This is a genomic window from Desulfotomaculum sp. OF05-3, from assembly GCF_003435535.1.
GTDB lineage: Bacteria > Bacillota > Clostridia > Lachnospirales > Lachnospiraceae > Pilosibacter > Pilosibacter fragilis.
On record NZ_QWGO01000024.1, the window covers coordinates 1 to 55,545 of the forward strand.

Below are 55,545 nucleotides of genomic sequence, written 5' to 3' on the forward strand. Positions count from 1 at the left end.
AATAGGGCAATCGAACGAGAAGCCCCCACTTCAAGCGTTAGCTAAGTGGGGGGAGTATGTCACAGAAAATGATCTTCGCATCCTGTCCGCCGAGCTCGATGGCGGTTCCCACAGTCTCGTAGGTCTTCTTTAAGGCGATGGAGTTAGCGACGACCTCCTGGATATAGGGGGTGCCAGCCGCCTCGGCCACAGGCTTTGCACCGGAACCGGTGAGAATGATCCTGGCGTCACAGTCAGGAAAACGCTCTGCCGCTTCCCGGATTGCGAAGAGGACGCTGGCGAGCTGGTCCGCGTGGTGGCGGCGGTAGTCGGAGTATAAAAGTGTTTCGGTCCCGGCATCCAGGACCGTGATCTTTGTTGTGGTGGAACCGACATCGATTCCGATCAGTAACTTTTTCATAATCGTATTCTTTCATATTGATAACAGTCCGATTGCTTTGAAGGTGACGGTTATCTTTTTCTCTGTTAGTCCTTATCTGTATAGTTTAGAAAGAAAAAAGGCATAAAACCGTTTTGCATCTAAAATCATGCCGATTTCTGCCAATTCATTCAGTATTTTAGTGCCTGAATTTTTAAAAGTCAAGAATTGCGTGGGATGGAAAAGGGAAAACAGTGCTAAAATTTCGCTAAGATAGTGCAAAAATGGCGGAAAATACGGGAAGTCAGGGAAAAAGAGGAGACTTGAAAAAAGAAAGAAAAAAGTCGAAAACAGCAATTGCGGCGGTGCGCCGGATACAGGTAAAAATCAGATTAAAGCTGGAAAAATAACTATTTGAAGAAAAGGCATGTAAAAATCAGAGAAATCTGATCCACATGCCTTTTATAGTAAGTTCTATCGTAACTGTTCAGTAGGTCTGCGCACTTGCTGCGCTGACCGTAAGAAAACATAGGCTGGAAGGCAAAAATCCCATCAGCGAAGCTGATCTGGAATGGATTTTTGCACGTAACTATGAAGGCACTGAATAGTTACGTTCTATCATTCTTTTACGAGAACTTTTGTGATTTCTGCAATATAAACAGTGTGATAATCTTTCTCCGGATACCATTTTCCATCGTTCTCTTTTGCGATAAAGTTCTCCGGCTTGATCTCATCCTCGTAGAGCTTCCTGCACACGAAGACCATGCTGGCCTCCTCGAAAGCAGCTGTTCCGTCTGTGAAATACGGGGTAAGTCCAGCTTCTTTGACCTTATCGCAGTCACGGCCGGATTTGGAACCGCAGATGGAGAGTGCCTGTTTGTGCTCCGGTCCGTAGAAGGACAGGGTAAAGGTATCGTTCGCGTCGACGAATTTCTTTGTGTAGCGCTGCGGGCGGATATAGCAGGTGGCAACATTTTTGCCCCAGAGAACGCCGAGACCGCCCCAGCTTGCGGTCATGGTGTTGTATCCGGACTGATCGCCGGCAGTGATCAGCATCCACTCAGAACCGATCTTTGTGAAGGGATTAAAATTCAGACTTTTGATATCAACTTCTTTGAATGCCATGGAAAAATCTCCTTTCAATGATAAAACTGCAGTAACTGTTCCGTAGATCTTCGCAGTTACAAACTACTTTTATTATAGAATGAGATAAAATAAAATGCAAATGCTTTGTATCCTGAGGGCTGGTTTATGAAAAAAACTGTGCAGGGTGCGGAAAAATTCATGAATAGAAGAGAAAATTATGCTTGAATGAACGTAATATAAGTGTTATATTTTTAACAAGACAGGGAAACCCATGAGGACGATCATGATTGGAGGAAAGCTTATGAGAGGCGTAGAGACAAGAATCCAGGAGATCCGCCATCGGATCTTCAGGGAAGTGGCAAGAATGGCGTATCACACGGAATGGCCGGTGGACAAACGGATTGAGGAGCTTCCGTATAAGATCATTCCGGGAGAAGTCGGAAATTTCAGAAACGATGTTTTTTTGGAGAGGGCGATCGTGAGCGAGCGGCTCCGTCTTGCCATGGGACTTACGTACCGCGGGGCATCGGACCCAGCACCGGTATCCCAGGGAATCGAGGAGGCGGACAAACCGGAGACATATTACACGCCGCCGCTCATCAATGTGATCAAATTCGCCTGTAACGCGTGTCCGGAAAAGCGGGTCTATGTGACAGACGGCTGTCAGGGCTGCCTTGCCCACCCATGTGTGGAGGTGTGTCCGAAGGACGCAGTGAGTCTGGACCGCACAAACGGAAGATCCAGGATCGACCCGGATAAGTGCATCAAGTGCGGACAGTGCGCGAATGTCTGTGCCTACCATGCCATCATCATCCAGGAGCGCCCCTGCGCGGCGGCCTGCGGCATGGATGCTATCCACTCGGACGAGAACGGAAAGGCGGATATCAACTACGACAAATGCGTCTCATGCGGACAGTGCCTCGTGAATTGCCCGTTCGGGGCCATTGCGGACAAATCCCAGATCTTCCAGGTCATCCGCGCGATCCAGACAGGTGAGAGAGTGTACGCCGCTGTGGCACCGGCATTTGTCGGTCAGTTTGGCCCGAAGGTAACACCTGGAAAGCTGAGGGCGGCGATGAAGGCCCTGGGCTTTGCGGACGTCTTTGAGGTCGCCATCGGCGCGGACCTCTGCGCGGTGCAGGAGGCGGAGGACTTTGTGAAGGAAGTTCCGGAACAGCTACCGTTTATGGCGACATCCTGCTGTCCGGCATGGTCCATGATGGCGAAAAAACTGTTCCCGGACTACGCGAACTGCATCTCCATGGCGCTGACGCCGATGACGCTCACCGCGAGACTTATCAAGAAGCAGCATGAGAAGGCAAAGGTGGTCTTTATCGGGCCCTGCGCGGCGAAAAAACTGGAAGCCATGAGAAAATCTGTGCGGAGTGAGGTGGATTTCGTCCTGACCTTCGAGGAGATGGCGGGAATCTTTGACGCAAAGCATGTGGATATCGAGAATATCGCGGAGGATGAGGGCGGAGTCAATGCGGCATCCAGGGATGGAAGAAACTTCGCAGTTGCCGGCGGCGTCGCGAAATCCGTGGTGGATGTGATCGCCCAGATGTACCCGGATAAGGAGATCAGGGTGGCGAATGCCGAGGGCTTAAAGGAGTGCAAGAAACTTTTACAGCTTGCCAAGGCAGGAAAGTACAACGGATACCTGTTGGAAGGAATGGCATGCCCGGGCGGCTGCGTGGCAGGTGCCGGAACAATGCAGCCGGTGAAGAAATCCCAGACGGCAGTCTCCTTATATGCCGCGAAAGCAGGTCATGTGACCAGCGATAGGACGGAGTATGTGAGTGAGCTGGAGAAACTGGTGGACTAAGTGCGTGGCAGCTTGTTTTTCCGGTTCAGGCCGCAAAGCAACCGATTAAAGAGTTATCAAATAAAAGCGGCTTCCTTGACGGAAAGCCGCTTTCGTTGTAAAATACGTACTTGACTCGTTTTTTAGTGGAGAGATCCAGCAAAGACATGTCACAGTGAGCAGGAAAGGAGGAACTTTAAGATGGATCAGAAGATGGAGAAAAATAAGAATAAAACAGGACTTGTGCTGGAAGGCGGCGGTATGCGCGGCATCTATACGGCGGGAGTCCTGGACGTATTTCTGGATGAAGGCCTTACCTTTGACGGGGTGATCGGTGTTTCGGCGGGAGCGGTCCATGGATGCAGTTTCCTTTCGGGACAGAAGGGAAGAAGCATCCGGTATTATAAAAAATACTGTGCGGACAAGCGCTTTATGAGCACCGAAAATCTGATCAGGACAGGAAATTTTGTGGATACTGATTTCTGTTACCATGAACTTCCAGAGATCCTGGATGTTTATGATTATGACACGTTTAATAAAAATAAAGAGCACACCGATTTCTACGTGGTCTGCAGCGATGTTGAGAAGGGGAAGCCGGTCTACGCGAAGCTTCACGATATGAAGCGTGATATCGGCTATATCCAGGCATCAGCGTCGCTTCCATATGTGTCAAAGTTTGTGGAGCTTGACGGCAGAAAACTGCTCGACGGCGGATGTACGGACAGTGTCCCGGTGGAAGCATTCCGGAGACTGGGATATAAGCGCAATGTTGTGGTCCTCACGAGAGATTCAGAGTACCGGAAAAAGCCGGAAAATACCTGGATGGCGGATATTGTGTACCATAAATACCCGAAGTTCGCAGAGGCACTTAAGAACCGGGCTGTCGAGTACAACATGAGTATCCGTAATATCGAAAAGCTGGAAAGGGCGGGCGAAGTTTTCGTGATCCGTCCGAGCGTTCCTCTTACGATCCCGAGGATCTGCAAGAGCGCCGAGGAGATCGAAAAGACATATCAGATCGGTGTCATGGACGCGAAGAAGATGATGGCGGATTTGAGAAAATGGCTGGAAACGTCAGATGGATCAGAAGGGTGACGGAGCAGTCATGAAATGGTGAAGCCACCAGAGAAAAATAATTATGCGGGAGCGCCCGGTCTGCTTTATGGGCAGATGACAGAGTGGAAAACAGACTGATAAGGGGGAGAAAGATATGGCAGCAGGAAAAAAAGAAAATCAGAACGCGGACCATATGATCCGACCGGTGGCGTATATCCACACGGATTTCCCGACAAAATTCGGAATTCCGAGACAGAGCGGCCTGACGGGTGATCTGGAGGCGAAGATCGTCTTTGAGCCGGAATTTTCCAATCCTGAGGCCATCCGGGGAATCGAAGAGTTCTCCCATCTCTGGCTGATCTGGGAGTTTTCGGAGAACGTCAGAAAGCCGGGAAACTGGTCAGCGACGGTGCGTCCGCCGAGACTCGGGGGAAACATGAGAGTCGGTGTGTTTGCCACGAGATCCCCGTTCCGTCCGAATCCCCTGGGACTTTCCGTCGTGAAGCTTAAAAGAGTGGAATACCTGGAAAACGGCGCTCCGGTCTTAGTTGTCACGGGGGCGGACATGATGGATGGGACGCCTGTCTTTGACATCAAGCCCTACGTCCCCTTTGCGGACAGCCACCCGGAAGCGAAGGGCGGCTTCACGGACCAGACGAAAGAGTACGGGCTTGCGGTGGAGATCCCGGAAAAACTTCTGGAGTTCCTGCCGGAAGAAAAGCGGGATCCGCTCCGCGCAGTTCTGGCCCAGGATCCCCGCCCGTCCTACCAGGAGGATCCGGACCGGGTTTATGGCATGGAATTTGCCGGATATGAGGTGAAGTTTACCGTATCGGAGAAGGTTCTCCATGTGAAAAGTGTGGAGAAATGTACTGGTTGAGCAGTGCAGAAAAATGATTTAGAAGAAAAAAGTTATGGAAAATGATCGTGATGACGATCTTTGTTGTCGCCATCGGTTCCCTTGGAATCGCAGGTATCCCTGGAACAGCGACCATGGCTGCTTCCGTCGGACTTTCCGGTGTCGGCATGGGCGCCCAGTTCGGTATGGTCAGTCCGATCTTAGCCATAGACCCGATCATCGACATGCCGAGAACCATGATCAACGTCACCGGTTCCCTGACGAATGCACTTGTTGTAGATAAGATGATGGGAAATCTGAATCTGGATGACTACAATGATATGAGTTTAAATACTCCGGACAGCAAAGCAAACAAGGAAAGCGCAGAGAAATAAAATAGCTGCAAAGAAGCGTAAATTCCCCGTGTGTATCTGTAAGGCAGGTATGCGCGGGGGATTTTTTGCGGAAAAACAGTGATGATTTCCGTAAAATAGGCATTTAAGTATGAATTTAACATGCAAAAATGTTAAATTCATAACTATATCCGCTAAAAATTCGAAAAAACTGGACAGGCTCATATTTTCCTGTATAATAAATACTCGTGGTCTTTTTTCGGGACCAGACAGTTACTTTTACACACACAGGTAAGAAAAAGGAGAATATTGAGTATGGAAAAAATACGTCCAATGTTGTTCACAACATTGAAGAAGTATTCCGGTGCCCAGCTGATGTCTGATGTGGTAGCAGGTATCATCGTAGCCATCATCGCCCTTCCGTTGTCCATCGCGCTGGCACTGGCGTCCGGCGTGGGTCCGGAGCAGGGAATCTACACGGCCATCGCGGCAGGCTTCGTGATCTCATTCTTAGGCGGCAGCCAGGTACAGATCGCAGGTCCGACAGCAGCCTTTGCTACGATCGTAGCCGGCATCGTGGCGAGAAGCGGCGTGGAAGGTCTGGCAGTCGCAACGATCATGGCAGGTATCATCCTTGTTATCATGGGATTCTGTCAGCTTGGTTCCTTGATCAAATTTATCCCGTTTACGATCACCACCGGATTCACCTCCGGTATCGCGGTGACCATCGTGATCGGACAGTTAAAAGATTTCTTCGGTGTCACATACCCGGCAGGTATGGAGACCATCGAGACCATGCAGAAGTTAAAAGCTTTTGCCGCAGGTTTCGGAACCATGAATGTTCATGCGTTGATCGTAGGTCTTGTCTGCCTGGCGATCCTCATCGTAATGCCGAAGATCACGGAGAAGATCCCGGGATCCTTAGTGGCGGTTCTCGTTGGTATCGTGATGGTGAAATTCCTTCCGTTACAGGTCAACACCATCGGTGACCTCTACAGCGTCAGCAACGCGCTCCCGGCGTTCCACATGCCGGCCTTCAGCTATGACGTGATCCAGGGCTCTTTATCGGATGCCTTCACCATTGCGATCCTGGCAGCCATCGAGTCCCTGCTTTCCTGCGTTGTCGCGGACGGCATGATCGGCGGAAAGCACCGCTCCAACACAGAGCTTGTGGCCCAGGGTGCAGGAAATATTGTTTCTGCTTTATTTGGCGGAATCCCGGCAACAGGCGCCATCGCCCGTACAGCGGCAAACATCAAGAACGGCGGACGCACTCCGGTAGCCGGAATGGTCCATGCTGGCATTCTTCTTCTGATCCTTGTGATCCTGATGCCGTACGCAAGCTGGATCCCGATGCCGACCATCGCGGCGATCCTGTTTATGGTTGCCTACAACATGTGCCAGTGGAGAACATTCGCAAGACTCGCAAAGACGGCACCAAAGAGCGATATCGCAGTTCTTGTGATCACATTCTTCTTAACAGTAGTCTTCGACCTTGTCGTAGCCATCGAGGTGGGCATGGTACTTTCCTGTCTGCTGTTCATGAAGCGCATGAGCGACGAGATGGGAGTCAGAAGCTGGCTTCATGTGGAAGAGGTCGAGGAGCAGAAACGTGAGGAAGAGGAAGCTTCCAGGGGAGCGAAGAAGACAATGTCCGTGGAAGAGGCGCAGTTGAAGGCAGCAGCCGAGGAGATCAACCCGGCCAAGCTTCGCCAGATCCCTATGGAGCTTGCGGTATACGAGCTCACAGGACCGTTATTCTTCGGCGCGGCTGACCGCATCAACCAGATCGAAGTGAACGAAGTCACAAGATGTCTGATCCTTCGTATGCGGGCGGTTCCGGCGGCGGACAGCACAGCGATGAACTCCATGACAGCCCTCTATGAGCGCTGCAAAAAGAACGGAGTCACCCTGATCCTGTCCCATGTCAATGAGCAGCCGATGCGCGCGATGGAGAAAGCCGGATTCGTGGATCTCGTGGGAAGAGAGAATTTCTGCAGGAATATTGAGGAAGCACTTGACCATGCGGACAAGGTGCTTGAGAAGTAAATAAAACGCGGAGACAGATTTTCTGCGCAAGGCTGAAAAGAGCTGTGTGACTATATGGGGGTCAGCAGCTCTTTTTAGCGTTTGTAGGGAAGACCAGACTGCAAAAATTAAATGATATTTTTGAAAAAGTCTGTTAAGACGACGCAAAATACGAAAAATACATACAAAAGTTACAAAAATCCTGACGAAATATATTGTATCTGTTATTTGCAAAATTTGCGTTAAGGAAGGAAAATAAGCGATTAAGGAGCGGCTAAAAAGCAGGCTAAAAGGTAGCAGGGATAAAATTTCTGTGATATATATGTTCCGACTTAAAAACAGGAGAGGAATTTCATCTTGTCAGATTAAAAACATCCCGAAAAGAGAAATTTCGCAAAGATTCTTTGCAGGAAACAAAAGCGGGGTGGATGTAAAAGAAAAATTTGGGAGGTATATATCATGGCTAATTTATTTTCGATCCTTTTCATCATCCTTGTTGCAATCGTAGGCGGTATCCCGACCATCGTGATCACGGGGTATATTCCGGTCATGATCGCACAGAAGATCTACAGGAAAGTGAAATATGGATATTCTTTGTATCGTTAAAATATGATAAAGCGCAGGATCACAGTCAACAGCGGGCAAATGGGCATGTTGATTCAGAATGCGCAGGAGCAGCAAGATCGGTTATATTTCATGCAGCAAATAGAGTATAACCAAAATGGGTGATTTTCCGGAAAATTATCTGCAATCTTAACACGAATTTAGCAGAAATTATGTTATAATAGTCCAAAAGAAAAACAGCCGGCGTTGAAGGTGCCAGTTGTTTTTGTGGATCATTATAAGAAACCGGAGGTTCCCCTATGAGCACAAAAGTCAGATCAGTGTTAAAGAACAGCGGGATCGCGTTCGGGATCCTGGGAATCGCGACGGCATTTTGTTTTCTTGTCCAGAGGATCTCAGAATCAGACACGCACGTCCCGCTGTTGTTCGTTTTGGCGGTGCTGTTTGTGTCCCGCTTTACGGATGGATATGTTTATGGAATCGTCGCATCGATCATCGCTGTTTTCGGTGTGAACTACGTTTTTACATTCCCATATTTCAAACTGAACTTTGCGATCACGGGATACCCGCTGACCTTCGTCGCCATGCTGGCCGTGGCCTGCAGCGTCAGCGCCCTGACGACCCAGATCAAGAAACAGGAACAGATGCGGCTGGAGGTTGAGCGGGAGAAGATGCGGGCAAACCTCCTGCGGGCGGTCTCCCACGATATCCGCACCCCGTTGACGTCGATCGTCGGCTCTGCGTCCGGGATCATCGACAACTATGACGCACTCTCTAAGGAAAATATCCTGGAACTCCTTGAGGACATGAAATCCGAGGGTCAGTGGCTCGTCCGGATGGTGGAAAACCTTCTTTCCATCACGAGGATCGGGGATGGAACCGCCAGGATCGATAAGGAAGATGAACTGGTGGAGGACGTGATCAGCGGAGCGATCACGAAATTCAGAAAACGATTCCCGGATATCGAGGTAGTCCCGAAAGTGCCGGAGGATGTCCTGTTTGTGCCTATGGACGCGATCCTGATCGAGCAGGTGATCGTAAATCTCCTGGAAAACTGCGTGCTCCACGCGGACGGTATGACAAAGATCTGGTTGATCGTGACGGAGGACGGGGACCAGGTGAAATTCTCTGTTGAGGATGACGGTGCCGGAATCAAGGAGTCCGCTCTTCCGAGAATGTTCGACGGAAGTTTCCAGTCGGAGGACGGAAAAGAGAGCGATTCCAAGCGAAATATGGGAATCGGACTTTCGGTCTGCATGACCATCGTAAGAGCCCACGACGGAATCATGAAAGCAGAAAACAGAAAAGAAGGCGGTGCCAGAGTGATGTTCTGGCTGCCGAAAGGAGTGGACACGGAATATGGAGATTAAAGACAGAGTGCTGGTCGTGGAAGACGACAAGAGGATCAGCAATTTCATCAAGACAGTGCTGGAAGCGAACAATTACGATGTGATCGTCGCGCAGACGGGAGCGGAGGCATACAGCATGGTGACCTCCCAGTGTCCGGACGTGGTGATCTTAGACCTCGGTCTGCCGGACATGGACGGCATGAAGATCTTACAGGGCGTGCGGGAATGGTCCGCGATGCCGGTGATCGTTGTGTCGGCGAGAACCCATGAGAGGGATAAGGTGGAGGCGCTGGATCTCGGAGCTGACGATTACATCACGAAGCCTTTTGGAACATCCGAGCTTCTCGCAAGGATCCGCACCGCGATCCGTCACACAAGGTCTGGGATCCCGAATCAGCCGGGCGGACAGACGGGAGTTTTTAAATCCGGCGGATTGACCATCGATTATGACAAGCACCGCGTGTTTATCGACGGTGTGGACGCGGGACTGACCCAGAACGAGTATAAGATCGTGAGTCTTCTTGGAAAGTATGCCGGGAAAGTCATGACTTACGACTATATTATTAAAGAGATCTGGGGACCGAATATGAAGAATGATAACCGGATCCTGCGTGTGAATATGGCGAATATCCGGAGAAAGATCGAGAAGAATCCGGCGGAGCCGCAGTATATTTTTACAGAGGTTGGCGTCGGATACCGGATCGTGGAGCCGGATTAGGACAGGATGGCGTGTTGCAGCAAAAAGTGAATAAGCTATGGTAAAAACACCTGCTGTGTCCTCTGTAAATTTAGAGGGCAGCAGCCTTCTGGACAAGTTCATCCAATGTCCCGAACCGGTAGCTCATCTCCTCCCACTTCGTCAGCAGCTCATCGAGGATCGCCGCGTTTGTGGAGGAAGTACTGTGCAGAAGCACGATGGCACCAGGATGGATGCGCCCGAGAAGCTTTTTGAATGCTTCCTCCTTTGTGGGCTGTTTGTCCTGATACCAGTCCACATAGGCGAGACTCCAGAAGAAGGTCTGATAGCCGAGAGCTTTTGCCATCTGAAGATTCGCTTTGCTGTACTTTCCCTGGGGCGGCCGGTAGTATTTCCGCATGTTCTCTCCTGTGATCTCTGTGTAGCTTGTTTCGAGGCTTGAGAGCTCTTTCGCGAAGCTTTCCGGATCGCTGATCTTCGACATGTCCGGGTGGTGGTATGTATGGTTTGCGACAATATGCCCCTCGGAGACCATGCGTTTTACGAGGTCCGGGCTGGTCTCCAGGTAGTTTCCGACGACGAAAAACGCGGCGGGAACCTGATGCTTTTTCAAGGTGTCCAGGATCATGGGGGTATTGCCGTTCTCGTATCCGGCGTCGAAGGTCAGGTAGATGACTTTCTCGCCGGAAAGATCGGCGTACCAGGCATTGTACTGCTTTAATTCATCTGCCGTGGCGTTAGCGACAGGCGGTTTTCCATCCTGCTGGAATGAGAGTCCCCAGTTTCCGTCCGCAGATGCCGGGACTGACGGAATGACGGTGGCGGCGAAAGCGCCGAGGACGTAGGAGAGGGGGAGTAAGATGAGAGCCAGAAGAAGTGTGGCTGGACGGCTTCCTGCGAAAGCCTGGTCATGATCGCGCGGGAATTCTTTTAAAAGACAGAAAAATGGAAATTTCATGAAATGATATCCTTTTCATGTGATTCCAGAGACGTGCAGATGTCTCATGGAATTGCTTTTTATAATATATTCCACCCCAGATATTTGTATTCCATCGCAAAATGTGGTAAGATGTGTTGGTGCGCGTAAAGCTGCCGGTTCGGCAGTATGAAAGGAGAGAAAAAATTGAAGATCAGGATCCGGAGGATTCTTTTTCCAATACTGTTCTGTCTGGCGGTAGCATGTGTCATTGAACTTCCGCTTGCGCAGACAACGATTTTCGGGGACGACGTGATCTTATGGGATACCTTGTTCCGCTCAGTCATCGCGGTTCCGATGCTGGTACATCTTTATAGAGAGGATTCGGTGTTCAGGGGAAAAGAACACTGGAACGGAAAAATCGCGGCTGCGGCATTTTTCAGTGGCGCAGGAATATCTCTGGCGTTCGGCCTTGCGGTGAGAGCGTTTCAGATCTCTGGCGCGGCCCTGGCAGATGAGAGCCTGTTCACAGGAAATCTGTGGCTGGAGACTGTGGTGCTTTTGGCGGCATCCCCGATCCTTGAGGAATATTTTTTCCGCGGCGTTCTCTATGGAAGATGCAAGGAGCTTGTATCCGCCCCGGCGGCAGCATTTATGACCGCGGCGTTTTTCGGTGTGTTCCACTGGGACCTCGTGCAGGGAATCTACAGCTTCTTTATGGGGCTGATCCTGGCATATCTTATGGAAAAAACGAATACGGTGAAGGCACCGGTGGTGTTCCATTTCGCGGCGAATCTGGCGGCACTTGTTCTGGAGGTTTTTTAGCATGACGGAAAGAATGTGCTTATATTTTGTATCAAAATCGGTCGGTTCCGGCGGTCCTGATGCCGCAAAGATGGCGAAAAAGGCGGCAGATTGCCGTAAAATCGTAAGGGAATCGTAATTGAATCATCAAAACCCAGATGATAAAATAGTTTAGGCAAAAAAGAAAGGCGGGAAAACGATATGAAAAAAAGAACATTATTCCGCAGCGGTGCGGCGTTTCTTATGGGACTTCTGATGACCGCAGCGGTGGGATGTTTCACAAGCTTTGCTTATGACAGTGCAAGGCTGAAGGCTTGTTCAGTAGAGAACGGAAACAGCATTTCCGTCACAGGAACAGCCACGGCCGGCGCTTTAAATGAGGGGGAAACTCCGGATGATGGCTATTATTATCTGTTCGAGCTTCACCCATATGAGTCTGAGATAGGCTCCAGAACGGACTACATCGCATGGAGCAACAAATCCGACAAGTTAAAATTCACCTTAAAATACAGCGGTGATTCCACGGATACGATGCTCTATTCCAGATTCGTGGTTGCGTTAAAGACCGGCAGCACCTACACCCCGATCAGCAATGCGATCTATGTGACGAACCCGGGCGATGTGGCAAAATATCGCGAGGCTTACCCGGAGCCGATGAGCAAAAAAGGACTTCTGATTCAGCTCGATATGCTCGGCGACGCTCTGAACCTGGGCGTAAAGCACACGACGGTCAATATCCCGTATCACCAGCTTGTGGGCGGTAATTTAAAATACAAATACAACGGAAAGACCTACAACTTCAACGGTGATCTCATCAAGGATTATGATAAGATGATCAGTGCGTTCTCCGCGAAAGGAATCGTTGTGACGGCGATCCTTTTAAATGGCTGGAACGACAGCTACCCGGAGCTTCACGAAGCCGGGCTTGCGAAGAGAACAGAAGCTTTCTACTATGGTTTTAATGTCTCCACGGAGCAGGGATATGAGACGACCCGTGCGCTGCTCTCCTTTATGGCAGAGCGTTATTCCGGTGCCCACGATGACTACGGTCGTGTCAGCAACTGGATCGTCGGAAATGAGATCAACAACAACTTAAACTGGAACTACACCGGTCCGATGGACATTGATTCCTATACAAAGCTCTACTCAAAGGTATTCCGTGTGGCCTACACAGCAATCAAGAGCCAGAGCCGCAACGCGAGAGTATTCTTCTCCACAGACTATGAGTGGAAGCGCGCAAACTCCAACCTGATGTATGGCGCAAAGGACTTTATTGACCGCTTCAACGCCGATATCCGTGACGAGGGGAATATCGAGTGGGGACTTGCCTACCACCCGTACCCGCATCCGATGACGGAGCCGGAGTTCTGGGATGATGATCAGACGGGAGCTGTCAATAATACCGAAGATTCACCGGTCGTAAACTTCAAAAACCTCAACGTCCTGACGGATTACTTCCAGAAGGATATCATGCGCGATGCAGGCGGAAATGTCCGTCATATCATTCTCTCTGAGGAGGGATTTACATCAAAGAGCGCGACCCGGGGAGATGTCTATGATATCCAGGCGGCGGCATTTGCCTACGCGTACTATCTTGTGGACAACAACCCGTATATCGACGCGTTTATCTTAAACCGTCAGGTCGATGCGGTGATCGAGGTAGAGCAGTCCTGCTCGTTTGGTCTCTGGACAGTTGACATGTCAAGCCCGAACAGGGTCATCGCCGTTATGCCGAAGAATATTTACAACGTATTCAAATATATTGATACAAATAAATCTCTGAAGTATACGGAATTTGCGAAGAAGATCATCGGAATCAACAAGTGGAGCGATGTGATCCCGGGATTTAAGCTGCAGGAATAATTCAAAAAATAAAGCTGGTATTTTGATTCGGCAGGATACTTTCGGATATGTGTTCTGCCGGATCTTTTTTGCTTACAAATACCAGTTTTACGGGATTTTATTGACAAAATCCTAACGAGGGCTTATAATGCGCTATGACGATTATTTAGTACGACAACTCAGGAAATGACAGGAAAACAGTTTTGTGTGTCAACATTTTTCAGGAGGATATCATTATGGCAAAGAAGAATCCAATCGCAGCCGCAGCAAAGAAAATGGCTGCAGCACCGGTTAGCAATAGCACTGTAGAAGTAAAGGCAGCAGAGACAAAGACAGTAAAGGCAGAAGCAAAGGCAGAGGCTCCGAAGGCAGAAGCTAAGAAAGCAGAAGAGCCGAAGAAAGAGACAGCAAAGAAAGCTCCGGCAAAGAGAACAACAGCAAAGGACATCAAGACATCCGTAGTTGTACAGTTCGCCGGCAGGGAAGTTACAGAGAAAGACCTCATTGCAGCTGTTAAGAAAGCCTACACAAAGAAAGGCAACAAAGTCGGCGATATCAAGACCATCGAGATCTATGTAAAGCCGGAAGAGAGCGCTGCTTACTATGTAGTAAACGGTATCGGCGCAGACGATTACAAGATCGAGCTGTAAGTTGAGATGATAGTTTAGCTATGTCCGGATGGACATATGGCTGGGCAAATGTGTTTAGACACAGTCTTGCAGATGGATATATCCTGGATGTGTCGCCTGCAAAAGAACAGAAACTAGGACTTTAGGACTTGAGCGCCCGCTGGGATCATCCCCGGCGGGCGTTTTTGAGATCAGGAGATTATGGAAAAAGAAACGAAGAGAGAGCTGCCGGAAGCGTTCGTGGAGAAGATGGAAAAGCTTCTCGGCAGTGATGCGGAAGCATTTTTTAAGAGCTATGACGCGGAGCGGAAATTCGGACTGCGGGTCAACCCATTAAAGCAGAAGAGCGGGGAGATGCCGGAGGAAGGAGAACCCCTCGGAGATTACCTGAAGGGACTCGCAAAAGTTCCCTGGGCAGAAGAGGGATTTTACTACGAGGCAGACATGCGCCCGGGACGCCATCCGTTCCACGAGGCGGGGGCATACTATATCCAGGAACCAAGCGCCATGTCTGTGGCAGAAGCACTGTCTCCAAAGCCCGGAGAGCAGATCCTGGACCTCTGCGCGGCACCGGGAGGGAAATCTACCCATCTTGCCGGAAAAATGGGCGGACATGGGCTTTTAGTCTGCAACGAGATCCATCCTGCCCGCGCGAAGATCCTGTCCCAGAATATTGAGCGCCTTGGCGTGAAAAATGCTGTGGTGACGAATATGGATCCGTTCCAGCTTGCCCCTGCGTTTCCGGAATTTTTTGACGGGATCGTGGTGGATGCCCCGTGTTCCGGCGAGGGAATGTTCCGAAAGGATGAGAACGCCAGAAATGAGTGGAGCCCAGACCATGTAAAACAGTGCGCGGGGCTGCAGGACGGGATCCTGGACTGCGCGGCGGCGATGTTAAAGGACGGTGGGCGGATCGCCTATTCCACCTGCACATTTTCACCCGAGGAGAACGAGCAGAGCATAGCAAGATTCCTTGAGCGCCATCCGGAGTTTTCTGTGGTGCAGCCGGAGCTTGTAAAATATTTTTCCGGCGGTCACCCGGAATGGGCAGATGGGGATGAGGAGCTGAAAAAGACCGTGAGGATCTGGCCGCATCTTGCGGACGGGGAGGGTCATTTCCTGGCGCTGCTTGTGAAAGGTGAGAGATCCTGGGATGCTGTGGAAAGTACTGTGAACGCAGACGAAAAGAAAAACAGCAAAAAGGGCGGACGTAAAAATGGACGTGCGAAAGAGGACGCGGCGCTCACGGAAGCGGTCGCTGCGTTCCGGACGTTTGAAAAAGAAAATCTGAAAGACACGGAACATCTGGAGAATGGAAAGAAATTTCTGATGTTCGGAGAAAACCTGTATCTCGTCCCGGAGGTGATGCCGGATCTTAAGGGACTTAAGGTACTGAGACCGGGCCTGCACCTCGGAAGCGCGAAAAAAGACAGGTTTGAGCCGTCCCATGCATTGGCTCTGGCACTGAAAAAAAGTGATGTGAGACAGAGTGTGGAGGTCGGATCGGAGGATCTTGCGCTGCGGTATCTCCGTGGAGAGACATTGCGGGCGGAGGATCTTGAAGAACCGAACATCCCGGCAAAAGGCTGGGTTCTTGTGACTACCGGCGGCATGTCACTGGGGTTTGCGAAGGCGGCTGGCGGGATGCTGAAGAATCACTATCCGAAAGGACTTAGGATTCAGGGTGGTTGATGATACGCATTAAGAGATAAGTTTTTGCTTTTACATTACTGTAAAAAGGATATAGAGCCAGAAAAGAACCGGACATGGAAACAAGCGAAAACACGCTTCGCGAGTTTCCCCTTGTTATCGCGACAGTCGCCAAGGTCCCGCGCATGCGCGGACTTTGGCTCGTTGTTCGCGTAGATAAGATCCGCCGGGATCTGCCTTAATAAAAGACAGGACCTGACGGATCTTTTATGTCTGGAAACAGTTTCCTCATGTCCCCCGGCAGCGGGGCGGAGAACTCAAGCTTTTCTCCGGTCACCGGATGGGAAAAGCTTAAATATGTGGAATGGAGCGGCTGACGGTCGATAAAACGGTAGTCCGGGCAGTAGAGAAAATCCCCTGGCAGCGGATGCCCGATGGCTTTCATATGGACGCGGATCTGGTGTGTCCTTCCTGTCTCCAGGAGGAGGCGGATGAAGGAGAGGTCAGCGTTCTTGTTGTAGGCAAATGTCCGGTAATGGGTTACAGCGGTCTCACCCCGCTCTGGATCCAAGACCCGCTCGATGGTGGAGCCGTCCTTTCTTGCGATCGGAAGATCGATGGTGCCGGATGCGTCCGTCTTCCCGGAGACGATGGCGGCGTACTCCCTGTGAATCGTGTGGTCCTTCACGGCATCAGAGAGAACGCAGGAACTGTAGGGATTCTTTGCGAGAAGCACAAGCCCTGATGTGTCCCGGTCCAGCCGGTTTACGGCCCGGAACACGAAAGGAGACTCCTCATTCCTGTAATACCATGCAATCCCGTTTGCCAGGGTATTCTCATAGTGTCCCTGGGACGGGTGGACCGGCATTCCGGCAGGTTTATCGATCACGAGAACATGTTCGTCTTCAAAAACGACGGAGAGGTCCATGGGAACAGGGACAATCTGGTCGGAAGTTTTTTTCTCCGTGACATGGACGCGCAACTGATCTTTCGGCTGAAGGACTGTGTTGGAAAAAACAGTTTTTCCGTTTAGGAGAAAACTGCCCTCGGTGTTTCGAAGATGAACCACCAGGCGGGAAGAATAGCCGGAATCCATGAGAAAGGCGGCGATGGAACGACCGCTGTCGGCTTCTTTAATTGTGTAAATCAAAACTATATTCATGATAAATCCCTTTTTATTTAAAAATATAATAATTCAACACACCAGATGTCCGCAGATATTTCGGCTGCATAACATCACGGACACGTAGAAATGATCTCAAAGTTATTTCAGCGTATTTCATTGTATCATAGGAAAAATTGTCCGGCAAGTCTCAGAAAACATCCGCATATGCTGTTACAAATATGCGGCGGAAGTTCTGAAAAATGTGGAAAAATAAAAATATAGCAGGAATGGTGCTGGCGCGGCTCAGTGAATGGACCTTGGGGAAAGAAAAGGAAAAACGCAGACCCGGACCATCCCCGATTCTGCAGTTGTGCCTGGGGGGACTCCTGCTTTTGGCAGCGGCAGTTCCCGGAGATCATTTATACAGGGAAAGCAGCGGGCTGCAGGCTGCACAGGATCCGGTCGTATCGGTGATCCGGTCCGAGAATGGGGAGACGCTGGAATCAGCGGTGGTGCGATCGAAGGTGAAGACCGATCCGCTGAACCTGAATTCTCACTCCGCTGTCCTGCTTGACGGCGATACAGGGCGGATTCTGTACGGAAAAAACGAGATGGAAGTCCTTCCCATGGCCAGCACCACGAAGATCATGACCTGCATCCTTGCCCTGGAGAATGCCGGGCTGGACACGGAAGTCGGGATCTCAGACCGGGCGGCGACCATGCCGGAGGTGAAGCTGTATGTGAGAGAAGGGGAGAAATACCGACTGGAAGACCTTCTTTACTCCCTGATGCTGGAATCCCACAATGACACCGCAGTGGCCATCGCGGAAGCGGTCGGGGGCAGCGTGGAAGATTTCGCGGACATGATGAACAGGAAGGCAGCGGAACTTGGCTGTGATGATACATATTTTCTGACGCCCAACGGGTTGGATGCGGAGGATAAGGAGAGTGGGAAGGTTCATTCCACCACTGCGGCAGACCTGGCGCGGATCCTCAGATACTGCATCGTGCTCTCCCCGGCAAAAGAAGAGTTCCTTGCCATCACAAGAGCACCGTCCCACGCCTTTTCCGACCTTTCCGGGATACGGAGTTTCTCCTGCGTCAATCATAATGCTCTCCTGACATCCATGGAAGGTGCGGTCAGTGGAAAGACCGGATTCACGGGAAAGGCTGGATACTGTTATGTTGGTGCAGTGAAAAAGGGGAAGAAGCTGTTCATAGCGGCGCTTCTGGGCTGCGGGTGGCCGCCCCACAAGACCTATAAGTGGCAGGATGTGCGGAAACTTGTGACATACGGGGATAAAAACTTTGAGTATAAGGAGATAGAGAAAAAGGGACTCGGGGAGGAAACTGCAGTTCCGGTGGAAAATGGCGTGGGGTACAGGGTTAAGGTAGAGATCGGGACTGAAAACGCGGATAAGACCCCTCTCCGTGTTCTGCTGGGAAACGATGAGAAGGTCCAGGTAAGGACAAAGATCGCAAAATCGCTCCATGCTCCGGTCCGGGAAGGAACGCCGGTGGGACAGCGGGATTACATGGTCGACGGGATCGTCATCGACAGTGATCCGGTGGTGACAGCCGGGAATGTTGAACTTTGGGACTTTGAGTATGCGGAGAAGATCGTGATGGAAAAATTCTGGATGTAGAGGTCTATTTTTCCAGACATGAATCGATGAATGGGCCTGTTTTAAAATGTTATAAAAATCCTACTATCATACTTGAATTATAGGAATATTCTGTTATACTGATAAGAAAGATAATTGGTAACTATGAAGGTACATATCAGTTACAGAAAATTTATAAGTACGGAGGCATAAAATCATGCAGACAAAACTGACGAGAGAGGACGCCATCGCGCTCCTCAGAAAATACAACAAAGAGCCATTCCATATTCTCCATGGCTTGACTGTCGGGGGCGTTTTAAAATGGTACGCGAATGAACTCGGATACGGAGATGAGGCCGGATTCTGGGAGATCTGCGGAATCCTTCATGATATCGATTTCGAGGAGTATCCGGAGGAGCACTGCCTGATCGCGCCGCGTCTTTTAAAAGAGGGCGGAGCCGAGGATGAGGTGATCCATGCGGTCTGCAGCCACGGATACGGAATCCACGAGTGGATCGACGCGAAGCCGGAGCACGAGATGGAAAAAGTCCTCTTCGCGGCAGATGAGCTGACCGGTCTGATCTGGGCGGCAGCGAAGATGCGCCCATCAAAGAGTACGAAGGACATGGAAGTGTCCAGCTTAAAGAAGAAATTTAAAGATAAGAAATTTGCTGCAGGATGTTCCAGGGACGTCATCACAAAAGGTGCCGGGAATCTCGGCTGGGAACTGCCGAAGTTAATGGAAATGACGATCCTCGCCATGAGATCCTGCGAGGATTCCGTTGCGGAAGAGATGAAGAAGATGGGGTTGGCGGAGTAAGAGCGTATTGCTGACCAGTATAATAAAAACCTGAGGAGCTGTGTTGAGACCTCTCAGGTTTTTTGCCTTCCGGCTTATGTTTTCTTACAGTCAGCGCAGTAAGTGCGCAGACCTGCAGAACAGTCACAATTTCAGACTAATTGTTCAGCAATTTTGCACGCTTACCGCACTGACTGCACTGTCTATTTTCTGCTCTTGATCTGTGCCGTCATCTTATTGGGCAGGCAGACGATGATCTCGCCGTCCAGATGGATCTTTCCCTGGTGGACACAGATCTTGTCGGGGCATGTGGCCTCGGAGACCCACGCCTCCCCATCTTTGATGATCAGGTGGTTTGTGCCGCCGGACACGCTGTCTATAGTGAGTTCCTGATCTTTTGCGAGATCGAGGGTTTCGACTACTTTTCCATCGACGGAAACTTCAACGATCTCCGCAGGGCTTTTATGCATCAATTTTGCCCCGAGAAAAAGAAGAACGGCTGCCGCAAGTATTACGGCGATCAGGATCATATCCTGTTTTTTTAAAAGTTTCTGTTTCGTATCTTTGCTTTCTGTCATAAAAAATCCCTGAAAATAGTGTAATGGTAACTGTTTCGTGTTTTGCATCAGCGCCGGGCAAAAAATCCGGGAGACTGTCTGATCTAAATATTACTGTTTGATAATAAAGTCTTCCATTCCATCCGAATAGGAAACATTGTAATCCTCATCGATAAAGCATGCGTAGATTCCATCCAGGGAATTCGCAAGCTCCAGTCCTTTTTCCAGGCCAAGGGAAAAGCAGGTGGTGGAGAGACCATCCCCGTCAACGGACTCCTCGGAGAGGATCGTCACGGAGATCAGTCCATTATCGTAAGGATACCCGGTTGCCGGGTTTAAAATGTGATGGTAATTCTTTCCGTCGATCTCAAAATGCCGCTCGTAGACACCGGATGTCACGACGGAGAGATCCTTGATCCCAAGCACCTCAAAGGTCTCATCCCTGTCCGCAAAAGGTTTCTGCAGCCCGATGTTGAATTTGCTTCCGTCCGGCTTTTCGCCCATGCAGAGGACGTTTCCGCCGAGATTGATAATGGCGCTCTTCACACCGGCATCCAGGAGCTGTTCCTTGATCCGGTCGGCGATATAGCCCTTCGCGATGGAACCCAGGTCGATGGTGGTATCCGGGGAGAGGAATGTCAGCGTATTTCCGGAGAGGACGAGGTTGTGGTAATCCACCTTCGGAATATCTGCTTCGATGTCTGCTTCATCCGGGATCACGGCCTCGCCGCTTGTGAAATTCCAGAGGGAACTCAACGGCTCGATCGTAATGTCAAAGGCACCGTCAGATTTCTCGCAGTATTCCAGACCTTTTGCCAGAAGCGCTGCCATGTCGTCGGAGACCGTGACAGTGTCGGAGGTCCGATGGTTGATCTTGTAGAGCTCGCTGGTCTCTAAGGTCTTGCTGAAAATATTCTCATACTCTTTACAAAGTGCCATCGAATCGTCTAAGATAGAGGAGTCGTCGGAATCGTAGAGCGTGATGGTGACGAAGGTGTTGAGCAGAAAATCGGAACGGCTGAGAGGAGTCTCCTGTGTGAGAAGTCCCGGTCCGCTGCTTGTTCCACATCCGCTCAATGTCATGCCGGAAACAAAGAGGAGACCGGCGGCACAGAGGCCAAATATTGTTTTTTTATTCATGTGTTATATACTTCCTGTACGATAAATATTATAAGCTCATTCGACAGCGGAAATTTTGTATATTAATACGAAAACGCAGACCGCAGCAGGCACTCGTGCCTGTCGTACAAAATATCAGAAGCTGCACTGCCGGATATCCGGTTTATTCTAACAAATGAACTTTTGAAAGTCAAGAAAGAGGAGAATAGATCCGATGAATCGAGAAAAAAAGGCAATAACTGTGGCATTGTATGGGCTCCTGATTGCCCTTGCCATGGTGCTGAGTTTTGTTGAGACAATGATTCCCATCCCGATCCCAGTCCCAGGCATAAAGCTGGGACTGGCGAACCTTGTAACGGTGGTGGGGCTTTATTTAATTGGAATCCCCGGAACCATCGCCGTGACCCTGATCCGCATCGTTCTTGTGGGACTGTCATTTGGAAATCCCTACAGCATGATCTATGGGCTGTCTGGAAGCTTTTTAAGCTTGTTTGTGATGGCGGTATTGAAGGAGACCGGAAAGCTCTCCCAGGTCAGCATCAGCGTTCTTGGCGGTATTGCCCACAATATCGGCCAGATCACCTTTGCGGCAGTTATCGTCCAGACACCAGGGGTATTTTATTATCTGCCATTTCTTCTGGCAGCCGGATGCATCGCGGGAACACTGATCGGAATCGTCGGCGGAATCATTACGGAGCGGCTTCAGCGTGCGATGCGGGGGATAAAAAAATAAAATAGCGATTGTATTAGGGTGGTAAATTTATTATAATAAAATGTAACAGGTTGCAGGTGCGGCAATTTGTTCTGCAAAAAACGCGCTGCAAGTTTACTTGTATAAGTGTTTTTGCAGAGCAGATTGATATAGGGCGGCCGCCCTGTGCTTCTTGTTTTTGTGCAGCGAAAACAAGAAGATACGCACGTTATACTTAAATCTGTCAATATACCGTAAAAAAACGGAGGAATTCGATCATGATTGAAATGTCAATAAAGAAACTGGTTCAGTACGGCAGAACGACCGGACTTATCGAAGCCGAAGATGAGATCTACGCAAGAAACCAGATCCTGGAAGTACTGAAAATGTCCGAATACGAGGAGCCGGGCGAGATTACAGACGAGATCAGCCTGGAAGATACCTTAAACGCGCTCACCGACTACGCTGCAGAGCAGGGGATCCTTGAAAACAACAGCGTCGTATACCGGGATCTTTTTGACACGAGACTCATGAACTGCCTGATGCCGCGCCCAAGCGAGGTCGTAAAGAAATTCCGCGGGGAGTATGAAAAATCCCCGGAGGACGCAACGGCTTATTTCTACAAACTGAGCCAGGACTCCGACTATATCCGCCGCTACCGTGTCTGCAAGGACTTGAAGTGGATCACGAAGACGGAGTACGGCGACCTGGACATCACGGTAAACCTCTCAAAGCCTGAGAAAGACCCGAAAGCTATCGCCGCTGCAAAAACCATGAAGCAGAGCGGATATCCGAAATGCCTGCTCTGTATGGAAAACGTGGGCTACGCGGGCCGAATCAACCATCCGGCGAGAAACAACCACCGGATCATTCCGCTGACCTTAAACGGCGAGTCCTGGGGCTTCCAGTATTCCCCGTACGTCTACTATAATGAGCACTGCATCGTCTTCAACGGAAAACACACCCCGATGAAGATCGACCGGAATACGTTCAAAAAGTTATTTGATTTTGTGACCATGTTCCCGCATTATTTCCTGGGATCCAACGCGGATCTCCCGATCGTCGGCGGTTCCATCCTGACCCACGACCATTTCCAGGGCGGAAGATACACCTTCGCGATGGCGAAAGCACCGGTGGAGAAAAGTTTTACAGTGAGCGGTTACGAGGATGTGGAAGCAGGAATCGTAAAATGGCCGATGTCCGTGATCAGGATCCGCAGTGAGAAGAAAGAACGCCTTGTGGATCTTGCGGATAAGATCTTAACTGCATGGCGCGGATATACAGACGCGGACGCGGATATCTACGCGGAGACAGACGGGGAGCCACATAACACGATCACCCCGATCGCGAGATTCCGTGGCGGAAAGTTTGAGCTGGATCTGGTACTGAGAAATAACCGCACCACGGAGGAACGTCCGTTAGGTCTGTTCCATCCGAACCCGAAGCTCCACCACATCAAGAAAGAGAACATCGGACTCATCGAAGTCATGGGCCTGGCAGTTCTTCCGTCGAGATTGAAGGATGAGCTTGCCCTGCTTGCCGACTATATCGTGGAAGGAAAGGACATCCGCAGCGAGGAATCCATCGCAAAACATGCAGACTGGGTAGAAGAGTTCCTTCCGAAATATGCGAAGATCACAAAGGATAATGTGATGGAGATCTTACAGGATGAGGTCGGCCATGTGTTCGCGAATGTCCTTGAGGATGCGGGCGTTTATAAGCGCACAGAGGCGGGGCGTGAGGCATTTGGAAAATTTATCGAGACATTAAACAGGTAACAAAATTGTTGCCGGAACCGTTACATTTTCCTTAAAATTTTCATAAATGTAGGGACTTCGTCTCGCCAAGCGCGGGAAAGTGTGTTATATTGGTATTTGTTTCATAACTGCTAAGATTCTTCGCAGTTACAAGCAAAAATCCATTCCGGATCGGTTTTGCCGATGGGATTTTTGCTTTCCAGCCCATACTTTTTTACGGTCAGCGCAGCAAGTGTGCAGATCTATTGTGCAGCTGCTGGGCTTTAAATGATGGAAAAAGGAGACTGCCATGTTAAATGAGGAGAAGATCCGGCTGATGACGGGTATCGCCATGTTTGAAAAGAAAATGATGAAGGAATCCATCCCGGCAAACCGGTATTTCAAGAGCGACTACGTTGGAAGCCATCTGATCCGGTCTTTTATCGCGTACTCGCTGACCGTGTGCCTGTGCCTGGTGCTGTGGGTCCTTTACCGGTTCGATGATCTGCTCAACGTCATGGCGGTGGATGACCTGATCTCTCTCGGGGTGCGCCTTGTATTCTACTATGCTGCGGGACTTCTCGCATATCTTGTTGTGACCTGGAAGATCTATTCGAGACGTTATGACGAAGCAGCCGGAAGACTGAAGATCTATCAGGCAAAGCTGCGGCGCCTTGATAAAAAATATGACCAGTAGCCTGCAAAGGAAAACGGGGAGGAAAAGAGTAAGTGATCGGACTTTTAGTATTCAAGGAAAAACTGAAACAATTTTATGGAAAGTATAATATTTACATCGTACCGGTCGTAAAATTCCTGGTGGGATTCCTTACGTTCTGGCTGATTAACGCGAATGTAGGTTTTATGTCGAAACTTAAGAATCCGCTGATCCCGGTGGTGATGGGACTGGTTGCCTCCTTTATTCCATATGGAGTGACAGCGTTTCTGGCCGGTGTTTTTATCCTGATCCATGTTGCCCAGGTGTCTCTGGAGATCGCTCTGGTCATCTTTGTGTTCGTGCTGGCGGTGACCGTCCTTTACTACGGATTCCGGCCGGGTGACGGATATCTGCTTCTCCTGACACCGTTACTGTTCTTCCTGCGGATTCCGTATGTGGTGCCGCTTGTGGTAGGACTTTCTGGAAGCCTTGTGTCCATCGTTCCTGTGTGCAGCGGTGTCTGCATCTACTATATTCTGATGTATTTAAAGCAAAATGCGGGAACACTGACGGGAAGTTCGATGGCGGAGATGGCAGACCGGTTTATCCAGATCGTAAAGAATGTATTTGGAAATGAGCTGATGTGGGTCATGGTGGCTGCATTTGCCGCTGCGATCCTTGTGGTCTTCATCCTTAAAAATCTTTCAGTAGACTACTCCTGGTCCATCGCCATCGTTGCGGGAGTGATCACACAGCTTGCAGTGATCTTTATCGGTGATTTCAATTTCAACCTTCCGGTATCCGCAGGTTCCATGATCTTTGGAATCGTCGCATCGGTGGTGATCGCCCTGATCTACCAGTTCTTTGTGTTCGCGGTGGATTATACGAGAACAGAGTATCTGCAGTATGAAGACGATGACTACTATTACTATGTGAAAGCTGTCCCGAAGCTCACGGTGTCTGCACCGGATGTGAAGGTACAGCGGATTTATTCGAGAAAAAATGTGAGACATGAGAAGAACGAAACTCGTGAATAATTGTACGGAGGTAACAAAATGACAGAATTTCTTGGGAATATGTATTCCTGGTTTACATTTATTCCGAAGATCACATTGTCGAATCTTTTTGAAATTCTGATCCTCACAGTTCTGATCTATGAAGTCCTTTTATGGGTGAAGTCGACGAGAGCGGGAGTGCTTCTCCGCGGTGGTATGATCATTGTTGGTTTTTACCTGCTGGCGGCGATGCTCCATTTAAATACGATCACCTGGATCATCAACCATATGGGCCAGCTCGTATTGACAGCCCTCATCATTATCTTCCAGCCGGAGCTTCGAAAAGCGCTGGAGCAGCTCGGAAGCAAAAATATCATCACAGACCTTTTTATTTCTGAGAATTCCAGACAGCAGGAAGGATATACAGAGAAGACCGTAAATGAGATTACCCGTGCGGCCTTTGAAATGGGAAAAGTAAAGACAGGAGCCCTGATCGTCATCGAGCGCGACACTCCGCTTCCAGAGATCGAACGCACGGGAATCCCGGTGGACGGAATCGTCACGAGCCAGCTTCTGATCAATATTTTTGAACACAATACGCCTCTTCACGACGGCGCGATCATTATCCGTGGAAACCGCGTGACCTCTGCGACCTGTTATCTGCCGCTTTCTGATAACCTGAGCATCAGCAAAGACCTGGGAACAAGACACCGTGCGGCTCTTGGAATCAGTGAGAGCACGGACAGCCTGACCGTTGTAGTCTCCGAGGAGACTGGACGGGTATCCCTGGCGGAGGGCGGAAGTCTCAGAAGGATCAACAGTCCGGAAGAGTTAAAGCTTGCGATCGCTGCAAAGCCGGAGGAGGAGACGGTATCCGGCCCGTTCAAACTCTTGAAGGGATGGCATAAAAATGAAAGAAAAGCAGAATAGACGATGGGGACTTTTGCTGATTTCCTTCCTGTGTGCCTTTTTAGTCTGGCTGGGGGTCGTCAATGTGGCGGATCCGGTCATGACGGATACTGTGGAGGTGCCGGTAGAGATCATTAACAGCGACGTCCTCACGAAGAACAACCTGACATATGCGGTTGTCGGAAAATCGACAACCACAGTTCAGTATGAGGTAAAGACGACAAATGCGTATCGGATCCGTTCCTCAGATTTCCGGGCGTACGCGGATATGACAGACATGTGGTCCGTGACAGGCGCGATCCCGATCAAGGTCGAGGTCCTAAACCACTCCGAATACCTGGTCTCCATGCCGGTGAGCCGGACGGGAACGATCAAGATCGAGACGGAACCGCTTCAGAGGAAGACATTTACCATCGGCGTCATGACGACGGGAATGCTTGAGGACGGCTACCAGACTGGCAAGGTGACACTGTCACCGGAGACACTTACGGTTGAAGGTCCGGAATCCCTGATCGGACAGATTAGCAGCGTCGGAATCGAGATCAACTTAGACGGAAAGAACGCGGATTGGAGCGATTCGGAGGAACCGAAGTTCTATGACGCGAACAAAAACAGCATTACGATCAGCGATCGTCTGATCAGTAACTGCAAGAGTGTCGATTATACCATGGAGATCCTGAAAGTGAAGAATCTGAGCCTGGATTTCGATGTCACCGGTGAGGTGGCGGGCGGTTATCGCTACACAGGTGTGGAGTGCGGACTTAAGAGTGTCCCGGTGGTCGGATTAAAGAGCGCTCTGGCATCCTTAAATACGATCACGATCCCGAAGGAAGAGCTTGATGTTTCCGGCGCGAGGGCAAATATCGTGAAGACTATTGATCTGAATGATTATCTGCCGGAGGGAGTTTCCCTGGCTGGGAAGGACAGTTCCGAGATCACGGTGACACTTACGGTGGAGCAGTTGAAGGAACGGGAATATACGGTCCGCATCAGCGCTGCCAGTTATGTTGGGGCGGACAGCTCCTACAGCTATCGGGCAGACCCGGGAACGGTCACAGTCCGGATCCGTGCGCTTCAGGAAGAACTTGACAGCCTGCAGCTTACGGCTGAGGACCTGAGTCTGAATGTCTCTGGAATGGGAGAGGGAAGCCACCAGGTTCAGCCGACGCTTAACAGGGAGCTTGATTCTGCCTATGATTTGCTGGGAATTTCCAGCTGTACGGTAACTGTCGCAAAGGAACAGGAGTCTGCGACGGAGACAGAGCCTGAGACAACTGAGAAAGAGACAACAAAAGCGTCGGAAACTGCCGCTGAGAGCAGCAGCGAGGCGGAGACAGAGGGGGAGACCGCTGCGTCTGCGACAAGACACGCGGTGATCGTCCCGCCGGAGACGACGGAAGCACGTCAGGCGACAGGTCTTCAGACCATATTTCGAAATTAGGAGTTAAAAATACTTATGGTAAAGCAAAAAGTTACGATCGAAAACCCAACCGGTCTTCATCTGAGACCGGCAGGGCTTCTGTGCAAGGAGGCACTGCGGTTTCAGAGTTCGATCAAATTTGAATATGGAAACACAACAGCTAATGCAAAAAGTGTACTGAGCGTGCTGGGGGCATGTGTAAAGTGCGGAGATGAGATCGAATTGATCTGTGAGGGAGCGGACGAAAAGGAAGCTCTGGAAACGATCACGGAACTGATCAATGGCGGTCTCGGAGAGTAGGCTGATATGCTGGTTTATGTGATTTGTTACGGCGCTGCCATGCTTTTTGCATTCAGCGCCCATTTTACCTTATCAGGAATGTCACTGATGTTTGCAGCACTATATCTTTATCTGTGGGAATATGGGAAAAGCGGCAATCCGCTTCATCTCCGCGGACTGTTTTCCTTGTTTTATGTGGGAGGAGAAGGAATCTCCTGCCTGAAGCTGTCAAACCTTCAGAAGGACTGGAGTTTAGAGACCTGGGCGTGCTTTTTTGTAGCTTTTGCGGCATTCTGGAATGTGTACGCACTGGCAGAAAAGAAATTTGGATATGAGAAGGAAAAAAAGACAATAGATGGATTTTCCCTGAAGTTTACGGGGGAGACCCCGGAGAGATACGGGACAAGAATTTTCATTGCACTTACCGGGCTGACAATCCTGTCCCTGACTGCCTTTCTGTTTGAGGCATTCCGGTTGGGATATGTGCCGTTTCTCCTTCGGGGAGTGCCGCATGCCTACTCATATTTCCATATTTCCGGGGTCCATTATGTGACGGTGTCATGTGTACTGGTCCCGTCCATGGAAGTGCTGTTATGGTTCTATGACAGGGAGATGGGGAAGGCGAAAAGAATCGTTTCCCTCATTATGACAGGGATCGCGCTCCTGATCCCGGTGCTTTGTGTATCGAGATTTCAGCTGATCTTTGCGGTGATTCTCGCAGTGCTGACATTTATGATCGTCAGCGGATACAGGAAAATCAGGTATCTTTTCATGGCAGCGGCGGGACTTGTTCCACTCTATGTGATCTTAACGATTGCCAGAAGCCATGATGTGACGTATCTGAATGGAATCTTTGAGATGAAGAATGCGGCTACGCCGATCTTTATCACGCAGCCTTACATGTATATTGCAAACAATTACGACAATTTTGACTGTCTGGTACGGGAGCTTCCGGCCCATTCTATGGGACTAAAGGGAATGTTTCCGCTCTGGGCATTATCGGGGCTTAAGTTTATAAAGCCTGCATTAGTGGACTGGCCGATCTACGTGAATAAGGAGGAGCTGACTACGGTTACACTCTTCTATGACGCGTATTATGATTTTGGAATTGCCGGTGTATTTCTGTTTTCATCAGTATTGGGAGCGGCTGCCGCATGGCTTTCTGCAAGGACATACCCGGGAAGAAATCCGGCGTGGTACCTATTCTATTCTCAGGGAGCGCTCTATTTTATGCTCTCGTTTTTTACAACCTGGTATTCCAATCCTACGACCTGGTTTTACTTTGTGGTGACCGGTGCCTTTGGAATTTTTTTAGAGATTAAACACAACAGACGGAGGAGACAGCTATGATATCAGAAAAAATGAAACCATTTATGGCTAATAATTCCGCGATCCGCGCAATGTTCGAGGAAGGGAAAAGAATGGCTGCTGTTTACGGCAGGGAGAATGTATATGACTTCAGCCTTGGAAACCCGAATGTTCCGGTTCCGCAGGTGACAGAGGCGATCCTCGACGTGGTGAAGAATGAGGATTTCATGACACTCCATGGATATATGAGCAATGCAGGCTATGAAGATGTCCGTCAGACTATCGCAGAGTCCTTAAATAAACGGTTCGGAACGAATTTTTCCTTTAAGAACCTGATCATGACAGTGGGTGCGGCGAGCGGATTAAATATCATTTTAAAGAGCATTTTAAATCCGGGCGATGAGGTTATCGTGTTTGCACCGTATTTTGTGGAATATAATGCGTATGTGAGAAACTATGACGGAAATGTTGTGGTCATTTCTCCGGATACTGAGACGTTTATGCCGAAGCTTGATGAGTTTGAGGCGAAGATCACTGCTAAGACGAAGGCTGTTATCATCAACAACCCGAACAACCCGACGGGTGTTGTGTATGATGAGGCGACGATCAAGGCTATGGCTGCGATCCTGGAGAAGAAGGAAAAGGAGTTTGGCACATCGATCGTGCTGATCTCTGATGAGCCGTACCGTGAGCTGGCTTACGGCGGGGTTGAGGTTCCGTTTGTGACGAAGTATTATCACAATGCAGTTGTGGGATATTCTTACAGTAAGTCCCTCTCTGTTCCGGGTGAGCGTATCGGCTATGTCGTGATTCCGGATGAGGTGGATGATTCTGCGGCCCTGATCGGAGCGGCTACGATCGCGAACAGGGTGATCGGATGTGTGAATGCGCCGTCACTGATTCAGAAGGTGATCAAGTATTGCATTGAGCATGAGGTTACAGTGGATCTGGAGACTTATGAGAAAAACAGGAATCTGATCTATGGTGCGCTGACGGAGTATGGATTTACCTGCGCGAAGCCGGACGGAGCGTTTTACTTGTTTGTGAAGTCTCCGGTGGAGAACGAGAAGGAATTTTGCGAGGTGGCGAAGAAACATCATGTGCTGGTGGTTCCGGGCAGTTCGTTTGCTTGTCCGGGGTACGTGAGACTGGCTTACTGTGTGTCCTATGAGCAGATCGAGAGGTCGCTGCCGGCATTTAAGGAGATTGCAGAGGAGTACGGGCTTTGTAAGTAGTGATGGCGGGAAAACCGGTGAAAGGAGTACAGATCATTAGCCGGACTTTGTTTGAAAGCATATAAAGCCGTATGAGATCATGTGGAGTACTGAAAAAGGGGGATCGACTGAGTAAAATACTGCGGATGGAATGCAGCAGGATTTTTACAGGATTAGGAGGTCCATGGAATGAATTTCAGAAAGTATGCAGGGATTATTTTAAATATTCTGGTTCCTTTGCTCACAGTTTATCTGGTCTGTGTCTGGGGACTGAGGCTGGTGGTGTTTTTTCTTCCGTTTGTGATCGGATGGATCGTGGCAGCGATCGCGAATCCGGTGGTGCGTTTTTTTGAAAAGCGGCTGAAGATCGTCCGCAGGCACGGCTCGATGGTTCTGATCGCAGGTGTGCTGGCACTGGTGATCTTTGGCATCTATGCGCTGTTTTCCTGGGTGTTCCGGGAAATGACGGAGTTTGGGCAGGCACTGCCCGGAATTTATGCGTCGATCCGGGAGGAAGTCGATCTGGCCTGCGAGCGGATCGGGGGACTTTTGAAGTATCTTCCTGCAGACACGGAGATGACGATCGTCTCCGAGCTGGAGAATGTGGGTGGATATATCGGTGATTTTGTTCAGAAGATCGCAGCTTCCGCAGGCAGCCGCGTAGTGCGGACGCTGCCGGAGGTCTTTGTGAATACGATTATTGTATTTCTTTCTTCATACCTGTTTCTGGCAGATCATGATAAGCTTGTGGAGACGGTACGGAAGGTTATGCCGGAGCCTGTGATCAAGTATGGACGGATGATGAAGAACGATATCCGGACGTTGATCGGCGGGTATTTTCTGGCGCAGTTTAAGATCATGTTCGTGGTCGCAGTGGTGTTGGTAATCGGAATGTTATTCCTCAGGGTTCCATATGGAATTTTTCTTGGAATCGCGATCGCGATTCTGGATTTTCTGCCGATGTTCGGCACAGGAACGGCATTGATTCCCTGGGCAGTGGTGAGACTCTTTACCGGGGAGTACGGTTATGCGCTCAGCCTTGTCATTCTCTATGTTTTAACACAGGGCATCCGTCAGGTGATCCAGCCGAAGATCGTCGGTGACAGCATGGGACTTCCGCCGCTTGCAACACTATTCTTCCTCTATCTTGGTTTCAAGTTCCGCGGTATTGCAGGAATGATCATCGCTGTACCGGTCGGCATCCTGTTTATCCGGTTTTACGGATATGGGGCATTTGACGGCCTGATCAGGAATGTGAAGCTTCTTGCAGAGGAGATCAGGAAGCTGATGGAAGGATAGAAAATAAGAAAAAGAGACAGGCATTTGGAAGCTTATCTAAATTTCCGGATGCCTGTTTTGGTATAAGAAAACAAAATTTATTCAGCAGATGAGCCATCGGCGGGGACAATAACGATATTGACGTCCGGGATATTACAGGATGCCGTGATGCTGGCATTGGATATCCGGAGGAAGATCTTCTGAAAAACTTTGCTGGTTTTAAACTCTGCATTTAAAGGTCGAAAATAAGTGTAGGAATGTATCAGGTGTGCATCCGCTGCATAAAATAGAACGATATTCAATTGAGCGAGGAAATTATGGCACAGGGATATTTGCAGGTGGATGTTGTGTCGGACGCGAACAGTTTTCCGGTACAGGATGCGGATATTGTGATTGCAAGGACGGAGGAACCAGATGAAATTATTGAGGAGACGAGAACGAACAGTTCCGGACAGACGGAGAATCTTCCATTAAATGCACCACCAGTAGAGCTTTCATTGTCACCGGAGGAGACGGAGCGTCCATATGCAGAATACACGATCCGAATCACGGCACCGGGATTTGAGCCATTTGTCGTTTCAGGAACGGAGGTTCTGGCGGACGTGACGGCGATCCAGGGGATTCGTTTGCGGCCTCTTTCGAATGCCTCGGCCGAAGAGCAGATAGAGACCGTGACGATTCCGGATCACACACTTTATGGTGATTACCTTCCAAAAATCGCGGAGAGCGAGATCAAGCCGGTTATAGAGACAGGAGAGATCGTTCTATCCAGAGTGGTCGTCCCACAGACGGTCGTGGTACATGACGGAGTTCCAACGAACACGTCCGCAGCCAACTATTATGTTCCGTATCGGGATTATATCAAAAACGTAGCCTCCAGTGAGATATACGCGACCTGGCCCCGCTCCGCGATCGTCGCGAATGTGCTGGCAATCATGTCCTTCACGTTAAATCGTGTCTATACGGAATGGTACCGCAATCAGGGATATGATTTTACGATCACATCATCAACCGCGTATGATCATAAATGGATTTATGGGCGGAATATTTTTGAGTCCATCTCTGTCGTGGTGGATGATATTTTTGATAATTATCTTTCGCGCCCGGGAGTGAAACAGCCGATCCTGACACAATACTGCGACGGGCGGAAGGTTCGGTGTCCGGGGTGGATGACGCAATGGGGCAGCTGTGAGCTCGGAGAAGCGGGGTACAGTCCCATCGAGATCCTGCGGAATTTTTATGGAGATGATATGTATATCAATACGGCAGAACAGATCTCCGGCATCCCGGCATCGTGGCCGGGATATGATCTGAAGATTGGTGCCACCGGTGATAAGGTGCGGCAGCTGCAGGAGCAGTTAGATGCAATCTCCAGCGTGTATACCGCAATTCCGGATATTTCCCCTGATGGGATCTATGGTCCGGCTACCGCGGAAGCTGTTCGGAAATTCCAGTCGATTTTTGGACTTCCCCAGACCGGAGTGGTAGATTTTGCTACATGGTATAAGATTTCCCACATATATGTGGGGATTACAAGGATTGCGGAATTATCGTAAATGAAATATGGATAGAAAGTGATATGTTGCCGGACATGGTGACAGGAGATACCTGCCGATCCTGTCACCATGAATTCAGGAGCAGGCTATCGCAGGACGGAGAAGTGAGGATTAACTGATACTATGAATAAAATGCAGTCAGAAGTCAAGAGACGGATATAGATATGTTGAAACGGTTGTCGGAAAAAAGAGAACGATTTCCTCGGATTTACCAGAAAAATCCTTGTAGAATCCACAGAAATGTGCTATGATATGAGTGTCAGAAAAATACATGCGCAGATATGGTTCATCGGTAGAACGCTAGCTTCCCAAGCTGGAAAGGCGGGTTCGATTCCCGTTATCTGCTTCCATCGGGGGATCCTTAGAAATTAAGGATTCCCTTATTTTATGCGGTTTTGCGGGATTTCCGGAATAAGCTTATCCTTTCGAATAAGAGGGTAAAAGTGCATATTTCCGGGGAAAGTATCACACGAAATATCACACAGGAAAACTGATTTCGTGGAATCCTACTGATAGCGATATAGTGAGGCGATGATAATGAAGGAAATGGAAAGAAAATTTGAACTGACCTTTTTAAAAATGTAGTTATGCTGTCGGAGTAATCATATAATAATCTGATGGAAAATGTTTATATTATAGGCAGCAAGAATCGTTATGATTGGCCGATGGAATCCAAGACGCAGTTAGAACGGGGAAAACGTGTACTGCACGATTTTATATAGGATGAAATTGCTGTGCAAAGTAATCAGTGAAACTGCCGGATTCTTCGAAAAAAAGAAGATCCGGCAATTTCGCTGTTTACAGACCGATTTTATTTAATGATGTCATGGAGAACAATAGAAAATTGCCTATCGTGCACTGATAAAACTTCCGCATGACGCTCCTGAAATCATGGAAACATTCCCGGATGTCAGGCAGTTCCCGCCAGTGCAGGAATTTAAACCGCAGTTTATTCCGGAAGAGCAGCTGCCTCCGTTGAAGCCGTTTGTGCAGCTGGTGCCGCAATTATTTCCACTCCCCCAACTTGGATATCCCTTCCCAGATAACGTATAAAGACCAATAGCATTTCCATTGGAAATCACGCATCCGCCCTGCGTCCGGACCATAGAAATGGCGTTGGTGTCAGTTGTGTATCCACAGTTGTTTCCCGGACGGAAGCCGGTCTGGCAAGAGCGGGACGCAGCGAAGGACGCGAAAGGCATTGCGAGTGTCATCATGGCGGAAACTGCGAGAGCAGTCATCATCTGTTTTTTCATGGTAAAACCTCCTGTTATGTAAAAATGTTACAAAAATATTACAAGGAGAATTCTACCACAAAATTCCGCGCATAGAACTGGGAATGAATGGCAATATATTTTGCGATAAGAGCTGTATGATGAGAGGCAAGGCGCTTATTTCGCAGCAAGTGCCTTCCGGTCTTTTTTGATCAGCTTCCTCATCGCCTCCACCGCTGTAACAACAGCGGCTTCCGTATCATAGACCTGCGGATCCTCTAACCCAAGTTCCCGTCTTGTCTGGTTCGCGATCACGAGCATCACGGAACCGGTGCGGACTCTGCGGACGCAGCCGACGATGAAGAGGGCAGCGGACTCCATCTCGGAGGCGAGGGCACCACAGGCGATCCAGGCCTTCCATTTGGAATTCAGTTCATCTGCCACTGGCATGGAATCCGGGGAGTGCTGGCCGTAGAAGTTGTCTTTGCACTGGACGACACCGAGGTGATGGCGGTAGCCGAGTTCCTCAGAAGCTTCCTTTAACGCAGCAGTGACATCGAAATCAGGAACCGCCGGATACTCGATGGGTGCATATTCCTTTGTGGTCCCCTCAAAGCGGATCGCGCCGGTGGCGATCACGAGATCTCCGCCGAGCACTTCCTTCTGCATGCCGCCGGAGGTGCCCACACGGATGAAGGTGTCCGCACCGCAGTGGATAAGCTCTTCGACCGCAATGGAGGCGGACGGTCCGCCGATCCCGGTGGAGACAACGCTGACTTTTTCTCCGTCGAGATAGCCGGTGTAGGTGGTGTATTCCCGGTTTTGGGCGATCTTTACCGGATTGTCGAAATGCTTTGCAATCTTTTCACAGCGTCCGGGATCGCCCGGCAGGATCACGTAGCGTCCCACATCCCCGGTGCCGACGCCGATGTGATATTCTTTTCCTTTTGTATAGACAAGTTTACTCATAAGCTGCCTCCTCGCATAAGAAGTTTATAAGCAGGAAAAAGCATTTACAGCCGATTTTCGGAATAAGAAAGGTACCTTCCGTCTGTATCAGGGCTGTTTTCAAATCTTTCCTTTTTTAATATTCATTTTACCATTTTTCCGCAATAGAGACAACTCTTTATAACATCTGAACAGATACTTCCAACAAAAAATAAATACACTATCAGAAGTCAGAAAAGTACGAGATACCGGTCGATGATATTTATCTGGAAGAAAGACATCACAAAAAATACAGAATATATTTTTGCTTCGCAGCAAGAAATATACCCATCAGTCGAGTTAACATAATTCAAAATTTCACTCCCGGACAACACTGGTTAGTCCGTCATAACTTTCACAAACAATTTCTTGAAAAATTTCAAAAAACCAGTTGAAAAATCTCTCACCGCATGATAGAATAGTGAAAATTTGGGCTGAAATAAATTTTCAATCCCAGATAGGAAACGAACACGAACACAGAAGAAAGGGTGGCGTCATGAAAGCATATTTAATACTGGAAGACGGAACCGTGTTTGAAGGAACAAGCATCGGCTCTACCAGGGAAGTAATCAGTGAAATTGTTTTTAACACATCCATGACCGGTTATTTGGAAGTCCTTACCGATCCGTCCTATGCAGGACAGGCAGTGGTAATGACTTATCCGTTAATTGGTAATTACGGTATTTGTAAAGAAGATATGGAATCCGGAAGAGCATGGCCGGATGGTTATATTGTCAGAGAATTATCTAGGATCCCCAGTAATTTCAGAAGTGGGGACACGATTCAGCATTTCTTAGAAGAACAGGATATTCCAGGTATCAGTGGTATCGATACAAGAGCCCTCACAAAGATTTTAAGAGAAAAAGGAACCATGAACGGCATGATCACAACGAACGGATCTTTTGATCTGGAAGAAGTGAAAGAGCGGATCAGTGCTTATAAGGTAACAGGCGTTGTATTAAAGACAACCACAAAAGAGAAATACGTTCTCCCGGGGGAAGGAAAGAAAGTTGCACTCATGGACTTTGGCGCAAAGAAGAATATCGCCAGAGAGTTAAATAAGAGAGGCTGCGAAGTGACCGTATATCCGGCAGATACTCCGGCTGAGGAAGTCTTAAAGACAAACCCGGATGGGATCATGCTTTCCAACGGCCCTGGAGATCCGGCAGAAAACACGGAGATCATCAAAGAAGTCAGAAAGTTTTATGAATCCGATGTTCCTGTTTTTGCCATCTGTCTCGGACATCAGCTCATGGCTCTTGCCACAGGCGCAAATACATATAAGCTGAAATATGGCCACCGCGGCGGAAATCACCCGGTAAAAGACCTTGAGACGGCCCGCGTCTACATTTCCTCCCAGAACCACGGATACGCGGTAGACGAACACAGCATGAATCCGGAGGTTGCCGTTCCGGCGTTCGTGAACGTGAACGATAAGACGAACGAGGGATTAAAGTACGTGGGCAAGAATATCTTCACCGTCCAGTACCACCCGGAAGCATGCCCGGGACCGCAGGATTCCGGATATCTGTTTGACCGCTTTTTACGCATGATGGAGGAGGAAAGATAATGCCTAAGAATCCAGAGATCAAGAAAGTACTTGTAATCGGTTCCGGTCCGATCGTTATCGGCCAGGCCGCAGAATTTGACTATGCGGGAACGCAGGCCTGCCGCTCCTTAAAGGAAGAGGGCATTGAAGTCGTTCTCTTAAACTCCAACCCGGCAACAATCATGACGGATAAGGATATCGCGGACCGGGTATATATTGAGCCGCTGACGACTGAGGTTGTTGAGCAGTTAATTAAGAAAGAAAAACCGGACAGTGTCCTCCCGACCCTTGGAGGTCAGGCCGGCTTAAACCTTGCGATGGAACTGGAGGAGGCCGGTATCTTAAAGGCAAACAACGTGCGCCTTATCGGTACAACAGCCCTCACGATCAAAAAAGCCGAAGACCGTGAAATGTTCAAGGAGACAATGGAAAAGATCGGCGAACCGGTGGCTCCGTCTGAGATCGTTGAGGATGTGAACACAGGTCTTGCTGTTGCAAAAGAGATCGGTTATCCGGTCGTTCTCCGTCCGGCTTATACCCTTGGCGGCTCCGGCGGCGGTATTGCCTATAATGAGGAGCAGTGCGCAGAGATCCTGGAGAACGGACTCCGTTTATCCCGTGTGGGCCAGGTCCTTGTAGAGCGCTGTATTGCGGGCTGGAAGGAGATCGAATATGAGGTTATGCGTGACGGTGCAGGCAATGTGATCACCGTCTGCAACATGGAGAATATCGACCCTGTGGGCGTACATACCGGTGACAGTATCGTTGTCGCTCCGTCCCAGACATTAGGAGATAAAGAGTACCAGATGCTCCGTACCTCCGCGTTAAAGATCATCACAGAGCTTGGTATCACCGGTGGCTGCAACGTACAGTACGCACTTCACCCGGAGAGCTTCGAGTACTGTGTAATTGAGGTGAACCCGCGTGTCAGCCGTTCCTCCGCCCTTGCGTCCAAGGCGACAGGATACCCGATCGCGAAGGTTGCTGCGAAGATCGCTCTCGGCTACACACTGGATGAGATCAAGAACGCTGTTACAAAGAAGACCTACGCAAGCTTCGAGCCGATGCTTGACTATGTGGTAGTCAAGATGCCGAGACTTCCCTTCGATAAATTCATCAATGCGAGTCACAAGTTAGGAACCCAGATGAAAGCGACCGGTGAGGTCATGAGTATCTGCACAAGCTTTGAGGGCGGCTTAATGAAAGCGATCCGCTCTCTGGAGCAGCATGTGGACTCCTTAATGTCTTACGACTATAGCGGACTCACAGATGAACAGTTAAAAGAGCAGCTTTGCAACGTGGATGACCGCCGGATCTGGGTCATTGCAGAGGCACTCCGCCGCGGTTTCGATTACGAGCTGATCCATGATATCACGAAGATCGATATCTGGTTCATCGATAAATTAATGATCCTCGTTGAGATGGAGAATGCCTTAAAGAAAGCCGGGAAGAACCTCGACGCGGATCTTTTAAAGGAAGCAAAGCGCATTGAATTCCCGGACAATGTGATCGCGAGACTCACAGGTCTCACGGAAAACGAGATCAAGGAGATGCGTCATGCAAACGGCATCCGTGCTGCCTTCAAGATGGTAGATACCTGCGCGGCTGAGTTTGCGGCTGAAACCCCGTACTATTATTCCTGCTTCGGCAGCGAGAATGAGGCAGAGGGCGAGACTGAGAAGAAGAAGGTTCTTGTTCTTGGCTCCGGACCGATCCGTATCGGTCAGGGTATCGAGTTCGATTTCTGTTCTGTTCACAGCACCTGGGCCTTCGAGAAAGAGGGCTTTGAGACCGTCATCATCAACAATAACCCGGAGACCGTCAGCACAGACTTCGACATCGCGAATAAGCTGTATTTCGAACCGCTGACTCCAGAGGATGTGGAGAGCATCGTTGATATCGAGAAACCGGACGGAGCAGTTGTCCAGTTCGGTGGGCAGACAGCCATCAAGCTCACAGAGGCTCTGATGAAGATGGGAGTCCCGATCCTGGGAACCGCTGCCGAGGATGTCGATGCCGCTGAGGACAGAGAACTCTTCGATGAGATCCTTGAGCAGTGCCAGATTCCGAGAGCAAAGGGACAGACTGTATTTACAGCGGAAGAAGCGAAAAAGGCAGCAAATGAGTTAGGCTATCCGGTACTCGTTCGTCCGTCCTACGTTCTTGGCGGACAGGGCATGCAGATCGCGATCTGCGATGAGGATATCGACGAGTTTATCGGCATCATCAACCGGATCACTCAGGAGCATCCGATCTTAGTTGATAAGTATATCATGGGTAAGGAGATCGAGGTCGATGCGATCTGCGACGGTACCGATATTCTGATCCCGGGTATCATGGAGCATATCGAGCGTACCGGTATCCATTCCGGCGACAGTATCTCCGTATATCCGGCGAAGAGCATCACCGAGGACAACAAGAAGACGATCGTGGAATACACAGAGAAGCTCGCAAGGGCGCTCCATGTCAAGGGAATGATCAACATCCAGTTTATTGTAAATGATGAAGGTGTATTTATCATCGAGGTCAACCCGCGTTCCTCCAGAACCGTCCCATATATCAGCAAGGTAACCGGAATCCCGATCGTACCGCTGGCAACCCAGATCATCTGTGGTCACACGATCCGGGAACTCGGCTACACACCGGGACTCCAGAAAGAGGCAGATTACTACGCAGTGAAGATGCCGGTATTCTCCTTCGAGAAGATCCGCGGGGCTGATATCAGCCTTGGACCGGAGATGAAATCCACAGGTGAATGCCTCGGTATTGCAAAGACCTTCAACGAGGCTCTTTACAAGGCTTTCCAGGGTGCAGGTATCAAGCTTCCGAAGTATAAGAACATGGTCATGACTGTCCGTGATTCCGATAAGGAAGAGATGCTCGACATTGCTGCGAGATTCAAGGCACAGGGTTACCGTATCTTCTGTACCGCAGGAACCGCAAAGTATTTCAATGAGCACGGCGTAAAGGTCATTCCGGTAAGAAAGATCGAGCAGGAGTCTCCGAACCTTCTTGACCTGATCCTTGGACATGAGATCGACCTTGTCATCGATATCCCAGCACAGGGCGCAGAGAGAAGCCATGACGGCTTTATCATCCGCCGGAATGCGATCGAGACAGGCGTTACCGTTCTCACTGCGGTCGATACTGCGAGAGCGCTTGTGACAAGTATGGAAAATCGTGCAAAAGAACTTACACTGATCAATATTGCTGAAATCTGATATTGGTAAAAAATAGAAGAGCAGCCCGTTTCACGCTGGAGTGAGATGGGCTGCTTTTTACGTTGCCCCAGCAGCGTATGCCGGAAATGTATGCCGGAAATTTGAAAGAGGTGACGCGCTATGCAAAAAAAGAAACATTAACGCTTTATCAAGATGAATATATGCATTGATAATGTATAAAATATTGAAAAAACTGCATGAAACAATATAATTATGCACTGAATATTGTATAAAATGCATAATCTGTAAAAAAAACATAAAAAAGTGCTTTACAAAAGAATAATTATACATTATAATGCGTATCAACATCACACATGTGAGACATAGAAAAAGATAGAAACAAAGAGGAGAGGATCGATTATGAAGAAGAACATCGTTTTAGCTATGACAACAGCAGCGGTCATTGCTGCTCTTACAGGATGCGGAAGCTCCAAGACCACTGAGACAACGGCAGCAGCAACAACGGCAGCTGAGACAACAACAGCCGACGCGACAACAGCGGCTGAATCAAAGGAAGCGGATAAGACAGAGGCAGCAGCCGCAGCGGAAGGTTCCTTAAAGGCACTTGAGAATGTAGATCCGAATGGCCATCTCGGAAAAGTTCTTGCGGCAGGAAAGATCACAATGGGAACATCCCCTGATTTCGCTCCGTGGGAATTCAAGGATGTCAGCAGTGGAACAACCGAGTATGTCGGTGCCGATGTGGAGCTTGCAAAATACATCGCTGAGAAGCTTGGCGTAGAACTTGAGATCAAGCCGATGGAGTTCTCAGCAATCCAGCAGGCAGTTACTTCCGGAAACATTGATATGGGTATCTCCGGCTTCGCTTACACAGATGAGCGTGCAGAGGCTATGGGACTTTCCGAGCGTTATAATGTAAACACGAAGAAAGGTCAGGGCCTTTTAGTTAAGAAGGAACTTGCTTCCCAGTACAATACAGCAGAATCCTTCGCAGGCAAGAAGGTTGCTACCCAGAACGCAACCTTACAGAACAAGCTTGCTACAGAGCAGCTTCCGTCTGACGTTCAGATCCAGTTAGTGACAAATATAACAGACGGTGTTATGATGTTAACAACAGGCAAGGTTGACGCACTCGCTGTATCCGGTGATAACGGTGAATCCCTTGCAAAGACATATGATGATATCGCAATGGCAGATTTCATGTTTGACTATTCAAGTGAAGGTAACGTTATCGCGGTCAAGAAAGGCGATGATGATCTCTTAAATGCGATCAACGAAGTGATCGTTGAAGTTAACGAGAAAGGTCTCTATGAGCAGTGGAGAGAAGAGGCGGTTGCCCTTGCTGAGAAGCTCGGTATCGAGACGAACTAATTTCGGAGCAGATCGTTTCGTTCCGTGATGGAAGATCTGCGAAGGCCGGAATTGGTTTTCACTTCAGGTTACAGAAAATACAGAGCTCGGTCTTTCCGGTGAAGATGCCGGAAAGACCTTTGTCTGTTTTCAAGTTTATCTACGAAAGGAGTTTTCCAGATGGAGTTTCTTAACGTCATGTTAAAAGTCTGGATGAAGTACTGGAGCTTATTCTTACAGGGTCTTGGAATGACACTGTTTATGGGTCTCCTCACTGTCCTCATCAGTACCGTTTTCGGTTCTCTGATGGCACTGATGCGCCGCAGCAACGTGGGCATCGGAAAATTTAAGCCGCTCCGGCTGATCGCTACCGTTTATGTCGAAATTATCCGCGGTACGCCGATCCTGCTGCAGTTATATTTCTTCTACTTTATGCTGCCGACCTGGCTTCCGTTCTTCAACTTGAGCGAGTTTACATGCGTTATGACTGCTTGCTGCGTAAACTCTACCGCTTATGTCTGTGAGATCGTCCGCGCAGGTATTCAGGCTGTCGATGTCGGACAGACAGAAGCTGCCCGTTCTCTGGGCTTAAACGCGCGTCAGACCATGATCCATATCGTTCTCCCGCAGGCAGTTAAGAATATTCTTCCGGCGCTCTGCAACGAGTTCGTAGCGATCGTCAAGGAGACATCTCTGGCGTCCACGTTCTTTATCGGAGAACTTATGACCCAGTTTAAGACCATCAACGGTCTTACATTCCGTGTACTTGAGCCGTTGACCATCGTTGGTATCATTTACTTCGGCGTGACATTTATCATGTCCAAGCTGATTGCTTTACTGGAGAGGAGGATGAACGCAAGTGAGCGCTAATGAAAAAGAACTGATCCGTGTAGAAGATCTGCACAAATCCTTCGGCAGTCTTCAGGTATTAAAAGGTGTTACCGAGCATGTCAACCATGGAGAGGTTGTCTCCGTCATCGGACCGTCCGGCGGCGGTAAAAGTACCTTCTTACGCTGCTTAAACCTTCTCGAGACACCGACATCCGGTAAGATCTATTTTGAGGGGACCGATATCACCGACAAGAATGTCGATATCAACCTTCACCGTCAGAAGATGGGAATGGTATTCCAGCACTTTAATGTATTCAATAATCTTACAGTTGGAAAAAACGTAACGCTTGCTCCTGTCCTTCTTGGAAAGAAAACCCAGAAGGAAGCCGACGAGATGATGCGGGAGCTTTTAAGCCGCGTTGGTCTTGCGGATAAGGAAAACCAGTTTCCGAAGAAGCTCTCCGGCGGACAGAAACAGCGTCTTGCGATCGTGCGCGCGCTGGCGATGGAACCGGATGTTATGCTTTTTGATGAGCCGACTTCCGCCCTTGATCCGGAGATGGTAGGAGAGGTCCTTCATGTTATCAAGGACCTTGTAAAGACAGGAATGACTACTGTGATCGTAACCCATGAGATGGGCTTTGCGAGGGAGGTTTCCGACCGCGTATTCTTTATGGATGGCGGCGTGATCGCGGAGAAAGGTACTCCGGATGAGGTCTTTAATCATCCGCAGAATCCGAGGACACAGGAATTTTTAAGCAAGGTATTATACTGATGAAAGAACAGCGGGAAAAGCTGTTTTAACAGGAACTATGAGAAGCACGCTTTGCGAGCTTCTCAAGTTATCGCGGCAGTCGCCAAGGTCTCATGCAAGCATGGACTTTGGCTCGTTGCTCGCGTAAGTCATATCCCGTTTAGGCAGACTTTTGGAGTCTTGCCTGGCGGGATTTTTGAAAGGAGAACATGACATGTCAGCATCCAAACAGACAGCATTCGATTATATCGACGAAAAATCCGGCGTGATCACCGACGTATCCGATAAGATCTGGGACTATGCGGAGCTTTCCCTGAGAGAGTACAAATCCGGTGAACTTTACGCAAAGGTATTAAAAGAAGAAGGATTTACTGTCGAACATCCCTTTGACAACATTGAGACTGCATTCCGCGCTTCCTACGGTTCCGGAAAGCCGGTGATCGGTATTCTGGCTGAGTATGATGCTCTGACAGGTCTTTCCCAGATCGCCGGATCTGAGACCAGAAAAGAGCTTGTCGCAGACGGAAACGGCCACGGCTGCGGCCACAACCTTTTAGGTGCGGGTTCCATGGCTGCGGCTTTTGCTATAAAAAAATATCTGGAAGAAAAAGGTGAGGGAAGCGGTAAAGTGATCCTTTACGGCTGCCCTGGTGAGGAAGGCGCCGCTACAAAAGCATTTATGGCAAGAGACGGCGTGTTCGCGGAGTGCGACGCGGCTCTTACCTGGCATCCGGGCAATGTGAATCAGGTCACTTCCGGTACCTGCAACACCTGTATCCAGACAGAGTATAAGTTTACCGGTGTTGCCTCCCATGCGGCGGGCGCACCGGACAAGGGACGTTCTGCCCTCGACGCGGTGGAGCTTATGAACATTGGCGTCCAGTTCTTAAGAGAGCATATGCCGGACAGCGCGAGGATCCATTACTCCATCACAGATGCCGGTGGAGATTCTCCGAACGTGGTACAGCCGAAGGCACAGGTCCTCTATATGGTCCGCTCCATCTGGGTAAAGGACGCGCTGGAGCTTCAGGAGAGAGTCGACCGTATTGCTCTTGCGGCATCCATGATGACAGATACAAAGATGGAGAAGAAGTTTATCGACGGCTGCTCCAATACCGTTCCGAACAAGGTCCTGGAGTCCCTTATGTGGGATAACTTCAATGATCTCGGTGTCTGCCATTACACGGAAGAAGAATTAAAGTACGCGAAAGTCCTCTACGATTCCGTTGAGATGAAGTCTGATAAGCTTCCGGGAGATGCGACGGAGGACAGCAGCGATATCTACGAATATGTTGATGAGAAGTCCAAACACGGCACAACACCGATGAATGAGTTCCTTGTCCCGTATCTCTACTATGAGAAACCGAGAATGGGATCCACGGATGTCGGTGATGTGAGCTGGTGCATTCCGACGGCGCAGATCAATACTTCCACATTCCCGGCACAGGCGCCGGGACATTCCTGGCAGAATGTCTCCTGTGGACGTACATCCATTGCCCACAAGAATATGCTGTTAGCGGGAAAGGTCATCGCGGCTACCGCGATCGATCTCATGGAGAAGCCGGATGTTTTACAGGCAGCGAAGGACGAGTTCAACAAGAAGATGAAACGTTATGGCGGCTATACCTGCCCGGTTCCGCAGGGCGCAGTTCCGGTCATCCCGGGTGAGAAGATGTAAGAGGCGACATGGCGGAGTCTCTGAAAGAAAAAGAATAGAATGACTGTAAGTCCGGCAGGACAGGGGAAGGCGGAGATACTCTGCAAAAGACCTGGCCTGCCGGGCTGTTTTATCTCAATGGGAGCTGAACGAAAAAATTTCAGAAATTTTACATATTTTTCAGTAAAAGGACAGGAATCGTGGTTCTAAAATGCCTTAAAATATGATATACTATAAAAGTATATTCTTAGGACGGAGAACAAATGTACGCCCGTGGGAATGACGGGCTGCGCCGGAAAAGGAGGCGGTCAGGTATGAATATCAGGGAAACGATGGAACAGTGGGAACGCCAGAATCTGAGTCCTTACGCGTCGTTAAGCAGTGAGACACTGGGGCGTGACCGGGAGGAACCGCTCTGCGATATCCGCCCTGCCTATCAGCGTGATCGTGACCGGATCCTGCACAGCAAGTCATTCCGGCGCCTGAAAGACAAGACCCAGGTTTTCCTCGCTCCGGAAGGGGACCACTACCGGACGAGACTGACCCATACGTTAGAGGTATCCCAGATCGCGAGAACGATCGCAAAGGCACTCCGGATGAATGAGTCCCTGACTGAGGCGATCGCCTTGGGGCATGATCTCGGCCACACACCTTTCGGACATGCGGGGGAATACATATTGAATGAGATCTGCGAGGACGGCTTCGCCCACTATAAGCAGAGCGTCCGGGTGGTGGAGATCCTGGAAAAAAAGGGACAGGGGTTGAACCTCACAAAGGAAGTCCGCGACGGAATGTTAAACCACAGAACGTCCGGAAATCCGGCGACCATGGAGGGAAAGATCGTGCGGTTCTCCGATAAAATCGCATACATCAATCATGATATCGACGACGCGATCCGCGGAAAGATCATTACCGAGCGGGATATTCCGAGAGAATACGCGGATGTACTTGGGGATACCGTAAAGGACCGCCTGAATATCATGATCCATGATATTATCAATAACAGTATGGACAGGCCATCGATCTTTATGTCCCCGGACGTAGAGCGGGCCATGCGGGGCTTGAGGGAATGGATGTTTGAACATGTGTATCGCAATCCTGCCGCAAAGGGCGAGGAGGGAAGAGCCCAGCAGCTGATCGTGACACTTTACGAATACTACCTGAAGCATGTGGACGAGCTGCCGGAAGAGTACCTGGCGATGATGGAGCTTCGCGGGGAGAAGAGAGAGCGGGTCGTCTGTGATTATATTGCCGGGATGAGCGATGGATATGCCATCGACCGGTTTGAAGAATTATTTGTACCGAAAGGCTGGAATGTCTGAGAGACGGATCCGGCGGATCTGCGAGGTTTCTGAGAGGAAAGTGCAGAGCGGTTTTGCGGAAAATACATATCGCGGGAGGGATGAAGCGTGTATTACCCGGAAGAAGTGATCGAGGAAGTACGAACAAGAAATGACATCGTGGACATCGTGTCCCAGTATGTGAATTTAAAGAAAAAGGGCGCAAACTATTTCGGATTGTGCCCGTTTCATAATGAGAAATCCCCGTCCTTTTCCGTTTCACCGGGAAAGCAGATGTATTACTGCTTCGGATGCGGAGCAGGCGGAAATGTCATCACCTTTGTGATGGAATATGAAAATTATACCTTCGTGGAAGCGGTGAAGATGCTGGCGGACCGGGCGGGGATCGCCCTGCCGGAGGTGGAATACTCAAAGGAGGCGAGAGCCCAGGCAGACTTGAAAAATACGCTCCTTGAGATCAACCGCCTTGCGGCGAACTTCTTTTATTATCAGTTAAAGCAGCCGTCAGGAAAGGTCGGATATGACTATTTTAAGGAGAAACGCCGTCTGACGGACGATACGATCCGCCACTTCGGTCTTGGGTATTCCAGTAAGGTGCCGGATGACCTTTACCGGTATATGAGGTCGAAGGGATACAACGACGATATTTTAAAAGAGACAGGTCTTTTCTTTATCGATGAGAGGGGAGCCAGAGATAAATTCTGGAACCGTGTCATGTTCCCGATCTTAGACGTCAATAACCGTGTCATCGGTTTCGGCGGCCGTGTAATGGGGGACGGGGAGCCGAAATATTTAAACTCCCCGGAGACGAAGATCTTTGATAAGAGCCGGAATCTCTACGGACTTAATTTCGCGAGAACGTCCAGGGCGAAATATATGCTGATCTGTGAAGGCTATGTGGACGTGATCGCTATGCATCAGGCCGGATTTACGAACGCTGTGGCATCTCTGGGGACCGCGTTTACGTCCCAGCACGCGATGCTTTTAAAGCGCTACACGGATCAGGTAGTCCTGACCTACGACAGCGATGGGGCGGGAGTGAAGGCGGCGCTCCGCGCGATTCCGATCTTAAAAGAGGTTGGAATGTCCATCAAGGTTTTGAATATGAAGCCCTATAAGGACCCGGACGAGTTTATCAAGAATCTTGGGAAAGAGGAATTCCAGAAGCGGATCGACAATGCCGTCGGAAGCTTTATGTTCGAAATCTCCGTGATCCGGAGCCAGTACAACATGCAGGACCCGGAGTCGAAGACAGGGTTTTATAACGCCATCGCGAAGAAGCTTCTGGAGTTTCCGGAAAAGCTGGAGCGTGATAATTACACGGAAGCCGTTGCAAGGGAGTATATGATCCCGGAGACGGATCTCAAAAACCTCGTGAACTCCATGGGCGGACTCATCGGAGTGACCACAAGGGAGCGGGAGTACGATAAGGAGCGGATCCGCCAGAAAAAGGAGAAGGAGGACGGGATCCGGAAGTCCCAGAGACTGCTTCTCACCTGGCTCATCGAGCGTCCGCAGCTTTTCGAAAAGATTCGCGGCATTATCACACCGGAGGATTTTGACGACGAGCTTTACAGAGAAGCGGCATCCATGGTCTTCGATGAATATGAAAAAACAGGAAGCGTGAACCCTGCGCAGATCCTGAATCATTTCATCGAGGGCGAGGAACAATACAGGGAAGTGGCGGCCTTATTCCACGCGAGTCTCAGCGAGTCCTTAAATAATGAGGAACAGAGGAGAGCACTCTCGGAGACCGTCAAAAAGATAAAGAAACACAGTCTGGAGGTAAAGGGAAAAACAGCAGATATCAGAGAGTTACAGGAAATCATCAGGCAGCAGTCAGCACTGGCTGTCCTGAATATCACACTTGACTGAGAGAAGCAGAAGCAAAAAGGCAGACACGAGGAACGTCAGGTGCCGGGAAGGATGGGATTATGGAGGAAAAGACACTTACATTTGAAGAGAAGTTATCAAAACTTCTGGAACTCGCAAAAAGTAAAAAGAACGTCCTTGATGAAAAGGAAGTTCTGGATGCCTTTGCGGGGGAAGAACTGACACCCGAGAAGCTGGACCGCATATACGACTTCCTGGATAAAAAACATGTCGACGTCTTAAAAATGTCGAACGATGATGATATGGATCCGGATCTGTTTTCGGAGGATGAAGATGCAGATCCGGAGGATGAGATTGATGTGGAGCATATCGATCTATCCGTACCGGAGGGGATCGGTGTAGATGATCCGGTCCGGATGTACTTAAAAGAGATCGGAAAAGTGCCGCTGCTTTCCCCGGATGAGGAGATCGAACTGGCAAAGAAGATCGAGCTCGGTGACGAGGAGGCAAAGAAGAAGCTTGCGGAGTCGAACCTGCGTCTTGTGGTGAGTATCGCAAAACGGTATGCCGGACGGGGCATGCAGCTGCTCGACCTGATCCAGGAGGGAAATCTTGGACTCATTAAGGCAGTCGAGAAGTTTGATTACCGAAAAGGCTATAAATTCAGCACCTACGCGACCTGGTGGATCCGTCAGGCGATTACCCGCGCCATTGCGGATCAAGCGAGAACGATCCGGATTCCGGTACACATGGTGGAGACCATCAACCGTCTTGTGCGGACCCAGAGACAGTTAGTCCAGAAGCTTGGCCGTGAGGCCACGCCAGAGGAGCTCGCGAAGGAGCTCGATATGCCGGTGGAACGTGTCCGTGAGATCATGAAGATCTCTCAGGATCCGGTGTCCTTAGAGACTCCGATCGGCGAGGAGGAGGACAGCCACCTCGGGGACTTTATCCAGGATAATAATGTGGAAGTCCCGGCGGATGCCGCGACCTACACGCTGCTCCACGAACAGCTGATGGATGTGTTGTCAACGCTCACTGAGAGGGAACAGAAAGTGCTGCGCCTAAGATTTGGCCTGGATGACGGAAGACCGAGGACTCTGGAGGAGGTCGGAAGACAGTTCAACGTGACGAGGGAGCGGATCCGCCAGATCGAGGCGAAGGCCCTTAGAAAACTGCGCCATCCGAGCAGGAGTAAGATCTTGAAAGATTATCTGGATGAGTAAAAAGATATGGGAAGCAGGAAAAGACCTGTGCAGGAAAAGGCAGTCAGGGATGGCCTGTCTGTGTGCTCCGGGGCGAAGTTAAACTGCCGGGAAATACAAAAAGGCGGCTGCGAAATCGAAAAGCAGTCGTGTGAAAGAGAAATGGAGAAATTGATATGAAATTATCAGAACGCCTGGAGCTGGTGCTCTCGTTTGTGGAACCTGGGGAGTCCGCGGCAGACGTTGGGACGGACCACGGACATGTTCCGGTGGAGCTTGTCAGGAGAGCGATCGTGAAGAAGGCCGTGGCTATGGATGTGCGGAAAGGCCCGTTATCCAGGGCGACGGAGAATATTGCCCTGGCTGGACTTGCGGATAAGATCGAGACGAGACTTTCTGACGGTGTCGCAAAACTTCAGCCCGGTGAGGCAGATTCTGTCGTGATCGCGGGAATGGGCGGCGAGCTGATCATTAAGATCCTGGAAAACGGAAGACATATGTGGGATTCAGTGAAACAGTGGGTCTTATCGCCGCAGTCGGAGATCTTTAAGGTCAGAAGATGGCTTTTTGAGAACGGTTTTGTGATCCGGAAGGAAGATATGGTCCTTGAAGACGGGAAGTTTTATACGGTGATGGATGTGCGGAGAGAGAAAGACGCAGATTCTGAGGGAAAAACAGTGGATCCGGATGTTTTAAGCCTTTCTGAGGACAGCCGCATGCTCTACGGCGATTATCTGATCCAAACGAAGAATCCGGTTCTTCTTACATATCTGAAGGAGGAAGAGACGAAGCTTCTGCGGTTCATCGAGGATCTTTCCGCGAAAGCGGGGGATTCCGAACGGGCGGCAGAGCGGCTTTCCGAGTTGAAATTACAGTTAAAAGAAAATCAGGAGGTACAGCATGAAATGCAGGGAGATCATTGAAATCTTAGAGACGCTTGCGCCGAAGTCCTGTGCCTGTGACTGGGATAATCCGGGACTTTTAGCGGGGCGGATCGACAAGGACGTGAAGAAGATCCTTTTGACGCTGGACGCGGATGATGCGGCGGTGGAGCGGGCGAAGGAGATCGGGGCAGATATGCTGTTAAGCCATCATCCGCTGATCTTTAAGCCGGTGAAGCATGTTTCGGACGAAGATTTTATTGGAAGACGGCTTGTGTCCCTGATCCAGTCGGATGTGTCATACTATGCGATGCATACAAATTTTGATTCGGCGCCGGGGTGCATGGCGGATATTGTGGCGGACCGGTTGAATTTTACCGATCAGAAGCCGCTGGAGGCCATGGGAGAGATTTCCGGGACGGAGTACGGAATCGGTAAGACAGGATCGCTGAAAGTGCCTATGAAGGGCTTGGAGCTCGTGCGAGAGGTTAAGAACCGGTTTGGACTTCCGTTTGTGACCGTTTATGGAAGTGAACTCTATGAGGATACTCCAATTGTGAAGGCAGCTACCTGCCCGGGGGCAGGTGGAAGTGAGCTTAAGGAGGCACTGAAGGCAGGCGCTCAGGCGTTTATCACCGGGGATATCAGCCACCATGAGGGGATCGACGCGGCGGCTCAGGGGATGATGATCATTGATGCAGGGCATTATGGGCTGGAGCATATCTTTATGGATTTTATGGAAGGTTTTTTGAAGGAGAAGCTGCCTGCTGATATTGAGGTCGTGAAGATGGCGGTGAAGTTTCCTGCGGTCGTTGTGTAGGTAATTGGCTTCGGGGACGCACCGATCCGGTCAGCCTCCGCCCCCGGGCTGAGATGATTTTCGGGGAGGTTTCTCTAAGCTTGCATGCGAATGCTAAGGGCGGAGAAAAGGTGACACAACTCGCTTCGCTCAGACAAGTGTCACCTTTCCTCCAACGCATTCACCTGCGAGCTAAGAGGAAGCCAATCCCCGAAAAACAGGCGCCCGGGATCGGAGGCAGACCGGTGCTATAGATCGAAGTGAAATGGCTGTTGCTGATGTTGTGAATATCATCAGCGGAGAGGTTGTGGGAGGTGGTTTTATGGCAGTTGTTAAGGTGAATGGAATCGAAAGATCGTATCCGGAGGGAACAACCTATCTGGAGATCGCGCGAGATTTTCAGGATCAGTATGAGAATGATATCCTGCTTGTGCGGGTCAATGGAAAGCTCAGGGAGCTTGAAAAGACTCTGGCGGGAGATTCTGAGATTTCCTTTATCACATCGAAGGAAAACGCAGGTTATAAGACGTACGAGCGCAGTGCGATCTTTCTGATGCTAAAGGCGTTTTATGAGGTAATTCCGCGAGAGAAGATCAAGAAGATCCAGATCGACTTTGCTCTGGGAAACGGGATCTACGGGGAGCTCGTCGGGAATGTTACGGTGGACGAGAAGTTGCTTTCTGAAGTGAAGGCGCATATGGAGAAGCTTAGGGACGCGGCGATTCCGGTGAAAAAGCGGAGTGTCAATACAGATGACGCGGTGGAGCTTTTTGGAAAGCATGGGATGCATGATAAGGAGCAGCTGTTCCAGTATCGTCGGGCATCGCGGGTGAATATTTACAGCATTGGGGAGTTTGAGGACTATTTTTATGGATATATGGTTCCGGACACCAGTTATGTGAAGTATTTTGACCTTGTTCCGTGTCATGCGGGATTTTTGCTCCTTCTTCCGGTGAAAACGGATCCGAAACATGTGGAGCATCCGGCGATCCGGGAGAAGCTGTTTTCAATCCTGCATTCTTCCTACCGCTGGAGTGACAGCCTGGAGGTGCCGAACGTCGGCGCATTAAATAAGATGATCGTGGACGGCAGAGGGCAGGATCTGATCCTGATGCAGGAGGCGCTGCAGGAGAAAAATATCGGTCAGGTTGCTGAGAAGGCAGTGAAGGATCCGGACCGCAGGATCGTGATGATCGCGGGACCGTCTTCGTCCGGTAAGACAACCTTCAGCCACAGGCTTTCAACCCAGTTTGCGGCGCTGGGATACAATCCGCATCCGATCTCCGTGGACAACTATTTCCGCAACCGGGAAGAGTATCCGCTTGACGAGAACGGGCAGCCGGATTTTGAGGCGCTTGGGTGCGTGGATATTCCACAGTTTAATGAGGATATGAACGCTCTGCTCTCCGGTAAGACCATCGAACTTCCACGGTTTAACTTTAAGACCGGTAAGAGGGAATACAAAGGCGAAATGCTGAAGCTTGGAAAGAAGGATATTCTCGTCATCGAGGGCATCCACTGCCTGAATGACGCGATGTCCTCAGAACTTCCGAAGGACAGTAAATTTAAGATCTACATCAGCGCCCTGACTCAGTTGAATGTGGATGAGCACAACCGGATCCCGACAACTGACGGACGACTGATCCGCCGGATGGTGCGGGACGCGAGAACAAGAGGAACCTCCGCGTTAGAGACGATCGAGCGCTGGCCGTCGGTGCGCCGCGGCGAGGACAAGAATATCTTCCCGTACCAGGAGAGCGCCGATGTGATGTTTAACTCCGCGCTTGTGTATGAGCTTGCGGTATTGAAGCTCTATGCGGAACCGCTGCTCTTCAATATCCCGAGAGACAGGGAAGAGTATGATGAGGCGAAGCGGCTTCTCAAATTCCTGGACTATTTCCTTGCCATCGACAGTGATGTGATCCCGAAGACTTCGATTCTCAGGGAGTTTATCGGGGGAAGCTGTCTGAACGTGTAGTTGTATCCGTTTTTTCTGTGGTATTTTCATAGGAGTGTGCATCCATATGGACATTATCTGTAAAGTTACTGTTCACGCCTTGCGCAAACAGTAACTGATTTTGCCGATGCTTCGCATTCCAAATCGGCAAAATCCACTACCGCCACTGTATTGTACGGAATTTTCAGTTCAGAAAATTCCTACCCGTGTACAGTAACTCTGTAAAAGCCGTAACGAAAAAATATAAACACACGTCTGGACATCAAAATAAATATATGCTAAAATAAACAAGTTCTGAGTAAGACAGATGGTCGCTGCTGCAATCCTAAGGGATGCAGGAGAGGAAAGTCCGGGCTTCAAAGGGCAGGGTGCCGGATAACGTCCGGCGAAGGCGACTTCAGAGACAGTGCAACAGAAATAAACCGCATGGAAACATGTAAGGGTGGAAAGGCAGTGTAAGAGACTACCGCCTCACTGGTAACAGGGAGGGCACATGCAAACCTCACTCGAAGCAAGGCCAAACAGGAAGCATAAGGCGGCCCGTCTGCTTCCGGGTAGGCCGCTTGAGCCGTCCGGTGACGGACGGTCTAGATAGATGACCATCCAACGACATAACCCGGCTTATCGTCTTGCTCAGAATATTGAATATGGAAAATGATGAAGACTGCTTTTCAGTATCGAATGATAAGGTTTTGAAAAGCGGTCTTTTTAGAATATCGAATCAATTTTGGGGTACTATTATGATGACGCTTTATCTAGTACAATCCACTTTAAATAACAAACTATTTTAATTCACATTCCTATTTATGGTACAATTGAACCATCGGAGGTGTCAATTATGCCTAATACAATTAAAACTATTTCTTTAACAGATGATGATAAATCTTACTTAAATAAACTGCTGACTCAGAGCACTTTGGAAATTCGCGTTTATCAATGTGCCAGAATCCTTCTGCTCAAATCTGAGGGTGCATCTAACGAAGCAATTGCTGACAAACTGGATATTGGAATCGGTGTGGTAAAACGTTGTCTTAATAAATTTAAAGAGAACAGTGTTGAAGCTTCTTTACATGATAACAACGGCCGTGGAAGAAAAGCGGAAATCACCGATGACGATATCACCTGGGTAATCAGTAAAGCTTGCCAAAAACCGAAGGATTACGGCTATTCTGCTGAATTCTGATATCCCATGAGTTTCAGGAAATTCATCAACTCTATAGCAGAAGCGGAAGGACATCTTCGTAGGGCAACAGTAGCTGAAACAACGCTTCGGAAAATTCTGAGCAATGCAAGGATCAAACCATTTCAGGTGTCTTATTACTGCGAAAGACGGGATCCTGAGTTTGATGCAAAAATGCATGATGTCCTTGTTATCCACAAGCAGATTGAAATGCAGTTTGACAAGGATGGAAAACTGATTCCCTTTGAGAAAGATGCCGTACATACCCTGTTTTATGATGAAAAGCCAGGAATTCAGGCAATTGCTACCACAGGTGAAGACCGTCCACCGATTCCGAATACAGATAAAAGCAGTGGCTATCAGCGAGATTATGAGTATGTCAGGTTGGAGACCCTCTCTCTGCTTGCAGCGATTGATTTGCTCTCAGGAGAAGCAATTCCATTAGTAAGTGAAACTCATAAAAGTTCTGACTTTATGACCTTTCTAAAGAAGAGATTGATTTCATAGTGTATGAGCTGCTTCAGCAGAAAACAAAAACAAAAAAGCACCAAAACCAATTTCACGAAAGAGAAAGTCTATCCAGAATTAGCATAAAACGATAGTTTGAAATAGGCTTCTAATTTGCGTGAATCATACTAGTATGGAGGATTTAAAAACTTTTAAGGGAAAGATATTTTGGAAACTGGTTTATCCCGTCAAAGTAAATGTCGATGGAGTTGTTTATGAATTGAACTATTATGTTGATATAGATGCAATTTCTGGCAATATCTTGGAAATTGCACATGATGTATATTAAGGAATTCTTAGGAGGTAAGTATATGAAAAAGTATTTTATTGCCCTATCTATTATGATGTTGATGTTATCTGCATGTGGGCACAGTAATGATAGAATTGATTTTCCACAAGCAGTATTATCGACACCAACAAGCATTAAAGTAAATAATGGTATTTCGGAAATATATTTAACACCGGAGCAGTTGGAGTTCTCAGAAGTGGTTGCTTTAATTGAAAGGAATTGGTGGAAGACTATTAAAGATATCAATGAGCCTCTTACTGATGCCAATTTAAAAGATATGGATGCGCCAATAAAAATATTAAATACTTTCTCAGAAAAAGAACTTTCAAATCAAGATATTTTAATAAGCTTTTATTATAAGGAACCAATAAAGTGGAAAAATGTAATTAACAGTAGCAATGAAGGAGATTTATTTAAGATTATATCTTACGTATTTATTCTTGATACAACATTTTCAGAAGAAAATAACAAAGGAATTATGCTTATTTCAGAAGATGAAAATGTATTTAATAAGTCGAATATGTATGAATATTATTATAATAAATCTCTGATCCCTTTAATAAAAGGACTTTTTGAGAGCAATTACAGTAATGAGTAAGCCATTATTTCGGTGGATAATATAGATAGCGTTTGATTGTATTAATACGTAAAAAAGTTGGTAGAAAAATCTTTCTATCAGCTTTTTTTCTGGTGCGCCTGGCGGCGCACGTTTCTAACGGGTCAAAGTCCCGAATCCGCCCGGTAGTGGGAAGGATATAGCCGAAGGCAAGGGTGTCCATCGTGAGATGGAATCTGGAGGAAGCTGGATGTGAGGAACATACTAACTCACGGGCAAATGAATATTCCGTTGCGGCGAAGCCGTCTGTCCGG

The 55,545-nt window shown here is 49.2% G+C and carries 48 protein-coding genes, 1 tRNA gene and 1 other RNA gene; 42 read left to right on the forward strand and 8 right to left on the reverse strand.

Annotated elements, in window-relative coordinates; translation table 11 throughout:
* Positions 1–37 precede the first annotated feature (37 nt).
* Together DXA87_RS12325 and DXA87_RS12330 are read right to left on the reverse strand one after the other, a co-directional pair.
* The gene (locus tag DXA87_RS12325; RefSeq protein WP_015554116.1) at positions 38–400 is read right to left on the reverse strand and encodes an Activator of 2-hydroxyglutaryl-CoA dehydratase (HSP70-class ATPase domain); all 363 of its coding nucleotides are present in this window, start codon (positions 398–400) and stop codon (positions 38–40) included.
* Positions 401–976: 576 nt separating this feature from the next.
* On the reverse strand, positions 977–1,483 hold the full coding sequence (locus tag DXA87_RS12330; protein WP_117469344.1) for a flavin reductase: 507 nt from the start codon (positions 1,481–1,483) through the stop codon (positions 977–979).
* Positions 1,484–1,745: 262 nt separating this feature from the next.
* On the opposite strand from DXA87_RS12330, the gene DXA87_RS12335 reads away from it, so the two are divergent.
* From DXA87_RS12335 to DXA87_RS12365, 8 genes are all read left to right on the forward strand, one after another.
* Entirely contained in the window at positions 1,746–3,269 is a 1,524-nt protein-coding gene (locus DXA87_RS12335; RefSeq protein ID WP_117504665.1) for a 4Fe-4S dicluster domain-containing protein, read from the forward strand.
* A 180-nt stretch (positions 3,270–3,449) separates the two neighbouring features.
* A complete protein-coding gene (locus tag DXA87_RS12340; protein ID WP_117504617.1) occupies positions 3,450–4,343 on the forward strand; it encodes a patatin family protein in 894 nt (297 codons plus the stop codon).
* 115 nt (positions 4,344–4,458) lie between these two features.
* A complete protein-coding gene (tsaA, locus tag DXA87_RS12345) occupies positions 4,459–5,184 on the forward strand; it encodes a tRNA (N6-threonylcarbamoyladenosine(37)-N6)-methyltransferase TrmO (protein WP_117504619.1) in 726 nt (241 codons plus the stop codon).
* A gap of 50 nt (positions 5,185–5,234) precedes the next feature.
* A complete protein-coding gene (locus tag DXA87_RS12350; protein WP_242998057.1) occupies positions 5,235–5,537 on the forward strand; it encodes a cation:dicarboxylase symporter family transporter in 303 nt (100 codons plus the stop codon).
* Between the two features lie 273 nt (positions 5,538–5,810).
* Positions 5,811–7,544 carry a SulP family inorganic anion transporter gene (locus DXA87_RS12355; protein ID WP_117504621.1) on the forward strand — a complete coding sequence of 578 codons (1,734 nt, stop codon included), beginning with the start codon at positions 5,811–5,813 and terminating at the stop codon, positions 7,542–7,544.
* Positions 7,545–7,982: 438 nt separating this feature from the next.
* Positions 7,983–8,129, forward strand: coding sequence for a hypothetical protein (locus DXA87_RS18180; RefSeq protein WP_015554124.1), 147 nt, complete (start codon positions 7,983–7,985; stop codon positions 8,127–8,129).
* Positions 8,130–8,386: 257 nt separating this feature from the next.
* The gene (locus DXA87_RS12360; RefSeq protein WP_117469347.1) at positions 8,387–9,457 is read left to right on the forward strand and encodes a DUF4118 domain-containing protein; all 1,071 of its coding nucleotides are present in this window, start codon (positions 8,387–8,389) and stop codon (positions 9,455–9,457) included.
* Positions 9,447–10,154, forward strand: a complete 708-nt coding sequence (locus DXA87_RS12365) for a response regulator transcription factor (RefSeq protein ID WP_015554126.1) — start codon at positions 9,447–9,449, stop codon at positions 10,152–10,154. The genes DXA87_RS12360 and DXA87_RS12365 overlap by 11 nt, the downstream gene beginning before the upstream one ends.
* Before the next feature lie 70 nt (positions 10,155–10,224).
* Here DXA87_RS12365 and DXA87_RS12370 read toward each other — a convergent pair whose 3' ends face one another.
* Positions 10,225–11,091: a polysaccharide deacetylase family protein gene (locus DXA87_RS12370; RefSeq protein WP_242998058.1), complete on the reverse strand. Its 867-nt coding sequence runs from the start codon at positions 11,089–11,091 to the stop codon at positions 10,225–10,227.
* 165 nt (positions 11,092–11,256) lie between these two features.
* Between DXA87_RS12370 and DXA87_RS12375 the strand changes: the two genes are divergently transcribed.
* The 4 genes from DXA87_RS12375 to DXA87_RS12390 all read left to right on the forward strand — a co-directional run bounded on the left by DXA87_RS12375 (position 11,257) and on the right by DXA87_RS12390 (position 16,016).
* Positions 11,257–11,874 carry a CPBP family intramembrane glutamic endopeptidase gene (locus tag DXA87_RS12375; RefSeq protein ID WP_158553076.1) on the forward strand — a complete coding sequence of 206 codons (618 nt, stop codon included), beginning with the start codon at positions 11,257–11,259 and terminating at the stop codon, positions 11,872–11,874.
* 180 nt (positions 11,875–12,054) lie between these two features.
* The gene (locus DXA87_RS12380) at positions 12,055–13,716 is read left to right on the forward strand and encodes a DUF5722 domain-containing protein (protein WP_117504625.1); all 1,662 of its coding nucleotides are present in this window, start codon (positions 12,055–12,057) and stop codon (positions 13,714–13,716) included.
* A 215-nt stretch (positions 13,717–13,931) separates the two neighbouring features.
* On the forward strand, positions 13,932–14,345 hold the full coding sequence (locus DXA87_RS12385) for a DUF6465 family protein (protein WP_242998060.1): 414 nt from the start codon (positions 13,932–13,934) through the stop codon (positions 14,343–14,345).
* Between the two features lie 180 nt (positions 14,346–14,525).
* Entirely contained in the window at positions 14,526–16,016 is a 1,491-nt protein-coding gene (locus tag DXA87_RS12390) for an RsmF rRNA methyltransferase first C-terminal domain-containing protein (RefSeq protein WP_117504627.1), read from the forward strand.
* A 196-nt stretch (positions 16,017–16,212) separates the two neighbouring features.
* On the opposite strand, the gene DXA87_RS12395 is transcribed toward DXA87_RS12390, so the two are convergent.
* The gene (locus DXA87_RS12395) at positions 16,213–17,136 is read right to left on the reverse strand and encodes an RluA family pseudouridine synthase (protein WP_117504629.1); all 924 of its coding nucleotides are present in this window, start codon (positions 17,134–17,136) and stop codon (positions 16,213–16,215) included.
* Positions 17,137–17,339: 203 nt separating this feature from the next.
* Between DXA87_RS12395 and DXA87_RS12400 the strand changes: the two genes are divergently transcribed.
* Together DXA87_RS12400 and DXA87_RS12405 are read left to right on the forward strand one after the other, a co-directional pair.
* Positions 17,340–18,725, forward strand: a complete 1,386-nt coding sequence (locus tag DXA87_RS12400) for a D-alanyl-D-alanine carboxypeptidase family protein (protein WP_117504631.1) — start codon at positions 17,340–17,342, stop codon at positions 18,723–18,725.
* Between the two features lie 175 nt (positions 18,726–18,900).
* Positions 18,901–19,503, forward strand: a complete 603-nt coding sequence (locus DXA87_RS12405) for a hydrolase (protein WP_117469353.1) — start codon at positions 18,901–18,903, stop codon at positions 19,501–19,503.
* A gap of 182 nt (positions 19,504–19,685) precedes the next feature.
* Here the strand turns inward: DXA87_RS12405 and DXA87_RS12410 are convergent, their stop codons facing one another.
* Both DXA87_RS12410 and DXA87_RS12415 read right to left on the reverse strand, forming a co-directional pair.
* Positions 19,686–20,060, reverse strand: coding sequence for a NusG domain II-containing protein (locus DXA87_RS12410; protein WP_117504633.1), 375 nt, complete (start codon positions 20,058–20,060; stop codon positions 19,686–19,688).
* A gap of 90 nt (positions 20,061–20,150) precedes the next feature.
* Entirely contained in the window at positions 20,151–21,179 is a 1,029-nt protein-coding gene (locus DXA87_RS12415) for an FAD:protein FMN transferase (RefSeq protein ID WP_347472399.1), read from the reverse strand.
* 193 nt (positions 21,180–21,372) lie between these two features.
* On the opposite strand from DXA87_RS12415, the gene DXA87_RS12420 reads away from it, so the two are divergent.
* The 12 genes from DXA87_RS12420 (at position 21,373) to DXA87_RS12475 (ending at position 33,545) form a co-directional block, all read left to right on the forward strand.
* The gene (locus DXA87_RS12420) at positions 21,373–21,891 is read left to right on the forward strand and encodes a Gx transporter family protein (protein ID WP_117469355.1); all 519 of its coding nucleotides are present in this window, start codon (positions 21,373–21,375) and stop codon (positions 21,889–21,891) included.
* Positions 21,892–22,127: 236 nt separating this feature from the next.
* Complete coding sequence (gene galT, locus DXA87_RS12425; protein WP_117504635.1) at positions 22,128–23,627, forward strand: UDP-glucose--hexose-1-phosphate uridylyltransferase; 1,500 nt, start codon at positions 22,128–22,130, stop codon at positions 23,625–23,627.
* A gap of 268 nt (positions 23,628–23,895) precedes the next feature.
* Positions 23,896–24,282 carry a hypothetical protein gene (locus DXA87_RS12430; RefSeq protein ID WP_015554136.1) on the forward strand — a complete coding sequence of 129 codons (387 nt, stop codon included), beginning with the start codon at positions 23,896–23,898 and terminating at the stop codon, positions 24,280–24,282.
* Positions 24,283–24,314: 32 nt separating this feature from the next.
* Positions 24,315–25,277, forward strand: a complete 963-nt coding sequence (locus DXA87_RS12435; protein WP_117469358.1) for an ABC transporter permease — start codon at positions 24,315–24,317, stop codon at positions 25,275–25,277.
* Between the two features lie 18 nt (positions 25,278–25,295).
* Positions 25,296–26,165, forward strand: coding sequence for a diadenylate cyclase CdaA (cdaA, locus tag DXA87_RS12440; protein WP_015554138.1), 870 nt, complete (start codon positions 25,296–25,298; stop codon positions 26,163–26,165).
* Complete coding sequence (locus DXA87_RS12445) at positions 26,146–27,585, forward strand: CdaR family protein (protein ID WP_117504637.1); 1,440 nt, start codon at positions 26,146–26,148, stop codon at positions 27,583–27,585. The genes cdaA and DXA87_RS12445 overlap by 20 nt, the downstream gene beginning before the upstream one ends.
* Positions 27,586–27,600: 15 nt before the next feature.
* Positions 27,601–27,864, forward strand: a complete 264-nt coding sequence (locus tag DXA87_RS12450) for an HPr family phosphocarrier protein (RefSeq protein ID WP_015554140.1) — start codon at positions 27,601–27,603, stop codon at positions 27,862–27,864.
* 6 nt (positions 27,865–27,870) lie between these two features.
* On the forward strand, positions 27,871–29,193 hold the full coding sequence (locus DXA87_RS12455) for an O-antigen polymerase (protein WP_117469361.1): 1,323 nt from the start codon (positions 27,871–27,873) through the stop codon (positions 29,191–29,193).
* The gene (locus tag DXA87_RS12460; RefSeq protein WP_117469362.1) at positions 29,190–30,386 is read left to right on the forward strand and encodes a pyridoxal phosphate-dependent aminotransferase; all 1,197 of its coding nucleotides are present in this window, start codon (positions 29,190–29,192) and stop codon (positions 30,384–30,386) included. The genes DXA87_RS12455 and DXA87_RS12460 overlap by 4 nt, the downstream gene beginning before the upstream one ends.
* Before the next feature lie 168 nt (positions 30,387–30,554).
* On the forward strand, positions 30,555–31,664 hold the full coding sequence (gene ytvI / locus DXA87_RS12465) for a sporulation integral membrane protein YtvI (protein WP_117504639.1): 1,110 nt from the start codon (positions 30,555–30,557) through the stop codon (positions 31,662–31,664).
* Positions 31,665–31,960: 296 nt separating this feature from the next.
* Positions 31,961–33,199: a peptidoglycan-binding protein gene (locus tag DXA87_RS12470; RefSeq protein ID WP_117504641.1), complete on the forward strand. Its 1,239-nt coding sequence runs from the start codon at positions 31,961–31,963 to the stop codon at positions 33,197–33,199.
* Positions 33,200–33,474: 275 nt separating this feature from the next.
* A tRNA-Gly gene (locus DXA87_RS12475) sits at positions 33,475–33,545 on the forward strand.
* Positions 33,546–34,047: 502 nt separating this feature from the next.
* On the opposite strand, the gene DXA87_RS12485 is transcribed toward DXA87_RS12475, so the two are convergent.
* On the reverse strand, positions 34,048–34,455 hold the full coding sequence (locus DXA87_RS12485) for a hypothetical protein (RefSeq protein WP_117504643.1): 408 nt from the start codon (positions 34,453–34,455) through the stop codon (positions 34,048–34,050).
* Between the two features lie 135 nt (positions 34,456–34,590).
* Positions 34,591–35,382, reverse strand: a complete 792-nt coding sequence (gene udp, locus DXA87_RS12490) for a uridine phosphorylase (protein ID WP_117504645.1) — start codon at positions 35,380–35,382, stop codon at positions 34,591–34,593.
* A 514-nt stretch (positions 35,383–35,896) separates the two neighbouring features.
* On the opposite strand from udp, the gene DXA87_RS12495 reads away from it, so the two are divergent.
* From DXA87_RS12495 to DXA87_RS12565, 16 genes are all read left to right on the forward strand, one after another.
* Positions 35,897–36,970, forward strand: coding sequence for a carbamoyl phosphate synthase small subunit (locus tag DXA87_RS12495; protein ID WP_117504647.1), 1,074 nt, complete (start codon positions 35,897–35,899; stop codon positions 36,968–36,970).
* Entirely contained in the window at positions 36,970–40,170 is a 3,201-nt protein-coding gene (gene carB, locus DXA87_RS12500; protein WP_117504649.1) for a carbamoyl-phosphate synthase large subunit, read from the forward strand. Before DXA87_RS12495 ends, carB begins: the two co-directional genes overlap by 1 nt.
* A gap of 360 nt (positions 40,171–40,530) precedes the next feature.
* The gene (locus DXA87_RS12505; protein WP_117504651.1) at positions 40,531–41,502 is read left to right on the forward strand and encodes a transporter substrate-binding domain-containing protein; all 972 of its coding nucleotides are present in this window, start codon (positions 40,531–40,533) and stop codon (positions 41,500–41,502) included.
* 159 nt (positions 41,503–41,661) lie between these two features.
* Positions 41,662–42,351, forward strand: coding sequence for an amino acid ABC transporter permease (locus DXA87_RS12510; protein ID WP_117504653.1), 690 nt, complete (start codon positions 41,662–41,664; stop codon positions 42,349–42,351).
* A gap of 10 nt (positions 42,352–42,361) precedes the next feature.
* Complete coding sequence (locus tag DXA87_RS12515) at positions 42,362–43,087, forward strand: amino acid ABC transporter ATP-binding protein (protein ID WP_117504671.1); 726 nt, start codon at positions 42,362–42,364, stop codon at positions 43,085–43,087.
* 193 nt (positions 43,088–43,280) lie between these two features.
* Complete coding sequence (locus DXA87_RS12520; protein WP_117504655.1) at positions 43,281–44,744, forward strand: M20 family metallopeptidase; 1,464 nt, start codon at positions 43,281–43,283, stop codon at positions 44,742–44,744.
* Between the two features lie 293 nt (positions 44,745–45,037).
* Positions 45,038–46,045 (forward strand): deoxyguanosinetriphosphate triphosphohydrolase, encoded by a 1,008-nt coding sequence (locus tag DXA87_RS12525; RefSeq protein ID WP_015554152.1) that lies wholly within the window; start codon positions 45,038–45,040, stop codon positions 46,043–46,045.
* Between the two features lie 87 nt (positions 46,046–46,132).
* Positions 46,133–47,899 carry a DNA primase gene (gene dnaG, locus DXA87_RS12530; RefSeq protein ID WP_117504657.1) on the forward strand — a complete coding sequence of 589 codons (1,767 nt, stop codon included), beginning with the start codon at positions 46,133–46,135 and terminating at the stop codon, positions 47,897–47,899.
* Positions 47,900–47,958: 59 nt separating this feature from the next.
* Positions 47,959–49,083, forward strand: a complete 1,125-nt coding sequence (rpoD, locus tag DXA87_RS12535; protein WP_117504659.1) for an RNA polymerase sigma factor RpoD — start codon at positions 47,959–47,961, stop codon at positions 49,081–49,083.
* 155 nt (positions 49,084–49,238) lie between these two features.
* Positions 49,239–49,985, forward strand: a complete 747-nt coding sequence (locus DXA87_RS12540; protein WP_117504661.1) for a class I SAM-dependent methyltransferase — start codon at positions 49,239–49,241, stop codon at positions 49,983–49,985.
* The gene (locus tag DXA87_RS12545; protein ID WP_117504663.1) at positions 49,963–50,763 is read left to right on the forward strand and encodes a Nif3-like dinuclear metal center hexameric protein; all 801 of its coding nucleotides are present in this window, start codon (positions 49,963–49,965) and stop codon (positions 50,761–50,763) included. The genes DXA87_RS12540 and DXA87_RS12545 overlap by 23 nt, the downstream gene beginning before the upstream one ends.
* Before the next feature lie 301 nt (positions 50,764–51,064).
* Complete coding sequence (locus DXA87_RS12550; RefSeq protein WP_117504673.1) at positions 51,065–52,720, forward strand: nucleoside kinase; 1,656 nt, start codon at positions 51,065–51,067, stop codon at positions 52,718–52,720.
* A gap of 274 nt (positions 52,721–52,994) precedes the next feature.
* An RNA gene (gene rnpB / locus DXA87_RS12555) (RNase P RNA component class A) lies at positions 52,995–53,339 on the forward strand.
* Between the two features lie 198 nt (positions 53,340–53,537).
* Positions 53,538–53,882, forward strand: a complete 345-nt coding sequence (locus DXA87_RS18440; protein WP_242990604.1) for a hypothetical protein — start codon at positions 53,538–53,540, stop codon at positions 53,880–53,882.
* Between the two features lie 6 nt (positions 53,883–53,888).
* Positions 53,889–54,386 (forward strand): hypothetical protein, encoded by a 498-nt coding sequence (locus tag DXA87_RS18445; RefSeq protein WP_242998062.1) that lies wholly within the window; start codon positions 53,889–53,891, stop codon positions 54,384–54,386.
* Positions 54,387–54,697: 311 nt separating this feature from the next.
* Complete coding sequence (locus DXA87_RS12565; RefSeq protein WP_117469377.1) at positions 54,698–55,273, forward strand: hypothetical protein; 576 nt, start codon at positions 54,698–54,700, stop codon at positions 55,271–55,273.
* The last annotated feature ends 272 nt before the right edge of the window (positions 55,274–55,545 follow it).

What these genes read in the sequence shown, in the direction of transcription:
- DXA87_RS12325 (WP_015554116.1), bottom strand. Translation starts at nt 400, where the DNA reads ATGAAAAAGTTACTGATCGGAATCGATGTCGGTTCCACCACAACAAAG.
- DXA87_RS12330 (WP_117469344.1), bottom strand. Translation starts at nt 1,483, where the DNA reads ATGGCATTCAAAGAAGTTGATATCAAAAGTCTGAATTTTAATCCCTTC.
- DXA87_RS12335 (WP_117504665.1), top strand. Translation starts at nt 1,746, where the DNA reads ATGAGAGGCGTAGAGACAAGAATCCAGGAGATCCGCCATCGGATCTTC.
- DXA87_RS12340 (WP_117504617.1), top strand. Translation starts at nt 3,450, where the DNA reads ATGGATCAGAAGATGGAGAAAAATAAGAATAAAACAGGACTTGTGCTG.
- tsaA (WP_117504619.1), top strand. Translation starts at nt 4,459, where the DNA reads ATGGCAGCAGGAAAAAAAGAAAATCAGAACGCGGACCATATGATCCGA.
- DXA87_RS12350 (WP_242998057.1), top strand. Translation starts at nt 5,235, where the DNA reads ATGACGATCTTTGTTGTCGCCATCGGTTCCCTTGGAATCGCAGGTATC.
- DXA87_RS12355 (WP_117504621.1), top strand. Translation starts at nt 5,811, where the DNA reads ATGGAAAAAATACGTCCAATGTTGTTCACAACATTGAAGAAGTATTCC.
- DXA87_RS18180 (WP_015554124.1), top strand. Translation starts at nt 7,983, where the DNA reads ATGGCTAATTTATTTTCGATCCTTTTCATCATCCTTGTTGCAATCGTA.
- DXA87_RS12360 (WP_117469347.1), top strand. Translation starts at nt 8,387, where the DNA reads ATGAGCACAAAAGTCAGATCAGTGTTAAAGAACAGCGGGATCGCGTTC.
- DXA87_RS12365 (WP_015554126.1), top strand. Translation starts at nt 9,447, where the DNA reads ATGGAGATTAAAGACAGAGTGCTGGTCGTGGAAGACGACAAGAGGATC.
- DXA87_RS12370 (WP_242998058.1), bottom strand. Translation starts at nt 11,091, where the DNA reads ATGAAATTTCCATTTTTCTGTCTTTTAAAAGAATTCCCGCGCGATCAT.
- DXA87_RS12380 (WP_117504625.1), top strand. Translation starts at nt 12,055, where the DNA reads ATGAAAAAAAGAACATTATTCCGCAGCGGTGCGGCGTTTCTTATGGGA.
- DXA87_RS12385 (WP_242998060.1), top strand. Translation starts at nt 13,932, where the DNA reads ATGGCAAAGAAGAATCCAATCGCAGCCGCAGCAAAGAAAATGGCTGCA.
- DXA87_RS12390 (WP_117504627.1), top strand. Translation starts at nt 14,526, where the DNA reads ATGGAAAAAGAAACGAAGAGAGAGCTGCCGGAAGCGTTCGTGGAGAAG.
- DXA87_RS12395 (WP_117504629.1), bottom strand. Translation starts at nt 17,136, where the DNA reads ATGAATATAGTTTTGATTTACACAATTAAAGAAGCCGACAGCGGTCGT.
- DXA87_RS12400 (WP_117504631.1), top strand. Translation starts at nt 17,340, where the DNA reads ATGTGGAAAAATAAAAATATAGCAGGAATGGTGCTGGCGCGGCTCAGT.
- DXA87_RS12405 (WP_117469353.1), top strand. Translation starts at nt 18,901, where the DNA reads ATGCAGACAAAACTGACGAGAGAGGACGCCATCGCGCTCCTCAGAAAA.
- DXA87_RS12410 (WP_117504633.1), bottom strand. Translation starts at nt 20,060, where the DNA reads ATGACAGAAAGCAAAGATACGAAACAGAAACTTTTAAAAAAACAGGAT.
- DXA87_RS12415 (WP_347472399.1), bottom strand. Translation starts at nt 21,179, where the DNA reads ATGAATAAAAAAACAATATTTGGCCTCTGTGCCGCCGGTCTCCTCTTT.
- DXA87_RS12420 (WP_117469355.1), top strand. Translation starts at nt 21,373, where the DNA reads ATGAATCGAGAAAAAAAGGCAATAACTGTGGCATTGTATGGGCTCCTG.
- galT (WP_117504635.1), top strand. Translation starts at nt 22,128, where the DNA reads ATGATTGAAATGTCAATAAAGAAACTGGTTCAGTACGGCAGAACGACC.
- DXA87_RS12430 (WP_015554136.1), top strand. Translation starts at nt 23,896, where the DNA reads ATGTTAAATGAGGAGAAGATCCGGCTGATGACGGGTATCGCCATGTTT.
- cdaA (WP_015554138.1), top strand. Translation starts at nt 25,296, where the DNA reads ATGACAGAATTTCTTGGGAATATGTATTCCTGGTTTACATTTATTCCG.
- DXA87_RS12445 (WP_117504637.1), top strand. Translation starts at nt 26,146, where the DNA reads ATGAAAGAAAAGCAGAATAGACGATGGGGACTTTTGCTGATTTCCTTC.
- DXA87_RS12450 (WP_015554140.1), top strand. Translation starts at nt 27,601, where the DNA reads ATGGTAAAGCAAAAAGTTACGATCGAAAACCCAACCGGTCTTCATCTG.
- DXA87_RS12455 (WP_117469361.1), top strand. Translation starts at nt 27,871, where the DNA reads ATGCTGGTTTATGTGATTTGTTACGGCGCTGCCATGCTTTTTGCATTC.
- DXA87_RS12460 (WP_117469362.1), top strand. Translation starts at nt 29,190, where the DNA reads ATGATATCAGAAAAAATGAAACCATTTATGGCTAATAATTCCGCGATC.
- ytvI (WP_117504639.1), top strand. Translation starts at nt 30,555, where the DNA reads ATGAATTTCAGAAAGTATGCAGGGATTATTTTAAATATTCTGGTTCCT.
- DXA87_RS12470 (WP_117504641.1), top strand. Translation starts at nt 31,961, where the DNA reads ATGGCACAGGGATATTTGCAGGTGGATGTTGTGTCGGACGCGAACAGT.
- DXA87_RS12485 (WP_117504643.1), bottom strand. Translation starts at nt 34,455, where the DNA reads ATGAAAAAACAGATGATGACTGCTCTCGCAGTTTCCGCCATGATGACA.
- udp (WP_117504645.1), bottom strand. Translation starts at nt 35,382, where the DNA reads ATGAGTAAACTTGTCTATACAAAAGGAAAAGAATATCACATCGGCGTC.
- DXA87_RS12495 (WP_117504647.1), top strand. Translation starts at nt 35,897, where the DNA reads ATGAAAGCATATTTAATACTGGAAGACGGAACCGTGTTTGAAGGAACA.
- carB (WP_117504649.1), top strand. Translation starts at nt 36,970, where the DNA reads ATGCCTAAGAATCCAGAGATCAAGAAAGTACTTGTAATCGGTTCCGGT.
- DXA87_RS12505 (WP_117504651.1), top strand. Translation starts at nt 40,531, where the DNA reads ATGAAGAAGAACATCGTTTTAGCTATGACAACAGCAGCGGTCATTGCT.
- DXA87_RS12510 (WP_117504653.1), top strand. Translation starts at nt 41,662, where the DNA reads ATGGAGTTTCTTAACGTCATGTTAAAAGTCTGGATGAAGTACTGGAGC.
- DXA87_RS12520 (WP_117504655.1), top strand. Translation starts at nt 43,281, where the DNA reads ATGTCAGCATCCAAACAGACAGCATTCGATTATATCGACGAAAAATCC.
- DXA87_RS12525 (WP_015554152.1), top strand. Translation starts at nt 45,038, where the DNA reads ATGAATATCAGGGAAACGATGGAACAGTGGGAACGCCAGAATCTGAGT.
- rpoD (WP_117504659.1), top strand. Translation starts at nt 47,959, where the DNA reads ATGGAGGAAAAGACACTTACATTTGAAGAGAAGTTATCAAAACTTCTG.
- DXA87_RS12540 (WP_117504661.1), top strand. Translation starts at nt 49,239, where the DNA reads ATGAAATTATCAGAACGCCTGGAGCTGGTGCTCTCGTTTGTGGAACCT.
- DXA87_RS12545 (WP_117504663.1), top strand. Translation starts at nt 49,963, where the DNA reads ATGAAATGCAGGGAGATCATTGAAATCTTAGAGACGCTTGCGCCGAAG.
- DXA87_RS12550 (WP_117504673.1), top strand. Translation starts at nt 51,065, where the DNA reads ATGGCAGTTGTTAAGGTGAATGGAATCGAAAGATCGTATCCGGAGGGA.
- DXA87_RS18440 (WP_242990604.1), top strand. Translation starts at nt 53,538, where the DNA reads ATGCCTAATACAATTAAAACTATTTCTTTAACAGATGATGATAAATCT.
- DXA87_RS18445 (WP_242998062.1), top strand. Translation starts at nt 53,889, where the DNA reads ATGAGTTTCAGGAAATTCATCAACTCTATAGCAGAAGCGGAAGGACAT.
- DXA87_RS12565 (WP_117469377.1), top strand. Translation starts at nt 54,698, where the DNA reads ATGAAAAAGTATTTTATTGCCCTATCTATTATGATGTTGATGTTATCT.